Raw genomic sequence first — 56,555 nt, 5'->3', positions numbered from 1 at the left:
ATTGACCATGATGGACTTTATGAGCACGGAATCCTTTCGGCTGGGATAGGCTGGCAGGTGCCGCGCATGCCGGGCCTCGGCGATGTCGACTGGAAAATAATCTTCTCGGGCCTCTACCGGGCCGGCTATGACGGCCCCATCATCATCGAGCACGAGGACAGGCGATTTGAAGGCAGCGACGATCAGGTAAAGCGGGGCTTCCTGCTTGCCCGCGACGTGCTGCGACCGTTCGTCAAATGACCGCGGAAATGCATGTCGCCCAAAAGGCGGAGAATTTCTGGGGACAGCGACATGCGAGAACAAGAATTTAAGCCGCGCCGCCTGAATCTCTTTCTACGCGACGCGGTTTAACGACTTGGAATTGAACTGAAAAAACAATGTGGAGGAAGTCTGACATGAAAAAATATCTGACCATGGTCCCGCTGCTTGCCGGCGCGGCCTTCCTGGCCTCGGTGGGCGCCTCGTCCGCTGCGGGCAAATACACCATCGGCATCTCCAACACCGTGCAGGGCAATGGCTGGCGCGAGGAGATGGTCTGCGCCATGAAGGCGCAGGCGTTGGCTTCCGGCGAGGTCGCCAAGCTCAACATCGCCCACCGCAACACGGATGCTGCCGGCCAGCTGGAAGACATCCGCAACCTGATCAGCGCCAAGGTCGACGCCATCGTCGTCAACCCGGCCGATCCGGCCGGCATCAAGGCGGGCCTCGAGGAAGCCACCAAGGCCGGCATCGTCGTCGTCGCCGTCGACCAGGCGGTCACCGAACCGTCCGCCTACATCATCTCCAACAACCAGGAGCAATACGCCTATCTCGGCGCCAAGTGGCTGTTCCAGCAGATGGGCGGCAAGGGCGAGGTGTTCTACATGCGCGGTGCGGCCGGCGCGTCCGCCGACAGCGACCGCGACAAGGGCTTCAAGAAGGCGCTGGCCGAGTTCCCCGACGTGAAGGTCGCGCAGGAAGTCTTCACCGGCTGGCAGCAGGACCAGGCCAAGCAGCAGATGCTGTCCTTCCTCGCCACCGGCACGCCGATCAACGGCATCTGGACGTCCGGCATCGACAACGTCATCGTCGACGCGCTGGTCGAGTCGCAGGCGCCGCTGGTGCCGGTGGTCGGCGCCGACAATGCCGGCTTCGTCGGCCAGCTCAGCTCGGTCAAGGGCCTCGTCGGTGCGGCGGTGACCAACCCCGGCTCGATCGGCGGTGCCGGCGTCACACTCGCGCTGCAGATCCTCGACGGCAAGAAGCCGGCGCAGCAGACGGTGCTGGTCGAGCCGCAGCTGTGGGAGAACGCAACCGAGGAAGGCAAGGCCAAGCTGAAGGCCGCCGCCGACCCGTCGCTCAGCCCCGAATGGCCGGTCTCGATCTCGATCCCGGACTGGACCACCTACACCAAGGACCAGATCGTGGCGTGCAAGGGCCCGGGCGAGTAGGTCTGGGGTTTCGCTGCTGACTATCGGTCGGCGCTGCCCCTCACTGTCCTGCCGGACATCTCTCCCCGCGAACGGGGAGAGAGCAGCAGCTGGCCGCAACGCCAGTGACATCGCCCTCTCCCCGTCTCTATGGGGAGAGGATGCCGGCAGGCAGGTGAGGGGCGGCGTCAACTCGAAATGATTTGAGCCACATGATCGAGAACCAAACAATTTGACCACCAGTCCCCTCCTCGACGCCACCGGCGTCGCCAAGAATTACGGCGCGGTTGCCGCGCTGCGCAACGCATCGCTGTCCGTCCTGCCGGGCGAGGTGCATGCGCTGATGGGCGCCAATGGCGCCGGCAAGTCGACGCTGGTGAAGATCCTGACCGGTGCTATTTCTGCCAACGCGGGCCGCATCCTGATCCGGGGCGAGGCGCGTGACATACGCTCGCCCGCCGCCGCGCGCCGCGCCGGCCTGTTGCCCGTCTACCAGGAGCCGTCGCTGATCCCCGATCTCGACGTGCTGTCCAATCTGCGGCTGACCGGCACGCCGGTCGAGCCGTTCCGCGCCTGGGTGCGCGAACTCGGCATTCCCGACCTCGATATCCGTGACACCGCGCGCGACATTCCGCTGGCCGTGCTGCGCGTGCTCGACCTGGCGCGGGCGCTGGCCGTCGAACCCGACGTGCTGCTGCTCGACGAGATGACCGCGGCCCTGCCCGCCAACCTTGCCGAAAAGGTGCTGGAAGTGGTGCGCCGCCAGGGCGACAGCGGCCGCGCGGTGATCTTCATTTCCCACCGCTTCGTCGAGATCTCGGCGCTCTGCGACCGCGCCACCGTGCTGCGCGACGGCGAGACCGTCGGCGTCGTCGACATCGTGCCCGGCGTCGAGGAACAGATCGTCGAGCTGATGCTCGGCGCCCGCATCGTCAAGACCCATGTCGCGGCGCGCAGCGCTGCCCAGAAGGCTGCGCCCGCCGCTGCCCGCCCGCGCCTCTCGGTGCGCAATCTGCGCGTCGGCACCAAGCTCAACGACGTCTCCTTCGATCTCGCCGATGGCGAGGTCGCCGGCGTCGTGGCACTCGAAGGCCAGGGCCAGGACGAGCTGTTCGCCGCCCTTGCCGGCTCGATCCGGCCGTCTGGCGGCGCAATAGAAGTCGACGGCCAGCCGGTGAAGTTTTCCCACCCGATCGACGCTATCCGCGCCGGCCTCGCCTATGTGCCGGGTGACCGCGCCGAAGCGCTCGCCATGCAGCGCTCGGTGCGCGAGAACATTGCCCTGCCCTTCAGCGCCGCCCTGCACAACTGGGGGCCGATTGCCATGCGCCAGGAGCGCGCCAAGGTGGCCGGCGCCATCGACCGCCTGCAGATTGACACCCGCGCGCAAGGCGAGGTGCAGCGCCTGTCCGGCGGCAACCAGCAGAAAGTGACCATCGCCCGCTGGATCGCCGCCGACACGCGGACCCTTTTGTGCTTCGACCCGACGCGCGGCATCGATGTCGGCACCAAGCAGGAGATCTACAAATTGCTGCGCGAGCTCGCCGGCCACGGCAAGTCGGTGCTGTTCTACACCTCCGAACTGGAAGAGGTGCAGCGCGTCTGCGACCGCGTCGTCGTCATCTTCGGCGGCCGTGTCGTCGATATCTTCCCGGTCGAGGAGGCCGACGAGCCGGCGCTGATGCGCGCCGCCTACGGCCTGCCGCGCGGCGCCAAGGCCGATATCGGCATCCTTGCCGATCCCCACTCCTCCTCTCCGGAGACCTCGCGTTCCCCGGATTCGACCGCGCCAGGGACGACGCCATGAGCCATTTCCTGCGCCGCCAGGGCTGGGTCTTCGGCCTGTTCGTCCTCTTCGTCGTGCTGTTCATCGTCACCAGGCTGATCCAGCCGGCCTATGGCAGCAACGATTTCGGCTCGCTGGTGCGCGCCGTGCTGCCCTACGCCTTTGCCGTCGCCGCACAGACCGTGGTCGTCATTGCCGGTGGCATCGACCTGTCGGTCGCCGCCATGATGGCACTGACCAGCGTCACCGCCGCCTCGATGATGAATGGCGCCTCGGAGGAATACGCGCTGTTCGTGGTGCCCTTCGTGCTCGCCATGGGCCTCGTGCTCGGCGCCGTCAACGGCCTGCTCATCGTCGTCACCCGCGTGCCCGACATCGTCGTCACGCTGGCCACTTTGTTCGTGCTGCAAGGCGCGGCCCTGCTGGTGCTCGACGCACCGGGCGGTGCCGCCGCCGAATGGCTGAAGGGGCTAATCTCAGGCACCGTGCCGATACCGGGCCTGCCCGACGGCATCGATGCCTGGCTGCCGAAGGCGCTGCTGGTGCTCGTCATCTGCCTCTGCATCATCTGGATCCCGCTCCGGCGCTCGCGCCTCGGCCTCTCCATCTACGCCATCGGCTCGAGCGAACTGGCGGCGTTCCGGAGCGGTGTGCCCGTCGCACGCACCCGCATCATCGCCTACGCGCTGTCCGGTCTGTTCGCCGCTTTTGGCGGGCTGGCGCTGACCATGAGCACCGGCATCGGCGCGCCCATCCCCGGCCCCTATCTGCTCGCCAGCGTCGCGGCGGTGGTGCTGGGCGGCGTGGCGCTCGGCGGTGGCAAGGGCGGCCTGCTCGGCCCGATCGTCGCCGTCTTCGTCTTGCGGTTGGTGCGCACCGACCTGACGCTGCTCGCGATCGACCCCAACGTCACCGCCATCATCGAAGGCGCCATCATGGTCGCCGTGGTGATGTTCGGCGCCTTCATCACAATGCGGAGCCGGCAGTCATGAGCAATGCCGCAACCATCCCCCAACCCGTCCCCTTCGGTCGCCGCGTCAAACGCTTCATGGCCGACCGGCCGCTGATCCCGCTGATCATCCTGCTCGTCATCCTGGTGGTGATCCTGCAGATCCTGCGCCCGGGCATCGTCAACGAACGCTGGATCGCCAACACCATCAAATTTGCCATCCCGCTGGCGATCCTCGCCGGCTGCCAGACCATGACCATGCTGACCGGCGGCATCGACCTCTCGGTCGGCACGGTGGCGACGATGAGCGCCTTCATCATGGCGACGCAAGTCGTCAACCAGGACCCGGCGGTGGCTTTCCTGCTGGCGATGATGCCGGCGGTGCTGATCGGTCTCGTCAACGGCATCGGAGTCGGCGTCTTCCGCGTCCACCCGCTGATCATGACGCTCGGCACCAGCCTGATCGGCACCGGCTGCCTGCAGGTCTACCAGCGCACGGTGATTGCGTCGGGCGCCAAGATCCCCGACTTCCTCGCCTGGCTCGGCACCGGCCTGACATACGGCGTGCCCAACGCCCTGCTGCTGTTCGTGCCGCTGGCCGCTCTGATCGTCTTCACTCTGAGCCGCACCGGCTTCGGCCGCCTGCTCTACGCCGTCGGCGACAATGAGCGCGCAACGCGCCTCTCCGGCGTGCGCTACTGGCAGGTGATAACAGCGCTCTACGTCATCTCCAGCGTGCTCGCCGGCATCACCGGCCTGCTCTATATCGGCCTGATCAAGGCGCCTTCGCTGTCGCTCGCCGAACCGCTGGTGCTGCCTTCGGTGGCCGCAGCCGTGATCGGCGGCACCTCGATCTTCGGCGGCCGCGGCGGCTACACCGGCACCATCATCGGCGCGCTGATCCTGACCGTGCTGACGACGCTGCTGACTATCCTGCAGATGCCGGAGGGAGCAAGAAGGATATTGTTCGGGCTGATAGTGCTGTTCGTGACGGCGGCTTATCTGCGGATTGTGGAGGAGCGGTAGGGGGTGGCGATGAAGCGACCGTCAGTTCCTGACCGTAGTGGACAATCCGCATTCACACAGACCCCCAAGCGGTGGCTGATCAGATAGGCCGCTAAAGGACCTTTTTCGCTCGCTGATCGCCTTGGTCCGCCAAGTCCTTGCATCGGCCGACGAAGCGGCGCCAGCCACCGAAGGACGAGATGTCGGAGGCACCGCTGAGGCCAGCGGTCTCAACCAGAAAACCCTTGGCCGAACTGCCGTCCTCAAGCTCGATGGTGCCGATGCCGAGCGGTGGCGGGATGGCCGCGACGAAACGGCCGAAGGCATCGGCGGACAGCCGCCAGACCTCGACCTCGACCGCGGAGCCGCCTTCGGCGACACGGATCAGCCCGGGCTTTGGCACGGACTGACCGGCCAGCGCATAGAGTCTGTAGGCGGCGGAGGTTTTTGCCGCACGCGAGAACCGTGCGCCGAGCTGGCTTAGCTGGCCGTTGAGCGGCATGCCCGAAAGATGCGCGCCAACAACCACCAGATCGATCATCTCATCGGGCGCGCATTCGCCAAGGGGCGCGTGGCGGGGCTGCCAGCCGGTTGCGCCGAGGACAAGGCCGCTGGCGGCATGGATATCGCGGGCCAGGGCCGCTGTGAGGTCATCCCTGCCCGCCGCAGCGAGCAAGGTCACGCTCATCGGCAGCCCGTCATCGCGCTTGCCGGTCGGCACGGCGATGCCGCACATGTCGAGCAGATTGACGAAATTGGTGTAGGTGCCGAGCCGGCTGTTGGTGGTGATTGGATCGGCGAGCACCGCATCGAGCGCATAATGCGTTGGCGCGGTCGGCACGCAGAACAGGTCGACCGAGGCGATGACCGAAGCGAGCTTCGCCTTGTAATCCTGAAGCGCATAGAGGCCCTTGAAGGCATCGGCCGCCGAAAGGCTTCGCGCGCCGCCGATGATCTTGCGCGTCACCGGATGCATGGCCGCTTCGTTGACCTCCATGAAGTCGCGGACCGCCGCGTAACGTTCTGCCACCCAGGCGCCTTCGTAGAGAAGGTTGGCGGTGGCGTAGAAGTCGGCGAACGGGATTTCGACCAGCCGGCAGCCAAGCTTTTCCAGCAAGGCAAGAGCAGTCTCGTATCCGGCCTGCATGGAAGTGTCGCCAAAGAATTTCAGATCGACCTTCGCAGGCACACCGACGCTCAGCATCGGTGGGCGCGCGGTCAGGGCCGGCACCTTGATCGCGCGCGAATAGGCGTCGGCGGCATCCTTGGCAGCGGCGACGCCGAACACCGCATAAGCGTCATCGACGGTCAACGCGAACACCGAGATGCAGTCGAGCGTGCGGCAGGCCGGCACGACCCCGGCGGCTGAAAGCGCACCGACGGTTGGCTTCAGCCCGACGATGTTGTTGAGGCCGGCCGGAATGCGCCCGGACCCGGCCGTATCGGTGCCGAGCGCGAAGGAGACGATGCCACGCGCCGTCGCCACTGCCGACCCCGACGAGGAGCCGCCGGGGACCAGGCTGGCATCGACGGCGTTCCTCGGGATCGCATACGGCGTGCGCACGCCGACAAGGCCGGTGGCGAACTGGTCGAGATTGGTCTTGCCGACCACCAGCGCACCAGCGGCCTTCAGCCGGGCCACGACAGTGGCGTCCCTCTCCGGCATATAGGCATATTCGGCGCAGGCCGCCGTGGTCGGCATGCCGGCGACATCGATGTTGTCCTTCACCGCGAACGGCACGCCCCACAGTGGCTTAGTGACCGGATCGAACGGTCCGAGCTTTTGCGCCTGCGCCAGCAGGTCCGCCTTGCCGGCGAGATGGATGAAGATGCCTGGATCATCGGCTGCCTCGACGCGGGCATGAACGGCATCGATCATGGCGGCGACAGGGACACCGCTGGCATAGGCCGCGTGCAGGCTGCCGATGTCGAAGCGGATATCGCTCATTTCGCCTCCCCCAGAATGATCACCGGCAGGTCCCACTGGATCAGCACGACGCAGCCGTCCTTCGTCCACACCGAATGCTCGGTCCCGACAGGGTTCAGGATGACGCTGCCGGCCGGATAGTCGCCATTTTCGTCGCTCTGCGTGCCCTCGAGCACGACGATGGTTTCAAGCCCGGCATGGCGGTGACGCGGCACGCCGGCGCCGGCCCGGTAGTTGAGGATCGCCACCGAGGGTTCGACAGGTCCGCCCTTCAGCAACCAGTGCACCGTGATGCCCTCGCGAAAAGGCTCGAACGTCATATCGCGCCAGCCACCACCGATGAGGCCAGCAAAACTCAGATTAGCCATTGGCAATTCCCTGCAGCACCTGATCGGTCGTCGCTGTCCAACCGACGATGGCGCCTTGGGCGCGGATCATGGCAAGGGCCGCTGCCTTGAACTCCGGGAAATAGCTTTCCGTTGCGTCTTCGGCCAACAGGCACTCATAGCCGCGATCATTGGCCTCGCGCATTGTCGTCTGTACGCAGACCTCGGTGGTAACGCCGGCGAAAACAAGTTGCCGCGCGCCAAGCCGCCTCAGGTCGTCGCCAAAGCTGGTCGCGTAGAAAGCGCCCTTTCCCGGCTTCTCGATGACTATCTCGCCTGGCAGCGGCGCCAGTTCGTCTAGGATTGCCGTGCCCGGCTCACCGACGATCAGCACGCGGCCCATCGGCCCGACATCGCCGATGCGGATCGACGGATTGCCGCGGTTGCGCTTGGCCGGCGGCAGGTCGGAAAGGTCGGCCCTGTGGCATTCCATCGTGTGGATCACCGGCAGGCCGGCGCCGCGGAACCCCTCGATCAGCTTCTTCACCGTCGGCACGATGGCCGTGACGCGGCTGACATCGTTGCCAAGGCTGGCGCCGAAGCCGCCGGGCTCGGCGAAATCGCGCTGCATGTCGATGACCACCAGCGCCAGCGTGCCCAGCTTGAAGCCGAAGGCAAAAGGCTGCGCATCGATTTCAGCCATCAGTGATGCCCCGCCATATGCTCGCCAATGGTCTGCACGCTCGCCTGCGCTATTGGCGTCTCGTAGACCAGCGCGCCGTCCGACATGACGAAGATCCGGTCCGACAGTTCCAGCAGCTCGTCGAGGTCTTCCGACATCAAAAGCACGGCCGCACCCGCATTGCGTGCCTTCATGATGCGGGCGCGGATCTCGGCCACTGCCGAGAAATCGAGGCCGAAACAGGGATTGGAGACAATGAGCAAGTCGACCTCGCCGGTCAGTTCGCGCGCCAGCACGGCGCGCTGCACATTGCCGCCCGACAGCGAGGCGATGGGCGACGACAGCGATGCGGTCTTGACCTTAAACTGCTCGACCAGCCTGGTGCTGAACGCGCGGATGGCACTGGTGCTGATCCAACTCACCGGCCTGCCGTTGCCGTCCACGTCGAAGGTGCGGAACGAGATGTTCTCGGCGACCGTCATTCTCGGGGCGCAGGCATTCTTCAGCGGCTCCTCCGGAATGAGCCGCACGTTGAGCGCCCGCGCCTCGGCGCGCGTCGCGGCATAGGTCGAGCCGCGCACCAACACCTCCCCCGCCTCGCATGGACGCTGGCCGGCCAGCACTTCCAGAAACTCCTTCTGGCCGTTGCCGGAAATGCCGGCAATGCCGACAATCTCGCCCGAGAGCACGCCGAGATCGACGATGCTGATCGATTTCAGTCCGGTTCTATCGGGCGCCTTCAGGGACCTGATCTTCAGCACAGTCTCGGCATCGGGTTTCGGCGCGGCGCGACTGTCGAGCGCGGCGATCGGCTGGTCGCCGATCATCATCGCCGCCATCGCCTTGTGGTCGAGGTCGGCCACGCGGCCGGTTCCCGTAAGCTTGCCCTTGCGCAGCACGCTGACATCGTCGGCGAAGGCCGTAACCTCATGGAACTTGTGCGAGATCATCAGCACGGTAAGGTCGCCTGCTCTTGTCATGTCGCGGACAAGACCCAGCACCTCCTGCGCCTCGCCAGGCGTCAGCACCGAGGTCGGCTCGTCCAGCACCAGGAAACTGCGGCCGAGATAGAGCTGCTTGATGATTTCGAGCTTCTGCTTCTCGCCGGCCGCAAGCTCCGCCACCTTGACATCGAGTGGCAGCTTGAACGGCATCCGCTCCATGAACGCGGCAAGGTCGGCGCGTTCCTTGCGCCAGTCGATGATACCTGGAACTTTCTCGCGCGAGATGACGAGGTTCTCCGCTCCGGTCAGCGACGGCACCAGCGTGAAATGCTGGTAGACCATGCCGAGCCCGACCGCCGAGGCGTCCCTTGGACTGGCGATCTTGACTTCCCGGTCATCGACCAGGATGTCGCCGGAGGTCGGGTGATAAAAGCCCATCATGCATTTGACGAGGGTCGACTTGCCGGCACCATTCTCGCCGAGCAGCGCGTGGAAGGAGCCTGCCGGCACCTTCACGGAGACGCCGTCCAGCGCCGTGAAGCCGCCGAAGCGCATGGTCATGCCGATGGTTTCGACGCCGACCGCTTTTCTGACGCTGTCACTCATCGTGGCCCCTCATGGCATCCCCTCAGGGCAGCTGCGCGACGAGCGCCTTCGAATTCGACACCGTGCCGAAGACGCCGCCCTGCATCTTGATCATCTTGATGGCCGCCAGGTGGTTGCCGTGGTCGGTCGCCCCACAGCAATCCTCCAGCATCATGCACTCATAGCCGCGGTCATTGGCCTCGCGCATGGTGGTGTGCACGCAGACATCGGTGGTGATGCCGGTCAGCACGATATTCTGGATGCCGCGCTGGTTGAGGATCAGCTCCAGATCGGTGGCGCAGAACGAGCCCTTGCCGGGCTTGTCAATGATCGGCTCGCCCTCGATTGGATAAAGATCGGGGATGATGTCCCAGCCCGGCTCGCCGCGCACCAGGATGCGCCCGCAGGGACCAGCATCGCCGATGCCGGCATTGATGCGGCGCGAGCGCCAGCGCTTGTTGGCAGGCAGGTCGGCGAGATCGGGCCGGTGCCCCTCACGCGTATGGATGATGGTGTAGCCCTTGGCCCGCATCGCCGACAGCACGGCCTTGATCGGTTCGATCGGCGCGCGCACCAGCGACAGGTCATAGCCCATATGGTCGACATAGCCGCCCGGCCCGCAGAAGTCGGTCTGCATGTCGATGATGATCAGCGCCGTGTTGTCGGGCCGCAGATCGCCATTGTAGGGCCACGGATAGGGCTCGGCGTCGATCGTGTGCTGGATGAATTCGGCTCTGGCGTTCATAGGCAAAACTCCAGTCTCATTTGGTTATCGACAGTTCACCCGGCGCACCCGCGAGCGAGCGTGTCGGTGACGAGGTGGCGATCATGATGATGAGGGTGAGGATGTATGGAGCGGCGTAGAACATGTAATAGCCCTGCGTCACGCCGACCGATTGCAGCGCCGGGCCGAGAGCGCCCGCCCCGCCGAACAGAAGTGCGGCGGCAAAGCAGCCGAGCGGGTTCCAGCGTGCGAAGATGACCAGCGCCACTGCCATCAGGCCCTGGCCCGACGAGATGCGCTCGGTCCAGCTGCCGGGATAGTAGAGCGACAGGTAGGCGCCGCCGATGCCGGCCAGCGCGCCGCCGACGCCGGTGGCCAGTAGCCGCACCGTATCGGGGTTGAGACCCATGGCGCGGGCTGCGTCTGAACTGTCGCCGACGACGCGCACGATGAGGCCGGCGCGGGTGTTGCGGAAGGCCCACCACAGGATGACCGAAAGCACCGCCCCGATCAGGAACAGCACGTTGACGTCGAGCGCGGCCTGCACCTGCGGTATGTCGGACCAGCCGCCGAAGGGAATGGCCGGCAAATTGGGCGCCTTCGGCTTGATGAAAGGCTTGCCGAAGAAGAAAGCCAGGCCCGAGCCGAACAGCATCAGCGCGATGCCGATGGCGATGTCGTTTACCTTCGGAAATTTGCAGATCCAGCCATGGAACAGGCCGAAGCACAGGCCGGCGCCGGCTGCGGCGAGCAGGCCGAGCCAGGGCGAGTTGGTCATAACCGCCACCGCATAGGCGGTCATGGCGCCGAAGACGAGCGTGCCTTCGAGCCCCAGATTGATGCGGCCGGAACGCTCGGTGATCGCCTCGCCCAGCGAGACGAAGATGAAAGGCGTCGACACGCGGATGGCGCCGCCCAGAATGGCCAGCGGCACGCCCCAGAGGCCGATCTCGGTCGCGTCCATCAGGCGGCTCCCTTCCAGAGATCGGGATTGAAGGCCTTGAGGCGACCGTAAAAGGTTTCGCTGAACAGGATGACGATGAAGATCATGCCCTGGAGCACAAGCACGGTGGCGTCTGGCAGGTCCATACGGCGCTGGATCAGCCCGCCCGAAGCGTCGATGCCGCCAAGCAGGATGGCGACCGGGATGATGGCCAGCGGGTTGTGGCGAGCGAGGAAGGCGACGAGGATGCCGGTGTAGCCGTAGCCCGCGGCGAGCGAGGCATTGGCGCTGCCCTGGACGGCGGCGACTTCCAGCATGCCGGCGAGCCCGGCAAGGCCGCCCGCCAGCGCGGTGAAGCCGACGATGAGCGGCCCGACGGACAGCCCTTGCACCTGTGCCGCGCGCACATTGCCGCCGGCGATGCGCGCGGCGAAACCCCAGCGGGTCTTTTCGATGAGCACCCAGGACAGAATGCAGGCGAAGATACCGGCGACAAGCCCCCAATGCACGTCCATGCCCGGAATGTTGCCGATGCGATAGATGTCCGCCAGCGGCTGCGTCGACGGCTTGTTGAGCGAGGCCGGATCGCGCAGCGGCCCTTCCACCAGCTGGTTCATCAGCGCGATGGCTATGTAGGCCATCAGCAGGCTGGAGATGGTTTCGTTGACAGCCCGGTAGTGGCGTAGCGCGCCGACGGCACCGATCCAGATGCCGCCGGCGGCCATGCCAGCCACGCCCATGGCAAGAATGACGATGAAGGATGGCGCACCGCTCAGCGCCACGCCGATGGCCGCGGCACCGACGCCGCCGAGCACGATGGCGCCCTCGCCACCGATGACGACGAGGCCAAGCCGTGCTGGCAGCGCCACGCAGAGCGCCGCCAACAGCAGAGGTGCGGCCCGCGACAGCGAGTTCTGGATGGAGAACCAGGAGCCGAAGCCACCCCGCCACATGGTTTCATAGAGCAGGACCGGCGACTTGCCGACAGCCAGGATGAACAGGCTGAACAGGGCCATGCCGACGACCAGCGCCACCAACGGAATGACGAAAGCTTCCGCCCGCCGCGCGATCCATTCCAGCGCCGCCGGATATCCTCTGGCGCCGAACATTACCGGCACGCCGGCCCCTGTCGCCGTATCCGCCATCGCCCCGTTCCCCTCTGATCAGGCGGTCGAGCCGACGACCCCGTCGACCAGATAGTCCATGCTTTCGAGCTCGATCGCGGTCTCCGGGAAGGCCTGGCCTTCGGTGGCGACGACGACGCCCTTGTTGCTCTTCAGCGGACCCTTGATGACGGCGAAGCCGCCCTTCATCATCTCGGCCAGCGTGGCGTCGAACTGCTTGCGCGCCGGCTCGCCGACGGCGGGGCCGAGCGGGCTCATCTTGACGAAGCCGTCGGCCAGGCCGCCGCGGGTGAAGTTCGGCAGCGGCTTGCCGCCCATGAGGTCATCGACGAACATCTTGTAGACCTTGGCCCAATTCCATTCCGCGCCGGTGAGATACTTTTCCGGCGCCAGCGGGCTCTGGTTGGCGTGATAGCCGCAGACGAAGGCGCCGCGGCCGGCCGCGGTCTCGACCACGACCTTCGGGCTGTCGACATGGCAGGTGATGACGTCGGCGCCCTGGTCGACCAGCGCGTTGGTGGCTTCGGCTTCCTTGACCGCCAGCGACCATTCGCCGGTGAAGATGACCTGGCAGGTGATCGTCGGATCGACAGAACGTGCGCCGAGCAGGAAGGAATTGATGTTGAGCAGCACCTGCGGGATGGGCTTGGCCGCAACGAAGCCGAGCTTCTTGCTCTTCGAGGTGTGACCGGCGACGACGCCGTTGAGATACTGGCCCATGCCGATATAGCCGAAATAGGAGCCGGCATTCATCGGATGCTTGTCTTTGTTCCACATGCCGCCGCAATGGCGGAACTGCACGTCGGGGAATTTCGCGCACATGGCCAGCATATGCGGGTCGAAATAGCCGAAGGAGGTCGGAAAGATCAGCGAGGCGCCGTCGAGGTTGATCATCGATTCCATCGTCTTCTGGACATCGACCGTCTCCGGCACGTTCTCCTCCTCGACGACGGTGATGCCCTCGATGCCCTTCAGCGCCGCCGCACCCTCGGCATGCGCCTGGTTGTAGCCATAGTCGTCCTTCGGCCCGACATAGATGAAGCCGACGGTGGCGGCGGCGGCAAAGGCCCGGCTGACGGGAAAGGCCGCGGAGGCAAGTCCGAGTGCCGCTCCGGCGGCGGAGGTCTTGAGCAACTGGCGGCGGTTAAGCATGAATCTGTCGGTCATGTGAATGCTCCCCTGTAGGACCCTTCCGGGTCGGTTAACGCCTTCTCAATAAAGTGCATGCAATCACCATGCCAATTCAGAAATCAAAATTTAATCAATGAAATCAATTGATATGGAAATGATACGTGCACAAGTGAGAGGCAATTGCATGCACTTTTTGCCTTGAAAACAGCCAATTTGACAGGCAGATTAAAACATAGGCATAGAGGGTGCGGCCTGAGTCGGGATCGTGCCGTTTGGCCGCTGGATTTCATGGCTTGAGACGCCGAAGCATGGGAGGCGAAGCGGACGTGTCGGGAAAGCGCAGCTTGATCCGGTCGGGCACGACCGTCGATCAGATGGTGCGGGCGATTGGCGACCGCATCGTCACCGGCTTCCTGCGCCCAGGTGAAAAGCTCGACGAGACTTCGCTTGCCGCCCGCTTCGACGTATCACGCACGCCGGTGCGCGAGGCGCTCGGCCAGCTCAGCGCCATGGGCCTGGTCGAGAGACGACCCAATCGGGGCGCCATCGTCGCCGTCGTCACGCAGGAGCATCTCGCCTCGATGTTCGAAAGCATGGCCGAACTGGAGGCGATCTGCGCCCGCTTTTCCGCCGAGCGCATGACCAGCAGCGAACGCCGCACCTTCGAGATCGAGCATCAGGCCTCGGCCCGGCTGGTGCAGCTGGGCGCCGAGGAGGACTATGAATATTTCAACACCGAGTTCCACAGCCGGCTTTATCGCGGCGCTCACAGCACGCATATCTGCGAAATGACCGTGATGACACGCAGCCGGCTGGCGCCGTTCCGTCGCGCGCAATTCATGCTGCCCGGCCGCCTGGCCAAATCCTGGCAGGAGCACGACGCCATCGTCACCGCAATCATGCGCGGCGACGGCGCTGCCGCCGGCAAGGCTGCGCGAGACCACGTTTCGATCGTCAGCGAGGCAAGCGCCGTCTTTGCCATAGGCGACCAGCCGAAGGCCGCAAGCACGACGCCGGTCACGGCGGGCTGACAATCCAACTGGCGGCGGCACCTGGCGCCGAAGATGCGGCCAGCTTGAGCACCCGTCTTCCCCCACACCCCCCTGCCGCTGGCGGCCCTCATCGTTTTCACTCGGGGCCGCACCGCTTCGGCCGCCTGCTCTACGACACCGGCACCATCATCGGGGCGCTCACCCGCACCGTGCTGACGACGCTGCTGACCATCCTGCAAATGCCGGAGGGGCAAGGCGGATCTTGGTCGGGCTGATCGCGCCGTTCGTGACGGCGGCGTATTTGCGGATTGTGGAGGAGAGGTAGGGGCGCGGACCCGAATGTCCGCTTCGCGCCGCATAGCGGTCATTTCGGCCCCGTCGCGCCCCCCAAAAGCGGAGGTCGGCTACATTGAAACGGTGACAACTCTCGCTGCCACCGTTGCATTGCACAGTGTGTAGACGCGAAATTCAAAGGCACACATTTTCATCTCCTTTTTGTGGATCCTTAGGCCCAGAACTGCAGCACGGCTGCGTCCGCCAGGATCATGAAAGCAAAGCCGATCGCCGGGGCGAGGTGCATGAAGCCCTCGCGTGCCTTGATCAGCGTGCCCAGCGCGGCGAGGATCAAAAGCGTGAGACCGACCAGCGCGATGATTTGCGTGGATGGAAACAGCAAAGCCGCTGCCCCCGCGACCTCCAGACCCGCCGTCAACAAACGCCACCCTTTGGGGTAGCCCCAGTTTTGGAAGTCCGCTTCGGCGTTCCCGGCATTGATGAGGTTGGCCAGGCCTGCGCCGGCGAACGCCAGCGCAACGATGCCGTTCAAAACCAGGGCGATGCTCATCGCGGAGCTCCTTCCGTCGGGTAGGCACCCATCTGGTGTAGAACCTCCTGCAGATTGAGCTCGTCCCAGTGCTCGACGAACCGATCACCTTCGACGCGCCAGATATCGATCGAGCGCATGGTAATTTCGGCGCCCGATGCCGGAACACCAATGAACGGTCCGGTGTGGCGGGCCATGTAGGTGTAACGGCCGACGACGCGGTCGCCGACGGCAAAGGCGTCCTCGACGACGACGTGGGTGTCGGAGAGCGTTTCGAACCAGTGGCCCATGAACTCAACGACACCGGCAAGGCCTGGCCGGACGCCGGGGTTGTGGTTGACGTAGTCTTCAGAAACCAGTTCGGCGAAGCGTTCAGCGTTGTGGCTGTTCATGATGTCGGCGAACAGGTGAGCTAGATCGACGGGGTTGCGCATGTTGACCTCTATGAGTTATAAGGCGATACACAATCGTATCGTATAAAGTCATATAAGACGGAATCGTATCGTATGCAAGAAGGAAGTTCCAGAAAGTGGCGGGACGACGATCCGCGCAGGCTGCGGATGGCCGAGACGAGGGCTTCGATCCTGCGTGCGGCGCGTCCCATTCTGCTGAGGGATGGCCTCGGCGGAACGACGCTGGACCGGGTCGCGGCGGAAGGGGGCATCGCGAAAATGACCCTCTATCGTCACTTCCCAAGTAAGGAGGCGTTGTTTGAGGGATTGGTCACCGCGATGTGTGAGTACATGCGCGAGGGAATCGAGAACGCCGCGACACCCGACATCAACAAGCCCAGGGCGGACAGGCTTGCTGAAGAGTTGCACGCCTTCACGACGGCCCTTCTTGAGCCGGACGCGCTGGCACTCTATCGCTTGATCGTCGCTGACGGATGGCGCTTTCCCGCTCTGTCCAGGGTGTTTGACCTTTCCGGCACGCGCGTTATTCGGCAGCGCATAGCGGGGTTGCTTGAGCCTGGCGCAGTCCCTTCCAACGAGTCACTGACAATCGCTGGCGGGATCGTGGCGCTGGCACTAGGGGATGCCTATCAGCGCGCGATCATGGGCATCGTCGAAGAGGGAGACGCCGAGGTGTTTGAACACCAAATCGAAGCTGCCATTGCTTACGGGCTTAGCCGCCTTAGCCTTTCTTGAACGTCCGCTATCACCATTTGATTGTCAGAAGCTGACGGACCGCTAACGGCCCATTTTGAGACGTTGCGGCCTTGATGCTAAGCGTCCGTCCACGCTGGTTCTCGGCGGAAAAGTTGCCGAAGTGCGAGAGGCCGAAGCGCGAGGCCACGGCCGTAACCGTTTGCTCGCCGGGGTGGCGCGGCGCACGGTGCGGCGCTATGCAGTTGGTGAGTGTAGCTGCTGACCCCAGCGATTGAACGAGGGGACGGTGTCCGTGAGACCGCGTTCTGCGCCGTGCGGTCCCACGGGCAAATCGACAACGCATTCCCGCACACGTCTCGCAGTAAAGTTGGTATGTATATGCGAGGGAGAGGGTAACAGATGAAACACAATCTTGGCTTGCTGTCCGACGCGACGCCGACGCTCCTGTTTCCGAAGACGTGATGCAAAAGCAAGGTCTCATGTCTTCTCCAGATGTGACCGGCTCATCCCGCCCCGCGGGCTGGGGCTTGGCCCCAAAGCTGTTTACAACCCTCGTCCTTCTTGGCGCGATCGCGGTCCTGGTGACCGGGGTGCTCGGGTACTTCCGCGCCCGCGACGCTCTCGAAAAAGCAGTCTTCGACCAACTCACCGCCGCCCGTCAGACCAAGGCGCGCCAGGTTGAAACCTACTTCCGCACGATCCGGGCGGAGCTGCGCCTGCTTGCCACTTCCAAGATGGTGGTCGATGCGACACGCGAGTTCCGGATCGCGGTCGACGAGCTCGACCGGGCAGGCGCGCCGCCTGAACTGCGGCAGAAGGTCGGCGATTGGTACGCTGAGAACGTCATCCCCGGAATGACGCGCACCCTGGGCAGGGAAGCAGCCCTGTCGGACTATCTGCCGGTCGGTGGTGCCCCCTACTATCTGCAGTATCACTACATTGTGGAAAATCCCAACCCGGCGGAGCGGCGCAAGCTTCTCGACGACGCCGGCGACGGAAGCGAATACTCCAGGCTGCATGCCATATATCATCCGTTGATGCGCGCTGCGGCTACCACGGTCGGCTTTTTCGATTTCATGATTGCCGATCCCAAATCAGGTCGCCTGATCTATACGGTCGAGAAGGAGGTGGATTTCACCACGTCCCTTCAGTTGGGTCCGTACCGCCGCACCAATGTCGCGGCCGCCGTCGCCCGCTGCTCGCAGATCGCAGACCCTTCAGCCATCTGCCTCGAAGATTTCGCCTCCTATGCGCCATCAGGCGGCGCACCGATTGCCTTCATGGTAGCACCGGTGATTGCCCAGGGCGTCGTCATCGGCGCGCTGGTCGCGCAACTGTCGAATGATGAGATCGACAACGTTGTCACCGGCAACCGCCGCTGGCGGCAGGAAGGGTTTGGCGACACGGGTGAGGCCTATCTCGTCGGACCCGATTATCTGGCGCGCTCTGGCCCGCGGGCGTTCTACGAGAACCGGGATAACTTCTTCGCCGACCTCAAATCCGCCGGCGCTTCGGGCGAGGAGATCGCCGCCATTCAGCGCTACGGGACACCAGTGCTGCATCAGCGCATCGACACCAAGGCCACCCGTGCCGCGCTCGCCGGTGTCGAGGGCGCAGGCGAGATCATCGGATACCGTGGCGTCCCGACGCTCGCTTCGTGGGGCCCGCTCGCGATTCCCGGCGTCAACTGGGCACTCGTCGCCAAGGTCGACAGCGCCGAGGCCTTCGCACCGATCGCACAGCTCCGCAGGGACCTGCTCGTCGTCGGCGGACTTGCGCTGCTCGTGGTGGCCGCCACCGCCGCCTGGCTTTCGCGCGCGCTGCTCGGACCGCTCCGCGATCTCACTGCCGGGGTGAAACGCTTCTCTGCTGGCGACTATGCGGTCAGCGTGCCGGTCCGCACGCGCGACGAGATTGGCGAGCTCTGCGCAGCCTTCAACGGCATGGTTGAGGATCTGCACCAAAAGAATGTCGTGATCGAGAACAAGAACCGCGAGAACGAGCAGCTGCTGCTCAACGTCCTGCCGGCACCGATCGCCAACCGGCTGCGCGCTGGCGAGGAGAGGATCGCCGACGGCTTCGCCGAGGTCACGGTCGCCTTCGCAGACCTGGTCGGGTTCACGGCACTGACATCGGGGATGCCGCCGCACGATGTCGTGACGTTTCTCAACGGACTCTTCACGCGCTTCGACGTTGCCGCCAATGATCTCGGTATCGAGAAGATCAAGACGGTGGGCGACGCCTATATGGCGGTGTGCGGCCTACCCGTGCCGGTGGCCAACCACGCCGAGCGCATGGTCCGCATGGCCATCCGCATGGTCCACATTACCCGCGAGCACGCGATGGAACACAACGTCTCGATCAAGGTCAGGGTTGGCGTCAACAGCGGGCCGGTGGTCGCCGGCGTCATTGGGAAGAGTAAGTACATCTATGATTTATGGGGTGACACAGTGAACCTGGCGAGCCGCATGGAGTCTGGCGGAATTCCCGATTCTGTTCAGGTGACGCGCCCCGTCTACGAACAGCTCAAGGACCAATTCGTCTTCGAGCCGCGCGGCGCTATCGAAGTCAAGGGCAAAGGAAAAGTGGAAGCCTGGGTATTGAGATTTTAGCCGCGGGGGCACCTCCGATGCCAGCTTGCCCTCGACCTGTCCGCCGCCAATGGTTTTCGCCGCGGCGCGACTGGGCGCCCTGATCCTCACCGTGCTGACGACGCTGTTGACGATCCTGCAAATGCCGGAGGGGGCAAGGCGGATCTTGTTCGGGCTGATCGTGCTGTTCGCGACGGCGGCGCATTTACGGATCGTGGAGGAGCGGGGAGTTGGGGCGGGAGTGGCTGCTTTGGGCCGAGAGAGGACTGGCAGCTTCAAGACTCGAATCGTCAGAAGCGGACATTCAGCTTCTTGGGGGCATCGACGTGATCTCCCCGAAGCCGACATCGCCCCTGGCTCTTCCCGTATTGCTCTCGATCGCGCAATTGCACCTTGCGCGCCTATCCCGATTTTCGGATCGGAATTGAAGCCAGTTGCTAGTCGGGCAATCCTGCCAAGCGCATGCATTCGATGAGGTCGTCAGCCATCTTGGGGTCAACAAACATTGGATTCTTCCGCAGGGCACGCAGCGAGTAGCGCGGAATCAGGCGGAGCAGCTCGTCCACGTAATGCTTGGCTTCCTTGGGGCGACCTTGACGAGCATAGGAACACGCCAATGTCACTAGCGCGCCGAACAGAGCGGGATCTTGTTGAAGCCCCTTCTTCGAAACGTCGATCGCTTTTTCATAATCGCCGAGGAAGAAATAAGCGTGTCCCATCGCGTCATATAGCCAGGTTCCGCGAGAATCGCGTGGGTTGCCGCGTTCCGCTCTTTGGCAAGCAGCCAAGCCACCTTCCAAATCGCCACGAAACACCAGCGCATGCCCCAAGACCGCGTAGGCCTCGGCATAGTTCGAATTGAGCTCTATCGCCCGTTGGGCCACCCTGATGGCCTGCTCTGTCTCTCCGGTCACCGCCAGCATGAACGCCAGAGACTGATTGGCCTGCGGGTTTGTTGGCGCCAGGTGAACCGCCTTCTCCGCCCAGCGCCGGGCCTCTTCGAAGGCCAGGCGCGCCGGACGAATCCATCCGCGCAACCCGATGTGCACGTGGCATTGACCAAGCAGGGCGTGAGCATTGGCGAAATCGGGGTCGATCTCGATCGCTCTTCTGAGATCGGCAATCGCCGCTTCCACATCCTGCTTCGTCATCCTGTGATAGGCGGCGATCGCCCGCAAATAGTGGTCCCATGCACCGAGATCGTCCGGCCGTTTTCCTCGCGCCCGCTCGATCTCAGCCAACGTGATTTCGGGTCCGACTACCGACGCGATGCTGGCCACGATGTCGTCCTGCAACTCGAAGAGATCATCCATCTTGCGGTCGTATCGCTGTGCCCATACGTGGCGATCTGACTCCGCATCGATCAACTGGGCGTTGATTCGCACGCGGTCACCGGCCCGCCGCACACTGCCTTCGAGAATATACCGGACCCCGAGCTCCCGCCTAATCTTCTTCACGTCAACGGCCTTGCCCTTATAGGTAAAGGCGGAGTTGCGCGCGATAACAAACAACCATTCGAAACGCGAAAGTGCCGTCGTCAGATCTTCGGATATGCCATCCGAGAAATACTCTTGGGCATGATCATCGGACATGTTGTCGAACGGCAGGACGGCGATCGACGGTTTGGCCGGCAAGGGAATAGGGCCAGCCGGTTGGCTCGACACGCTCGCCGCAACCACTCGATACGTCCGTACGGGATCTGCGATATTTCTTACCTGGTGAGTTCCGAAGTCCTGGAACCCGGCGTCGAGTTTGCCTTTTACCTGGTCGAAGGCCATGCCGGAGATACAGATGCCGCCTGGGTCAGCCAGCTTTTCAAGTCGCGCCGCGACGTTGACGCCATCGCCATAGATGTCTTCGCCATCGATGATGATATCGCCTACGTTCACACCAATCCGAAAGGAGATCGACGCGCTATCGGGCATTGCGAGATTTCGTTCGGCAACGCGGCGCTGAATGCAGACCGCACAGTCCACCGCATCGACCGCACTGGCGAACTCAATTAATGCTCCATCGCCCATGAGCTTCACCAGACGCCCTCGATACTCGGTGAGGATCGGGCTTATCAAGTTGCGGCGCAGTTCCTTGAGCGCACTCAGTGTTCCTGTCTCGTCCGCTCCCATGAGGCGGCTGTAGCCCACGACGTCAGCCGACATTATAGCAGCAAGACGCCGCTGAACGCGTTGCTTCGTCATTCCCTTCCGCCTCTGGCTAACGCTGGTCGCAAGTGTATCGCCCACTGCCTTGGTGTGTCTACGAAGGTCTCGTTTCCTCAAATTCGACAGGCCACCGCGCGATGCGGCGACTGGCGCGGATCCGTCAATCGGGCATGGTCCGCCGTGGAAGAAGGAGCGCGAGATGATCGCTGAGGTCGCTCATCGCAACCGGCGCCGTGTCTGGAACTGCTTGCCCAAACAGGTACATGCCGGGTGCCTCGACTACGCCGCCGTCGTGACGTGTCCGGGCTTTGCCGAGAAAGGCGCAAAGCTGTCGTTCACGTCGCGGCAGAGGTAGGTCGGTCTTGGGTCAGAAGCGCGGCCGATCATCAAGTGCCGCCGCCACGCGCACGCCGCCCCGCCCCTCACCAAAACCCAACCAGCGACCTCAGCATCGCCTTCGCGCCAACCGCATCTCGACAAGTCTTGCGAAACCCCGACCGTCCTGTTGCATCAAGCACGTCATCGTCGATGTCCCTCAGGATGAGGCGCGCATTGCGCCATCCGAGCCTGGCGAGGGCGGATGCCAACTCCGCACGGGCGGAGTTGAACGGGGTCTGGTCCGCTGTCGGGGTCGCGGCCCGGTCGATGTCATTGCTGGCGCCGAGCGTGTGACGTGGCATGTCCACGCTGCCGCGGACGTCGAACGGCCGGGAACGGCCAAGAAAATGCGAGATTATATGCAGGGACAGAGCCGGTTCTGAAACGAGCTGCTCATAGCTTACGAAATGCACCGGTGCGCCGGCGCGGCGCAGGGAATCCATGGCGAAGTAGAACTGGTTCCAGTAGTCGGCCGGCGACTGGAACCTGTATTCCATTCGCTTTGGCTGCGTGAAATCCTGTCTTACCTCAAACGGCTTGCTGACAAACGAGCCGAGATTCCCGTTCGGCTTGAAGATGGTATCGTTCCTGGCCAGGCGATACCACGACAGGATCTGGCTGACCGGATCCTTGCTCATCACGATGATGGGCAAGTCGCCATAGTCTATGTCGCGCCCGTTCATGAGGGCTGGAAAAATCCCGTGTTTCCAGAACCCCTGATCGAAGACGACCGGCACGCCCAGATAGCGTTCGAGCAGATATTTCGCGAGATTTGTGCCCGATCTCGGCACCCCCATGACTCGCACGGCGGCATCGCCATGCAGAGTCCGCGCCCCGCCGGGGGTCGACGTCTTCACGATCGTTCCCATTCCCGAAAACATCGGCAGCTCACCCATTGATTTGCTCCAGCTGCGGCCTTGCTTGCGCGACCGTGGGGACCCAGGCTCGGCTCGAGCCGAGCGCTGTGACATGGTCGACTATGGTCGCGAAAAATTCGCGCTCGCGGATCGGTCGGTATCGCAACGCGATCGTTGCACGCAGCTCGCCGAGCCACGCCGGATCCGTGCAGGCTTTGGCGACCGCCGCGCACCATGCCTCGACATCGCGCGCCGGAATTGTCGGCATCAGGCCTTGCGTCGCCTCCGTCAGGGATGGCGCATCCGAGATGAGAACCGGCAGTCCGAAATCGAGGCACTCGGCCGCTCCCAGGCCCCAGCCCTCCACCGCGGACGGGTAGACGCTGAACTCGGCGTCGCGATAGAGCTCCGCAAGCTGCCGGTCGCTGAGATTGGAGCGGAACTGAACATGCTCGCCAAGCTCCGGATGCTGCGCCATGAAGGCGACCAGCTCCTCGTACATCCACCCCCATCGGCCGCACAGCACGAGCGTTGGCAACCGCTCACCCAGCAGCGGCAGGAGTCGATGCCAGACCTTGAGCAGCAGGATGTGGTTCTTCCTGATCTCGATCGTCGAGCAGTAGAGAACGAACTTGCGGCCCTGGTTCTGCCGCTCGAAGGACATCTCGCGATCGGCGACGCCTTCCCTGAGAAAGGCGCCCGGCGATGCAACCGCGACCAGCGGAATCCGACGAAAGCTGGAAGCGCTCGCATGGCATCTCACCCGCTCGGCGGTGTATTTCGACACGCAGATGAGCAGGCGCGAATTCTCCAGCTGCCATGCCGTGTTGCGCACGAAGCCGCGGGCGTGATGAGGACCGACGAATTGCGGGAAGTCGATCGGGATGAGGTCGTGCATCAGCGTGAAGATGCCGGACCTGGCTTTGTTCGGGCGCTTGATCGCGGCAAGTTCGTGCACGCTGGCGCTCGAGAGAAAGCACATGGCGTTCTCTTCCTTCAGCGGATCCTTTGTATCCAGCCTGCATGGACACAGGGCTGATTTCATGATCTTGAAAAGGCGGATGGCCGTCTTGGACAGCTGAAACTTCAGCCCCCTTCTCTTCTCGCTGCCCGAGAGGAAGATCGCCGCCACGCGATCGAACTCGCGCCCGGGAGCGAAGGGGGCTGCCCGCATGATCGACAGAACTTTCCAGAGGCGGGCCAGATACGAGCTCCCCTCCCCGCCGACAGGCTGCTCCAGCTCATCGTCAACCAACTGCCTTAGATAGCGAAGTTCCGCGTCATCCAGCATCTGGCCCCGCCCGTGCGCGTCGACGATGAAGAAGCCGATCGGCGAGGCCTTCCATCGCAGCGCCTGACGAATGAGTGCCGTTTCGACGCGCGGGATGCCCACCGGCGGATGAGGCCCCCAGCGGAACGGCAGGCTGGCATCGATATACAGCTTTTTCAATGACTTACCCTTGCTGTTGCGATCGGCTCTATCAGGCAATTCTTCTGCCGGGACAGACCTCACACCGATCAAGCCGCATGGTTGCGGCTGTGCTTGTTCAGATCTGCGCCTCGAGGTGCCGGCTTTCAAAAGGGCGCCCCAAGGGTTGGGTTTCAATACGTGGGAAAATTACCCACGTCAAGCGCACCGCACAAAAACCGTCCCCGTCAGGAAGGACGGTCGCCGCGGTTCGCCAAAGGTCAGATGGGAAAATGAAGCGGCGGGAGTTGATTTGTGGGTAATTTTCCCACAATCTGATCCAGTCAGCGACGCATGCAGATGAGGAGCACGTGACCGGACCTGCCACGCAGGTGTGCCGGCATCAAAGTTCGGCGGATCACTCGCCCCCCGTGTGATCCGCGGAAAGCAGCCGTACCCAAAAAGCTCGAACAAGCCCCCCTTAACGAGCTCGTCGTACGGCCGCGCCGGCCGGTCTGTCTCATCGCAAAGGACAGACCGGCCGGATCGCCGCTTCCTCTGGAGGAAGTTCGCTTCCTCTGGAGGAAGTTCGCTTCCTCCGGAATAACCCGATCGCTAGGGCGCGCCTGGCCCGCCGCCAGGACCACCTGGACCGCCGGGCTGGCCCCCGGGCGGCTCGCCCGGTCCGTTCGGCCCCCCTGGCGGCTGACCGGGCGCACCAGGTTGGTCTGGCGATCGTTGGCCGGCATTCTGCTCACGCGACGCCGATACGATGTTGCCCTCACGATCGAACCCGACAGCGAGAAACACCCGGACATTGGCTGTCGATTTCGAATCGCCGTTCTGGTCATCGACGGCGACGCCCAGCCCCGATTCCAGCCGCTGTCCCCGGCGCTGCAGGAAAGTCTCGTAGAGCACGCTTGCAACCGTGGCCTGCGGGACAGGAGCTTCCGCCTCCAGATGCACCACCTTGTATCCACCCTTGGCCTTGGTCAGGGTCAGCTGAACGCGCCGGTTGGCAAGCGCTGACGATTCCGGTCCGATCTTGAGCCGTCCGACCAGCAATGCGCCCGACTTCACGATTGCCAGGCCGCGAACCGAATAGTGCGACTCATGCGGCCTGGCCTCGACCAGGCTCGCGACGATTGTCCCATCGGGCCGACGGATGCCGTGGACCGCCACGATATCGCCCGTCGCGATCTTCAATCCGCCCGGAATCTGGCTGATGTCGACCTGCTGTCCCAGGACCCGCATCGACCCGGCGCTTGCGCGTTCGACAGGCCCAATCACCTCGCTGGTGACATGGATCGCAGCGGTGACGACGAGCCCTGCCTTTTGCACCACCGCGACCCGCACGACATGCCCCACTTTCAGGCTGCTCGAGTTGACGCGGACGCCATCCACCCAGACCGGCACATCAGGCTGATAGCCGACGCGCACGTCATTGACGAAAATACTGCCAAAGCGCTGTATCGTTCCCACGATACCGGTGCCGCCGATGCCTTGATCGCCGTCCGTCCCCGCCGTCCAGCCGGTGCCGCCAATCCCCTGGTCTTTCGACGGCTCCGTCGCCCTTGCGAACAGGCTGAAAAACACCGCCGGCACGGCAGCGCCGAGCGTGAGGAAATCGCGCCGCGTCGGCCTCCGGTTCCAGCTCATGCCGTCTCTCCGCCAGCGCCCTTGGGCTGGGGCAATTCCTCGGCAACCAGCGAAGTCCCATCGGATCTCAGAATATAGACACCGTAGTTCCACCGGCTGGTCCCGCCGGGATCGGTTTGAATGGCCTGGTTGGCGTATTTGTTCAAACGCAGCAGCGTTTCGACCGCGACCTCGCGGCTGTAGATTTCGAGTGACCTCGCAAGGTCCGCGGACAGGCCGTCATAGTGGACGGCCCGTTCGAGGAAGGGCGGATCGTCAGCCATGACGTTTTCGACCGCGGCGGCCGCATGGTCGCCGAGATTTCGGGCAAAGTAGTAGAGCCGAACCTCGCCGTCTCCGCGCGGCACCATAGCCCCTTCCATCAGGACAATGCGATCCTTCCCGTCGATTTCAACCAGCTGCCGGTCAAGCCAATCGTCCAGAACAGCTCTCGGCCGCAAATCGCGGGTTACCGATTCCACAAGGCCGGCAAATGACGGCCCTCCCGCCTCACTCGTTCGCGCCAGGGGCAACGGCATGCCCTTGGCGTCGACAAACAGCGGATCGGCAAGCCAGCGCGCGACAATCGCACTCGTCCTGGAAACGGACTCGGGCACCACCCGAACCGGCGCGCCGGCGCCTCTCAGCCGGCTGACTTCCTTGCGGTGGACGCCTGTCAGCAAGCTGACCCTGCTGTCCGTCTGTTGCTTGTCGGGCAGCGCAAATTCATGCTCCGCCACATTGACATAGAGCTGACGCAACAGATCGACGAAGGTTGGAAACGTCACCCCGCACTTGATGGCCAGCCGCACCAGGGGGCGAAGAACCCGGTTCAACGCGTTCTGGACCCAATCGGGATCCAATTGTCCCGCCGATCTGCTCATCGCCGTCCCTCACAATTCCGAAAATCGGCCATCCATCCCTCGAAAATTCCGCGCGAAAATAGCGCGTGGGAAATGCTTCCACAATAGGTTGACATGTGTGACATTTTCCCACAATTTGCATCGCCGATACGATCGCCGACGGAGATATCTTTTGAAGAAGCCTTATGCAAAACCAGCCATGATCAAGACGCAAGCAATGGTCGAAGACGTTCCAATTCAATTCGGTGACATCACCGATGCCTATTTCAGCAAGGAGAGGCGCGTCGATTCCATCGTTCCCATAGCCGCTGGTATTGTATCGTCTTACGTCACGAACAACGCCCTGCCCGCGGCTGAACTCCCCGAGTTCATAAACACGATATACGCTTCGCTTAAGGCCATTTCAGACGGGATTCCCGACGTCAGGCCCGATGCGGTCAAAGCTGCTGTGCCTGTGAGAAAATCCGTCACACCCGATTTCATCGTCTGCCTGGAGGACGGCAAGCGTTTCAAGTCGTTGAAGCGGCATATCGAGGCGCACTATGGTCTTACACCGGATCAGTATCGAAAGAAGTGGAGCTTGCCTTCCAACTACCCGATGGTGGCGCCAAATTATTCCGCAACCCGCTCGAAACTAGCCAAATCCATGGGCCTCGGCCGAAAGCCAAAGTAGTTTTTCGGCCGGGTAAGACGGAGGCCATTTGACAATGGTGGTCGGAAACTGGGGCCGCCCGCCTCACACCGCCAGACGCCCCTGCTCCGCCTCTTCGGCGTTGGGGTCGCCCGGTGCCGTTGCCCAGGCCAGCTCAACCAGCGTCACGGTGCGCCGGCCTGTCCCGTCGAGCTGGCAGACGATGAGTCCCTGCTCCTCGATATAGGTCAGCAGGCGCCGGGCGCGGCGCAGCGAGTGGGAGCCATAGGCGCGGGCGATCGCGGCATCGCTCGGGCACGGCCAGCCCTCCTTCGCGGCGCGGGCGATCATCATGAACACGCCTTGCATGTCGTCGGGCAGCAGCGAGGCGCGCACCGAGACGTCCTGCCAGGCGTCATCGCCTGCCGCCATGTCGGAGCCGAGGCCGGCGCGGGCGCGCGTCAGCATGCGGCGGAACTCCGGTAGATCCGGCACGACCGAAGCCAGGCCCTCGATGCGGCAACGCACGACGAACTCCTGATAGAGCACACCGATGACGCGGAAGCCCGCGTCAGGTTGGGCGAGAATGGCGCGCAGCACACGGTCGACGCGCTCGCGGCGCTCGGCCAGATCCTCGGCGCTGATTTGCGGCTCCACCGGATCGGGGCGGATTTCCAGCGCCGCCGACTTCGCCGCCATCAGTTGGTCGAGCAGGTCGGGCGACGCCGTCCGGCGCGGCGCGCGCGCCGTCTCGGGCGGCGGCGCTGCCAGAATGATGGCGCGCGCGTCCTCGAGCGCGGATTCCGGCAGCGGCATCAGCCGCGGCGTGCCATTGCGCGGACTTGTATCGGTCGGGCCGATGCGCAGGCCGAGCGGCCGGCGCGACAGCGCCGGGCCGAGCGCCATGAACTGCCCGCGCTCCAGGTCGCGAAACGCCTCCGCCTGCCGCCGTTCCATGCCCAAAAGGTCGGCGGCGCGCGCCATATCGATGTCGAGGAAGGTGCGGCCCATGAGGAAATTGGACGCCTCGGCGGCGACGTTCTTGGCGAGCTTGGCCAGCCGCTGGGTGGCGATGATGCCGGCAAGCCCGCGTTTGCGGCCACGGCACATCAAATTGGTCATGGCGCCAAGCGAGAGCTTGCGCGCCTCGTCGGAAACCTCGCCGGCCACCGCCGGCGCGAACAGCTGCGCCTCGTCCACCACCACCAGCATCGGGTACCAGTGGTCGCGGGCAACCTCGAACAGCCCGCCGAGGAAGGCGGCGGCGCGCCGCATTTGGTTCTCGGCGTCCAGCCCTTCGAGATTGAGCACGGTGGAGACGCGGTGGATGCGCGCCCGCTCGCCGGCGCTCTGCAGGCCGCGTTCGGTATGCTCCTCGGCATCGATCACCAGGTGGCCGAAACGGTCGCCCAGTGACACGAAGTCACCTTCGGGGTCGATGATGGTCTGCTGCACCCAGGGGGAACTCTGCTCCAGCAGACGCCGCAGCAGATGCGATTTTCCGGAGCCCGAATTGCCCTGCACCAGCAAGCGGGTCGCCAGCAGCTCCTCGAGGTCCAGGGTCGCCGGGGCGCCTGCGGTCGTGTGTCCCATCTCGATCGCAACGGTCATGGTCGACTCAGGCGCTCCTTCGCAGACGGACTTATCAACCGGATCACAGCCCGTCGAGCGCCGATGGCCGGCCGCTGCGCGTTGCGCACAGCTGTGGGACCGTCTCCGGACCGTCGCGGACAGGCGAACCCTGTGGATAGTAACCAGTCGTTCACCATGTGCCCGCGTTCCGTTTGAAGACGTCCTGCATACGCGTAGCCTGACCTTGCATCGCGTCCCCAACGTGGTGCGTCCCAACCGCCCCCTGGCGACCGACGTTTTCAAGTTCCCTCTCTAAGTATATGTCGGTCGCCAACTTCGGCTCACCCCCGCCGGGTTCTGACTTCGTCAGGACTCGCCCGCTGGCGCAAACTTTGGGTTGACCGCCCCTGACGGCGAGGCGACACTTCCCCGACGCTAGAGGTGCGAGGAGGAATTGCGATGGACGAGCCCGAACGGTGGCGCCACATGTCGACGGCGCCGAGGGATGGCAGCCGCATCCTTGTCACGGTTCGCCCGTCCGAACAGGGACCGGCGGAAGTCGACCTCGCCTATTGGTCACGCGCCGACCAGTTCGCCAGCGAAGGCTGGCGCGCGTCGGACTCCTCGCCCGGGCGCGTCGTCGAATATGCCGAACCGGAACTGAAATGCTGGATGCCGCTGCCGACAGCCAATCTCAGCCGCGCCTCCATGCCGGCGCCCTGGGAAGGCGAAGATGCCCAGCAGCTGGATGGCTCGGGGATTTGAGAATGGGTTTCCCTTCTCCCCTCAGAACAAAAACGCAGCCGTGGCGGGGTTCGGGCCGGTGCGGCCGTCGGGCGAATCCATGCCCCTGATCGTCAGCAGGTCCTGCGCGTCCAGCTCGAAATCGAAGACATCGAAATTGGCGGCGATGCGATCCCTGCGGATCGACTTTGGAATGACGATCAGCCCTTCCTGAAGGTGCCAGCGGATGATCGTCTGCGCCGCGGACTTGCCATGCTTCATGGCGATGCCCGCGATGGTCGCGTCGCTCAGCAGCCGGCCGCTGCCCAGCGGGCTCCAGCTTTCGATGCGGATGTCGTGCGTGGCATGAAAGTCCCTGATGCCGCGCTGCTGGAACTGGGGATGCAGCTCGATCTGGTTGACGACGGGGGTCACGCCGGTCTCCGCGATGATCCGCTCCAGATGATCCTGGTTGAAATTCGACACGCCGATCGACTTGATGCGGCCGGCCTGCCTGAGTTCGACCAGCGCCTTCCACGACTCGACATACTTGTCCTGGCCGGGCACCGGCCAGTGGATCAGAAACAGGTCGAGCTGTTCGATGCCGAGCTTCTCCATCGTCTCGTCGAAGGCCTTGAGGGCTGCGTCGCGCTGGTGTGCGCCGTTGCGCAGCTTGGAGGTGATGAACAGCTCGCCTCGCGGCACGCCGGCGGCGCGGATCGCCTCTCCGACGCCTTCCTCGTTCTGATAGCCCTCGGCGGTGTCGATCAGACGGTAGCCGGCCTCGATCCCCCAGCCCACCACATCAGCGGTGATGTCCTGATCGACCTGCCACACGCCAAGGCCAAGCTGGGGAATGGCGGCGCCGTCGTTCAATGGTAGATGTTCAGGCATATCTGATCCTTGCAAAGATGGTCCAGGCGGTCCGCCCGGTGCACGCCCTATCTAGGTTCGACAGGGGGCAACGACCAGTCCGAGCGGACGAATTGCGTAAGGATTTCGGACCCCTCGCCGTCAATGGTTCGGCACAGCGGCCTTACCGGGGACGCCGCACCGCGCGCACCACCCCGGCGGATACGCTGCCGCAGAAGAGGCGGTCGCCGCCATCGGATTCCAGCCCTGAGACGCCCACGCCGGCCGGCATGTCGAGCTTCTCCAGAACCTTGCCGGTTTGCGGATCGACGCGGCGCAGGTCGCTCTGCTCGCCTTCCCAGGTGGCGTGCCACAGCTCGCCGTCGACCCACGTCACGCCGGTGACGAAGCGGTTGGATTCGATGGTGCGCAGGATTGCCCCGGTCTCGGGGTCGATCTGGTGTATCCTGCGCTCGCGATACTGCCCCACCCAGAGCGTCCCTTCGGCCCAGGTCAGGCCTGAGTCGCCGCCGCCGCCGGGCGCCGGAATGGTCGCCAGCACCTGACCGGTATCCGGGTCGATCTTCTGGATGCGATCGTTGGCGAGCTGGAAGAAATGCTGGCCGTCATAGGCCGTGCCGGCATGCGCTGCGACATCGATCGAGCGCAGCGCCTGCCCGCTTTCCGGATCGAAGGCGTTCAGCTTCTCGCCCGAGGCAAACCAGACATTCTGCCCGTCAAAGCTCACCCCGTGCACGGTGTTCACACCCGCAAAGGGTCCATACTCGCGCAGGATTTCGGCCGCTGAATGCTTCATGTCTTATCCTCACCAAGATTGGGCATGCCCGTTTGTTTGAGCATCATCTTTTCCAAACCGGATTCCGCTTTTCGGGATCATGTTCTAGCCGTTCGGCAGCGGTGCCGGGAGTAACAAGGTGGTCGTGAATCCCGCCACCGGCGGTGTCATCCAGCGGCGCGCCCGACCGTGCCCGAACGACTGCACCTTGCCGGCCTCGCCAAGCTGCTCCAATGCCCGCTGCACGCTGCGCTGGCCGGTGCCAAGCGCCAGCGCCAGCGCCGAGCTCGCCCAGGATTCCCCATCGGCAAGGAAGGCCAACACCGCCGCGTGCCGCTCCTCGATCGGCCGCGCCAACACCACCACCTCGCGCGCCTGGCGCGGCACCAGCGCGAACCCTTGGCTCGTCGCGCCGATGTCGGCCAGCGTCCGTAGTTCGGCGCGCAGCCGGCCGATCTCGACCCGCAGCCTGGCGCGGTGCGATTCATCGGCGTGCCTGCCGCCAAAAGCCCGTGCGATAAGCGTCGCACGCGACACATCGCCAGGCCATGCTTCGGCGAGCGTACGCGCCAGCGCAAACAGCACCGGGCGCGTTGCCAGCGAGACCATGGTTTCCTGCTGGCGCACGAGATTGCGCAAGGCATCGACAACCAACGCCGGCGACGCCTGCAGCGCCTCGACGTCCTCGAGCAGCAAAGGGCGCTGCTGACCCTGCGCGATCAGCCGCGCCGCCGGCGTGTCCAGCGCCAGGAAGGCATTGTCGACCTCGGCCATCAGCCCCGGGATGCCGGCCCGGCGGGCGGCGTGGCGTGCCCACTCCAGCGCCGTGCGCGCGGCTCTCGTCTTGAGGCGCCGCATCGCGATGCCGGCGACGGCCAGTTCGTGCGCGGCCCTCGAGGCCGGCGGGAGCGGCGCCGGGTCGAGCCCGGCCAGCACGTCCTCGGCCTCGTCGAGGCGCCCGATCAGCAGCAGGCGCCGCACCTTGAGGTGGCCGGCATGCGCGGCGTTCAGCCGGTCGCCATGCTTTTCCAGCGTCGCCCGTGCCGCATCGAGCGCCTTGGCGGGCCAGGCGAGGTCACGCGACACCAGCGCGATCTCGGCCTCGGCGACAACGCATCTGGCGCGCGCCACCGCCTCTTTCGGGCCGAAGGCGCGCGCGGCGCGCCGCAGCAGCGCCTTGGCGCGGTCGAGGTCGCCGAGCTGCGCCATCGCAATGCCGCGCAGCGCCAGCGCCGGCGCGTCCTCGCGCAAGGCGACGCGATCCAGCGCGCCGAGCGGATCGCCCGCCGCCAGCGCCAGCCCTGCCGCGGTGATCAGCGAGTCCATTCAAATCCCGTCACACTTGTAACTCCCACCCCCTGCGCTGCACGCCCTAACTTAAGTCACCAACGCCGACCCGCAAGCCGTATCGCCCAGCAAGGAGAAACCGCAACGAGCGGAACGCCAAGGGAGACCAGCGATGACCAGGACCTAGCCATCTTGCTGGCTGAAGGCGACGTGGCCGCCGTTGACGCGTATATCGGCATTCGCTAGCCTGAGCATCTCAGGTGTCTATATTAAGCATCTTATAAGGGATAACTGACAATGCCTGACTTCGAAGACCTGCCTCTCTGCGCGACGAACGATACGGTCGTGCGCGCAGGGCGCCACCCCTGCTGCGGAGAGCCTGCCCAATTAAATCCCGTCACACTTGTAACTCCCGCCGCAGCACGTCACCGCCCTATTCTACCGCACGATCCGCAGCCACCCACACGCCGCCACGGCGCGGCGACAGACTGACAAAGGAGACGAGCAATGACCAAACACACCGCAATGAAGACCCCGCCAGTCGTTTCGCAACAGGCGTGGGAAGCCGCGCGCGAAGAGCTGCTGGTGAAGGAGAAGGCAACGCTGCGCGCCAAGGACGCGCTGGCGGCCGAGCGCCGGCGGATGCCATGGATGGAAGTGGACAAGGCCTATGTGTTCGAAGGGCCGAATGGCAAGGCGAGCCTGCTCGATCTGTTCGAAGGCCGCCGCCAGCTGATCGTTTACCGCGCCTTCTTCGAACCGGGGGTTCATGGCTGGCCCGATCACGCCTGCCGCGGCTGTTCGCTCGGCGCCGACCAGGTCGGCCACCTCGCCCATCTCAACGCCCGCAACACCACGCTTGCCTACGCCTCGCGCGCACCGCAGGCCGATATCGCACGGCTGAAGAAGCGGATGGGCTGGGAGATGCCCTGGTACACCATCACAGACAGCTTCGACAAAGACTTCGGCGTCGACGAATGGCACGGCCACAACGTGTTCATCCACGACGGCGATCGTATCTTCCGCACCTATTTCATCAACAGCCGCGGCGACGAGGCGATGGGCACCGTCTGGAGCTACCTCGACGCGACGCCGCTCGGCCGCCAGGAGATCTGGGAGGACTCGCCCGAAGGCTATCCGCAGACGCCGCTCTACAGCTGGTGGAACTGGCACGACAATTACGAGGCCGCACCCGACCAGAAATGGGCCGAAGTATCGGCTGCCGGCGAGGCGGCGTTCCGGGACAAGGGCCAGTAAGGACCAGGCTGAAGCTCCTGGCCGCCTATCCAGCTTGGGTTCCTCGCCCCGCCAAACGCGGGGGCGAGGTGGCCACGAAGCGGGCGGAGAAGGGGCTTTCGTAGGGCGCAGCCCCTCTCCGTCTTGCCTTCGCCGAGCCACCTCTCCCCCACATTGTGGGGGCGAGGAACTCAAGTCCCGCCGGGTCGCGTCGCGCACAGAGATATATCCATCAAGGAAAAGACCATGAGCGATATCCATTCTGGCACCGGCAGTGAGGCTCCTGAAAACATGGTCTCACTTGGCATCGCCGACTGGCTGTGTCTCGCCGCGGCGCCGGCCTTTGCATTGATGGCACTGTTCACCTGCATTCAGGGCGAGTCCTCCGCGCTGTGCATGGGCGCCAGCGCCTCGCCCCTCACCGGCATGCCGGCGATGTATCTGATGATGAGCGCCGTCCATCTGGCGCCCTGGCTGAGGGTGATGTCCGGCCGGCAGGCTCGCCAACAATGAGGCTGGTCAGGCTGAGAGCGCCAGGTGGCTTGGACAAACTCGAACTGGTCGAGGAAGACCATCCCCAGCCAGAGCCGGGTGAAGTGCTGGTCAGGATCCGCGCCTGTTCGTTGAACATGCGTGACGATTTCGCGGTGCAGGGCAAGGTCCCGTTCGCAGATGGCCGCGTTCCACTCTCCGATGGCGCAGGCGAGGTGATTGCGCTCGGCGACGATGTCGATGCGTTCAAGGCTGGAGACAGCGTCATCAGCACTTTCTATCCCTGGTGGCTGGGCGGTGAGATGATGCCGGCCACCCGGCGCGACATACCGGGAGAAAGTTTTGACGGCTTCGCCAGCGAATATGTCTGCATGCCGGCGCACGCCTTCACCAAGGCCCCGGTGGGCTATACGCATGTGGAGGCGGCAACGCTCACCTGTACGGGTGTCACCGCCTGGCGCGGCCTGGTTGTGTGCGGCAAGGTCAAGCCCGGCGACACGGTGCTGCTGCTCGGCACGGGCAGCGTATCGCTGTTTGCGCTGCAGTTCGCCAAAGCCGCCGGCGCCCGGGTCATTGCCACCTCTTCCGACGAGGAGAAGCTGGAAAGGCTCGCGCTCCTCGGGGCTGACGCCGTCATCAACTACAAGGCCGTGCCGGACTGGGGCCGCAAGGCCAGGGATCTGACCGACGGACGCGGCGTCGATCACGTGATCGAGGTTGGCGGGCCCGCCACGCTGGCGCAGTCGATAGCCGCATGCCGGACGGGCGGCCACATCGCCCTGATCGGCGTCCTCACCGGCTTCGCGGCGGAAGTGTCGATTCCGGCCCTGTTTTCGAACCAGATCCGCATCAGCGGCATTTCCATTGGCAGCAGGGCAGACCAGGAGGACATGATCCGAGCGATAGAGGCCAACCGCCTGAAGCCGCTCATCGACCGCCGTTTTTCGCTTGAGGGCATCGCCGCCGCCTTCACGCACTACGAAGCGCAAAAGCATTTCGGCAAGGTCTGCCTCGAACTTTGAGCGCCCCGGACGCGCCCTGCCCGCCGCCAACGCGTCGACCATCCATCAGCAACCGCTAATTGACAGTCCGAAGGAAACGGCGCTGACTGACTGCACAGGTGGATCACGGCAACAGGCGGGCGATATCGACCGCCGCCGTCACCTGGGGAGGATGCCATGCCAACAATCATTGGCCATCACAACATCACGAAAGACAGCAAGCACTGGCTCAGTTCACCCAAGCGCAAGGAGCTTTTCGGCTCCCTCGGGATCACCAACATCCGCACGTTCGTCGATCCGCAGAACCCGAAACAAGTGGCTCTGATGATGGACGTTCCGGACATGGATGCCCTGGCGGCAATGATGCAGAGCCAGGCAGCCGCCGACGCGATGGCCTTCGATGGCGTGGTGCCGGAGTCGCTTGTGATCCTGGTCGAAGCGAAGGGCTAACACCCTGCTTTTCATTCGACCTAATGCAGGTGCCTGAGCTTATCGGGATTGCGCATGACATAGATGGCCGCGATCTTTCCGTCCTCGATGTCGAGTGCGGTCGTCTGCAGTTCGCCATCGGCTTCCAGTGTGACGAAGCCGGGCAATCCGTTGACGAAACCGACACGGACAAGCGTCGAGCCGTTCTTCTGAAGCCAGGCCGCCACACGCTCATATTGCTGCATGACGGCATCGAAGCCCAGCACCACTTCCGTGGCTGCCGGACGCTTTCCGCCGCCGTCGGCATGGGCGCTGACATCGGCCGTCAGCATCGCACCAAGCGCCTTCATGTCGCCGCTGCGCGAGGCCGCGAAAAACGCCTCGGCCAGTTCGAGGCCGCGTTGCTTTTCCACCTTGAAACGCGGTCTCGCCTGGCGGACATGGGTGCGCGCGCGGGCGGCGAGCTGGCGGCAGGCGGCAGGTTCGCGCTGGATGGCGGCGGCGACCTCCTCGAACCCCAGCCCGAACACATCGTGCAGCAGAAACGCCGCCCGCTCGAGCGGAGAAAGGCGTTCCAGCACCAGCATCATCGGCAGGGTGACGTCTTCCACTTCGTCCTCTTCCACGACGGGATCGGGAAGCCAGGGGCCGACATAGGTCTCACGCCGGCGGCGCGCGGATTTGAGCTGGTCGAGACAAAGCCGCGTGACGGTGCGGCGCAGGAATGCCGCGGGCTCACGCACCTCGCTGCGGTCGGCCCGCATCCAGCGGATGAAGGCCTCCTGCACGACATCCTCGGCGTCCGCCACGGAGCCAAGCATGCGGTAGGCGACACGCATCAGCGTCGGACGCAGCGGGTCGAAACCCGCCGCCGCATGCTCGGACCCCGCGTTCGTCATCAGGCGGCCGCCGCCTTGGCCGCGGACCTGATCGCCGCCGGATCAGCCCAGCCGCCGAACCCGACCGCGAGGCGGTTGTAGCCATTGATGACATTGATCATCAGGGTCAGCTTGACTTGCTCCTCCGGCGTGAACTCCGCCGCCAGGGCGTCATAGGCGCTTTCATGCGTATGGCCCTCGCAAATCCGCGTCAGCGCCTCGGTCCAGCCGAGCGCGGCGCGTTCGCGATCGGTATAGCAAGGCGCCTCGCGCCACGCCGACAACAGGTAAATGCGCTGCTCGGTTTCGCCGTCCTCGCGCGCAAACACCGTATGCATGTTGAGGCAATTGGCGCAGCCGTTAATCTGGGATGCACGGATCTTCACAAGCTCGGCCAGGCTGGGTTCGAGGCTCGAGGAAATGGCAAAGGCCGCGCGTTGCCATTCCTTCATCAGCGAAGGGGCGGCGGCGAAGAGATCGAGTTTTGCAGTCATGATTGGCTTCCTTCTGTTGGTGCCGACATCAGGACGAGGCAGGATCCGCCAGTGTGACATGCAGGTTAATTTTCTGGCACGGCCAGATTTTGGTGCGCGTCGTCAGAACGAGCGAGAGGCAACACCACGGTATGCTACGGCTTTCGCGCAAACGGCGCCGCGCAGATTGCTTCATCTCCCGGCCGCCTCGGCCGTAAGCGCCAGCATGACTTCGGCCTCGAAAGCGCCGGGCGCATGGTTAGCCTCGACCAGTTGCCGTTTATCCCATTCACGGGCGATGCGACCTTCCGCCAGAAGCACGGCGCGGTTGCATAGACCGGGAACGGCTTCCACGACATGGGTAGAGATGATGACGGCGTGGCGACCGCTGGCGGCCACGGCGCGGATGATGCGCTTGACCTCCCAGGCGGCGAGCGGATCGAGGCCATTCAGGGATTCGTCGAAGATCAGCAGCGGCGGCGCGCCGAGCAATGCCGCTGCGATGGCAATCTTGGCCCGCGTGCCAAGCGAATACTCCGCAATCGGCCGTTCGATCCAGCGCCTCAGCCCCAGACGCTCGGCGACGTCGACGCAAGGCCAGTCGTCTTCTGCGCAACCGCGGATCGATGCGACGAGCTGGAGATACTGGCGTCCGGTGAGCGCCGTCGGCAGTTCAGGCGGATCGATGGCCAGACCGAAGCCGGCTTTGGCGCGCTTGGGCGCGCTGGCGAGATCGACGCCATCGATCGCCACACTTCCTCCGTCCAGGCGGATCTGACCGGTGATCGCCTTGAGCAAGGTGGACTTGCCGGAACCGTTGGCGCCGAGCAGGCCGAGAATATCGCACCGGTTGAGTGCCACGCCGATGCCGCTGATGACAGAACGGCCGCCATAACCTGCGCTCAGGCCGAGAACGGCGAGAACTTCGGCAAGATCGTCGCTGCTATCCATGGCGATACCTTTGTTGTGCCCTGTGCCACAGCCACAACACCAGTGCGGCAAAGCCGATCAGCACAGTGCGGCCGTATTCGAGCGACTCGTAGCTGGTGTAGGCGATGGCGCTGAGGAAGCTCAGCGCGGCGACGAATGGGGCGGTCATGAAATAGGCGGCAAAGACCGCATAGGCGCCGTTCAGCACGAGAAGCCAGAAACCGCTGGCGAGCGGCATTGCCCAGGCCGAAGGCTCCGCCGCCACCGCAGCGCCAGCCGGCAACAGGAAGAAGGCGACCGACAACTGGAAGGGAAGCCGCGCCAGGCGCAGCCAAGCCTTGGTGAAACCCAGCGGGGCGGTGCGCAGCACGGGCGATCCAAGCGGGTGGAAACGCGCGCTCAGCATGAACACCATGAGGCCGCCGGTCAAACCGGCCATGGCGGCCGGGCCGGCGCTGCGATGGATAAGGCTGGTGGCGGCGGCAAGACCGGCTGCCAGACCGAGCAGGACGACCGCTGCAATCAGACGCCACGACGGCCTCACATGGCCAGCGGGCAACCCCCAGGCCCAGCTGGCGAGCCATGCTGGAGTCGAACGATCGAAGGCGCCGAGCGAGGGGCGGCCTGCGCCCCTTTCGACGGCCAAAGCCGCCGTGCCGACACGGATCCGCCCAGGGTCCCTCCACAGGCGCCAGCCGGCTGCCGTGCCGAAGCCGGCCGCAAACAAGATCGCCGCGCCGAGGGTCCAGACCGGCGCCAGTGGTTTTGCAATTACGGCACAGCCAAGTCCGACCGCTGCCGCGACCGTGACGGCAAGCGGAACACCCAACGCAAAAGCCGCGACGGCGGCCATGCGCCGGAGTTCTCCTGATGACAAAGGCAATGCCTTCAGGAAAGGAGCGAAGGCTCGTGACAGGCAAAGGCCGGCGAGAGCGCTGCCGCTGAGGCCTCCAAGGCCGACAAGTGCTGTCGGCAAGCCAAGCAGCCACAGCGCCTGTGCCCGCCGCAGCGCGGCTGCCGCCGCTTGTAACGCGACAACGATGTCGGCAATGGCATAGGCAAGCAAAGCACTGCCGCCGAGCGCGATCCAGGCAAGGTCGTGGCGGCGCATCGAACGCAAGCCAGCCAGCAACTCGCGCCGGAGCAGGGTCAGGACAAGCCTGTCGTGCCGCATTGTTCCATCCTCGCGATCGCCAGCCAGCTTGGATATCGACATAAGTCGGCGGCGATTGTGCCGCCAGTAGGGCCGCGGCGGTTCAATTTCCGCCACCCCGGAAGGCACCGGCTATGCGGTCTGGCCGGCATCTATGCGGCCGGCACGGCAATCATCGAAATACCCCTGCTGGCGACTCCGCCGCGCCTAGGTGGCGATATCATTGACCGGCAGCAATGGCTTGGGGAGGTCAACCTCCCCAAGCCCGGTGCGCAGCTCGATCTCGATGTCGCGGCAGATTTGTGAGATCGGAACATCGTTGGCGTTGCCCTCGAAAGGGTTGGCGCTGCTCTCGCCGACCTGGTCGAGAGACATGTATGCCCAACCCAGAAGCGTGCTGAACGGGATCGTCAGCCAGATCGCGATCGGGCCGAGCGCGCCGCCCAGTTTGCCCATGTCGGCAAAGACCGGAACCACGCCGAACGGCAACAGCGTGCAGAAGATCATGACGAACATGGAGCTGACGATGGCGTATTGCCGCGGATATGGGTTGTTCTTGATGCGATCGCAGCGCACCTGCTGATCATGGAAGTCGCGGATCAGCTTCGTGAGCTCGACATAGATCTGCGGAGGGATTTTGGCCTCCTTGAACAACCCATTGACCTGGACCGATTGCATTTCAAGCAGGGTTATCGCCGGATGCGGCGACTTCAGGACGTCGTCCGACTGTTCGCCCAGCAGCGCAGGCAGTTCATCGGCAAGCGAGCCTGAATCCTCCTGGATATGGTAGCGCCGCCGGAATTCGACATTGGCGGCCCGCCCCATGGATTCCCATGGCATCGGCCGCCGCAGCGCGAAGCGTAGTGCCGTCAACCAGGCGAGATGGTGGTAGATGAGTTGCCTGGCTGTCGGCACATCGTTGAAGTCCCTGCAGAAATTGGACCACATCCGGCTGCTGGCTGTAATTTGCGCAAAGGCCTGCAGGGCTTCACTGCTGCGGGTGAATACCTGCGAATTCTTGAACCCGGCAACGAGGGACACGGTGGTGCCGAGCACGAGCACCACCGACCATGGCACCGAGAACCCGGCGATGCCCGGAAGACGGTAGGCCGCCACAGCCAGTCCGCTCACCACCATCATGTAGATGACACTGCGCCGCGACCAGAGTGCGAAATCTGTCACCTTGTAGGAACGGCCTACATACATCGGATGCCCCCGAAAGCGTGGACGAAAAGCAAATCAAGTCATCACGCCTAGCATACCGTTTGCTCATCATGAATGGCCGTTCCTGGCATGGACAGAGTCCAACAGGTCACTGAACAAGCCTGCTGTTGCAGGGTCGATATCAAGTCGCCCTCACCGCGCCTTCCCCGCCCCGAACCGCAACCCGTCCATCAGCAGCGACACCAGCCGGCGCGAGCGGTCGCGCCATTCCGGGGTATCGGGGGCCGAGTAGATGCCGGACAGCGCGTGCAGCACATCGGAAGCGTCGACGTCGCCGCGGATGGTGCCGTCGGCCACCGCCGCCTCGACGAGTTGCCGCAGGGCCTGCGACACCCGTCCCGACGTGTCGGAAAACAGCGTCGAATTGGTGGTGAGCAGGATGCGCAGGCTGGTCGCCAGGCCGCGCTTGGTGGCGATATAGTCGACGAAGCGCTGCATCCACTGCTCCAGCGCGACATCGGAGGGATGCTTTCCGGCGAGTTCGCCGGCAGCCGCGCACAACCCTTCCGCCTCGCGCCGGTAGACCACCTCGACCAGATGCTCGCGCGTCGGAAAATGCCGGTAGAGCGTTCCGATGCCGACGCCGGCGCGGCGCGCGATCTCTTCCAGCGATGCGTCGATGCCACGCTCGGCAAAGACGGCGGCCGCCACCTCGACCAGCCGGTCGCGGTTGCGCTGCGCGTCGGCGCGCAGCGGCTTGGTCTCTGCGACCTCTTCAGCGATGGTGGACGGCTCGGCAGCCACTTTTTTTCTCCACGTTGTGTCAGGGGCTTGAACCCGGCCGGGTCAACCCCCACGTAATAAACGGAGGCGCCTCCGCTTTAGTGGAGTGCCTTCATCATATAAGAAGGGGAACCGGTATGTCACGTCTTTCGAACCGCCCCGCCATCTTCTGACGCCCTTGCCCTCGCCTGCCCCGGCACCAAATCATCCCCATCCGCGTCAAGCAACTGGAGCCAGACGCCCATGACCAAAACATCAATTCCCGTCCATCTCGACATCAACGGCCATCGCCACTCCCTGCAACTCGAGCCGCGCGTCACGCTGCTCGATGCCCTGCGCGACCGGCTCGGACTGACCGGCACCAAGAAAGGCTGCGACCACGGCCAGTGCGGTGCCTGCACCGTGCATGTCGACGGTGAGCGCGTGCTCGCCTGCCTGACGCTGGCCGCGCAGGCCGAGGGCCGCACCGTCACCACCATAGAGGGGCTTGCACGGGAGGGTGAACTGCATCCCGTGCAGGCTGCCTTCCTCGAGCAGGACGCCTTCCAGTGCGGCTATTGCACGCCCGGCCAGATCATGTCGGCGGTCGCCTGCATCCGCGAGGGCCATGCCGGCTCCGACGACGAAATCCGCGAATACATGGCCGGCAATCTCTGCCGCTGCGGCGCCTATCCGCACATCGTCGCCGCTGTCCGCCAGGCAGCCCTGGAGGTCGCATCATGAGGGATTTTTCGTACCTGCGCGCCACGTCGGTCGAGGCGGCACGCCAGGCAGCCGCCCTGCCCGGCGCCATGCTGCTTGCCGGCGGCACCACACTCGTCGATCTCGCCAAATGCGGCGTCGCCGAGCCCGACAGCCTGGTCGACATCACCCATCTCAAGGGGCTGGCCACGATCGACGTGAGCGAGCGCGGCGCCACCATCGGCGCACTGGCCAAGATGGGTCATGTCGCCGACCACGCCGACATCAAGCGCCGCTTCCCCGCCGTCTCCGAAGCGCTGTGGCAGGCGGCTTCGGCGCAGATCCGCAACATGGCGACCATCGGCGGCAACCTGATGCAGCGCACGCGCTGTCCCTATTTCCGCGATCCCTCGAATTTCCCTGCCTGCAACAAGCGGGAACCCGGCAGCGGCTGTTCGGCGCTCGGCGGCGTCACAAGAGGACACGCGGTGCTCGGTACCAGCGACGCCTGCATCGCCATGTATCCGGGTGACCTGGCCGTGGCCTTGGTCGCTTTCGACGCGATCGCCCATCTCGGCGAGCGCCGGGTTTCGGTCGACGACTTCTTTCTCTTGCCCGGCACCACGCCCGACAGGGAACACGCGATCGAACCGGGCGAAATGATCACCGCGATCGAGATCCCCGGCTCCGCCGCCGCGCGGCGTTCGACCTATCTGAAGATCCGCGACCGGCAATCCTACGAGTTTGCCGCGGCAAGTGCTGCTGTCGGCATCGAATTCGAGGCCGACGGACGCACCATCCGGGACTTGCGCGTGGCGCTCGGCGGCGTCGCGACCAAACCGTGGCGGGCGCGGGCCGTGGAAGAGGCGCTGAAAGGCAAGGTGCTGGAGCCGGACGCCGTCCGCGCCGCCAGCCTGCTCGCCGTCGAAGGCGCCGTCGACCATGGCGTCAACCACTACAAGATCGAACTGGCGCCGCGCGTCGTCGCCCGCGCCATCCTAAAAATGGGAGAAACGGCATGACCGTTCACAACATGAGACATGGTGATGCGTCCGATGGCGGCGCCGACGCCATTGGCGGCCGGTTGTCGCGCGTCGACGGCCCGGCGAAGATCACGGGCTCGGCGAAATATGCCGTCGAGCAGCAACTCGAAGGGCTCGCTTACGCCGTGCTGGTCGAAAGCACGATTGCATCAGGCAAGGTGCGCTCGATCGATACCGCAGCGGCCGAAGCAGCGCCCGGCATGCTCAAGGTGTTGACGCCGGACACCATCATCAGCCTGAGGACCGCCTCGGACTGGTTCGGCACGCCGCCGCCCGATGCGCCCTATTGCCCGCTGGCGCGCGACATCACCTTCTCGGGCCAGCATGTCGCTGCCGTGGTCGCGGAAACCTTCGAACAGGCGGTCGCCGCCGCGGCACTGGTCAAGGTCAGCTATGACGAGACCCCTTCCATCGTCGACCTCAGCGATGCCAAGGCCGGTGACGGCATTCCGATCGACGCCATGACCAAGGAATGGGGCGACGCCCATGCGGCCTTCGCCTCGGCCTCGGTCAGGATCTGCGCCGCCTACAACACGCCGCGCGAATACCAGGCACCGATGGAGCCGCATGGCCTCATCGCGCACTGGCAAGGCGACAAGCTCACCGTGTGGGAGCCGAGCCAGTGGCTGGACGGCATGGCCCGCACCTATGCCGAATGGTTCGGCGTGCCGTTCGAGAATGTGCGGCTGGTCTCGCCCTATATCGGTGGTGGCTTCGGCTCCAAGGCACTGGCGCTCAGCCATGGCGCGGTGGCAGCGTGTGCAGCGAAAATGCTCGGCCGGCCGGTGAGGCTGGTGATGACCCGGCCACAAACCTTCACCGGCTATGGCGGACGCGCCGCGACACGCCAGACGGTGACGATCGGCGCCGACGCGGACGGAAAAATCCAGTCGATCGTGCATCGCGGCATCAATGAAACGTCGATCGAAGGCATGTGGGTCGAGCCGCTGGGATCGGTCACCTCGATCATGTACGCGACGCCGAATTTCTCGTCGAAGCAGAATGTCGTGCGGGTGAATTCGGTGGTGCCGGGCGCCATGCGCGCGCCGGGCGAAAACCCCTCGGCCTTCGGCATCGAAAGTGCCATCGACGAACTCGCCTACGAGGTCGGCATCGATCCGCTCGAGATCCGCCTGAGAAACTATGCCGAGCAGGATCCGCACGCCAAAAAAGCCTGGTCGACCAGGCAGTTGCGCGAGGCCTTTGCTGCAGGTGCAGAACGCTTCGGCTGGGCCAAGCGCAGGCCCGAACCACGCTCGATGCGTGACGGCAACCAGCTGATCGGCTGGGGTGTCGCCGCCGGCACCTATCCGGTGCGGCGCGCCTATGGCGAGGCGATCGTGCGCATCCTCGCCGATGGCTCGGTCGAGGTCGAAAGCTCCTCGATCGACATGGGCCAGGGCACCTACACGATCCTGGCACAGACCGCCGCCGAGACAGTCGGGGTGCCGGCCGAGAATGTCGTGGTGAAGCTGGGCGACTCCCGCTTCCCCCGCGCCGGCGTCGCCGGCGGGTCGCGGCTCGCCGGCGTCATGACCGGCGCCGTCTACAAGGCGGCAACCGCGGCGCTCGACCAGTTGGTCGGGCTGGCGATCAGCGATCCGCGCTCGCCTTTCCACGCACTGCAGGCCAACACGCTGGTCGTCGCCAACGGCCGTATTTCATCGCCGCGCGGCGACGGTCCCGATCTCTCGATCGCCGAACTGCTGGCGAGCGTCGGCCGCGACCACATCGAGGCCACCGGCGACACCATGCCGGCCAACTCGACGGCGCAGGATCGCTACAAGAACTACACCACCATCGCCATGGCGCTGCCGCACACCGAGGGCGACTATTCCCGCCACAGCTGGTGCGCGCATTTCATCGAGGTGCGCGTCGACGAGGATTTCGGCACGGTGCGCGTGTCCCGCGTGGTATCGGCGCTGGATTCCGGTCGGCTCTACAATCCCAAACTCGCCGAAAGCCAGTGGAAGGGCGGCATCATCATGGGCATCGGCCAGGCGCTGCTCGAAGAAGGCATCATGGACCGCCGCCACGGCCGCATCGTCAACAACAACCTCGCCGACTATCTGGTGCCGACCAATGCCGACATTCCCGATATCGAGGTGATCTCGGTCGGCATCCCCGACCTGCACTCCTCGGTGCTTGGCGGCAAGGGCGTCGGTGAGCTCGCCATTGTCGGCGTCGCACCGGCAATCGCCAACGCGGTCTTCCACGCCACGGGAAAGCGGGTGCGCGACCTGCCGATCACACTGGAGAAACTGATCTAGAAGTGAACCTGCCATCTCCCCTTTGAGGGGGGATGGCCATCACCCCCGCCTCGTCAATCTCCAGCGTCTGCCCCTTCCCTACCACGCCAAGCCGAACACCAGCTTGCCGAAGTGCAGGCCGCCGGCGGCCATGTGGGTGTAGGCTTCGGCCGCTTCGTTCGGTGAAAACACCTTGTCGACAACCGGCTCGATCCCAGCCGCACCGATGGCGCGGGCGGCGTCCTGAAGGTCGGACACCGATCCGGTGTTGTTGCCGACCACCTTCAGCGCCTTGATGATGATCGGCAGCAGATTGACCGTGGCCTCGGCGCCGGTGACGAAGCCGATGGTGAACAGCGTGCCGCCGGGCGCGGTGGCGTTGATGGCGCGGGCGAAGGTGGCGGAGCCGCCGGTCTCGACGACGAGGTCGGCGCCGAGGCCGCCGGTCAGCTCCAGCACCTTGCCGTCCCAGTCGGGCGTCGCGCGGTAGTTGATGAGATGATCGGCACCGAGTGCCTTCGCCCGCTCCAGCTTCTCGTCCGACGACGAGGTGATGATGACGGTGGCGCCGGCGGCTTTCGCAAGCTGCAGGGTGAAGATCGAGACGCCGCCGGTGCCGAGCAGCACGACGACGGAGCCCGGCCCGACATCGGCGGCGCGGATGGCGTTCCAGGCGGTGGTGCCGGCGATTGGCAGTGTCGACGCCGCCTCGAAGGAGAGAGGCGCTGGGACCGGCACGACCGAATTGGCCGGCAGCGCGACATATTCGGCCAGTGACCCCGGCAGCGAGATGCCGCGCATCTGCGTCATCTCGTAAGGCCGCGGCCGGCCACCGATCCAGCGCGGCTTGGCATGGGCGACGACGCGATCACCGACTGCGAATCTCGTAACGCCCTCACCCAGCGCGACGATCTCGCCGGCGCCGTCGGCGACGGGGATGAGCGGAAAGCTCGGTCCGGGATAATTGCCGCTCGCCACCGCGACATCGACGAAATTGAGGCTCGCCGCGCGCTGGCGGATCAGCACCTCGCCACGCTGCGGTTCGGGGGTGGCAATGGTGGCGGCGCGGAAGGCGTCCAGCCTGGGTTGGCTCAGTTCGATGGCTTTCATGGTTTCACTCCGGTGGGACGATTGATGGGTTGAGTGAACCTAGCTGCTGCGCTATCTCTGGATAATCCTTGCCTTTTGCATTTGAGTACTGCGAATCATGCAGCAATCACACGAACTAGCGGCCCTTGCCGAAATGGCGGCCTTCGCGGCCATCGCCGAGGCGCGTTCCTTCACCAGGGCGGCAGCGCGTGTCGGGCGCGACGCGACCATCCTGTCGCGGCGCCTGCAATCGCTGGAGGAGCGGCTGGGCGTCAGGCTGCTCCATCGCACGACGCGCAGCGTGTCGTTGACGGCAGCCGGTGCCGAATTCCTGGTGCGGGTGCGCACCATCCTCGCCTCCGTCGACGAGGCCGAGGCCGCCGCGTCGGCACATGCCGGCGGCGGCCCGCGCGGCCTGCTCAGGCTGGCGCTGCCCGGCACGTTCGGGCGCATGTGGATCGGGCCGCTGCTGCCTCAATTCCTTGCCGAATTTCCCGATGTCCGCATCGAGGCCGAATTCTCCAATCGCTTCGCCGATCTGGTCGCCGAGAATTTCGACGTCGCCGTGCGGCTCGGCGCGCTGGAGGATTCGCGCCTGGTGGCGCGCAAGGTAGCGACGCGGCGCCGCCTGCTCTGCGCCGCCCCCTCCTACCTCGCCCGAAGGGGCAGGCCTCAGACACCGCAGGCGCTGCTCGAACATTCCTGCCTGGGCTTCAGCGGCTTCCAGACCTTTCCGGCCTTGGAGATGATCGACCGCGAGGGCCGGCGCGTGCGCGTCGAGGTTTCCGGACCGTTGGTCTCCGACGATGCCGAGGTGCTGGTCGAGGCCGCCGTGCAAGGCGTCGGCCTGATGATGAGCACCGACTGGCTGGTTGGCCGCGAGCTTGCCGACGGCCGGCTGGTGCCGATCCTGGAGGACTGGACGCTGGCCGACGAAGGCGCGGTCTATGTCGTCACGCCCTCCGCCAAGGGACAAGCCGCCAAGACCCGCGCCTTCGCCGACTGGATCGCCAAGCGCTTCGCGCCGGAGCCGCCCTGGCGGCGGTGAAGCGCCGGTCTCCTCACAAAGGGGGGATTACGCGCTCCTCCGCTACTTCCCCTGCTGCTTCATGAACTGGCTGAGCAGATCCACCGGCAGCGGGAACACCACCGTGGACGAGCGCTCGCCGGCGATGTCGTGCAGGGCCTCGAAATAGCGCAGTTGCATGGCTTGCGGCTCGGCGGCCAGCATCTTGCCCGCCTCGACCAGTTTCGCCGCCGCCTGCTGCTCGCCATCGGCGTTGATCACCTTGGCGCGGCGCAGCCGCTCGGCCTCGGCCTGCTTGGCGATGGCGCGGATCATGCTCTCGTTCAGGTCGACATGCTTGATCTCGACATTGGAGACCTTGATGCCCCAGGCATCGGTGCGCTGGTCGAGGATCTCCTGGATATCGCTGTTGAGCTTGTCGCGCTCGGACAGCATTTCGTCGAGTTCGTGCTTGCCGAGCACCGAACGCAGCGTGGTCTGCGCCAGTTGGTTGGTGGCGGCCATGAAGTCCTCGACCTGGATGATCGCCCGTTCGGCGTCGACGATGCGGAAATAGAGCACCGCGTTGACCTTCACAGAGACGTTGTCGCGCGAAATCACGTCCTGCGGCGGCACATCCTGCACCACCACCCGCAGATCGACCTTGACCATCTGCTGGATGAAGGGGACGAGGATGATGAGACCGGGACCCTTGACCCCGGTGAAGCGGCCGAGCGTGAAGACCACACCGCGCTGATATTCCCTGAGAATGCGAATGGCCGCGGACAGGAACATGACCACCACCAGCGCAAGCAACAGATAGGCCACGTAACCGATGCTCATTTTTTTGCTCCATTCCTTCCGGCGTCGCGCCGCCGCACCGTCAGCACGAGATCGCTGATGTCGGTCACCTCGACGCTGTCGCCGGGTGCGATGGGTTCGTCGGCCTTCGCCCGCCAGCGCTCGCCCTGGGCAAGCACATGGCCCTCGCCGCCCTGCCAGTCGAGAATCTGGGCCGACAGTCCGCGCATGGCCTCACCGCCGACACGCGGCAGGCTCTTGCGCGCCGCCCAGACATAGGTCCCCGTCAGCAGCGCCAGCCCAAGCGTCAGCGCGGCGGCGGGACCGATGACGGCCCATGACACGGCGAAGCCCGGACCTTGGGTCTTGAGCAGCACGGTGGCGCCAAGCAGAAAGGCGGCCACGCCGCCGAGTCCAAGCACCACGGTGGGATTGAACGCCTCGACGACGAGGAAGGCGACGCCGAGCAGCATCAGGGCGAGGCCGGCATAATTGATCGGCAGGAGATTGAGCGCATAGAGCCCAAGCACGAGGCAGATGGTCCCGATGACGCCGGGCGCCACCGCGCCGGGGCTGGTGAACTCGAAGATGATGGCGTAGACGCCGACCAGCATCAGGATGATGGCGACGTTCGGATCGGTGATGACGGAGAGAAGCCGGATGAACCAGCCGGGTTCCAGCGTCTCGACCGGCAGCCCTTTGGTCGCCAGGACCACTTTCCTGCCTGCTACATCGACGGTCCGCCCATCGGCCAGTTGCAACAACTCCGTGGTGTCGTGGGCGACGAAGTCGATCACATGTTCCTGCAGCGCCGCATTGGCCGAAAGGCTCGCCGCTTCGCGCACGGCTTTCTCGCCCCAGTCGCCATTGCGCCCACGCAATTCCGCGAGCGAGCGGATCAAGGCAACCGCGTCATTGGTCACCTTGGCCATCATCGCGTCGCCCGCCGGCCGCCCGGTGGCGTCCTTCTGGTCGCCCTTGTCCTTCTCGCCGCCTGGAAGCGACGGCAGGCCGCCCATCTCGACTGGCGTCGCGGCGCCCAGATTGGTGCCGGGCGCCATTGCCGCGACATGGGTGGCGTAGAGGATATAGGTTCCGGCGCTGGCGGCATGGCCACCGGCCGGCGCGACATAGCCGATGACGGGCACCGGTGAAGCGAGGATATCGGCGATCATCTCGCGCATGGAGGTGACCAGCCCGCCGGGGGTATCGAGCTGAAGGATGAGAACTTCGGCGCCCCGCTTGGCGGCTGCTTCAAGCGCTTCCTCGAGCTGCCTGGTGCTTGCCGGCCCGATGGCGCCGTCAATGGCGACGCTCAGCGCAACCCTCTCGCTCCCGGCCGAAGAGAAGCGAGAAAAGACAGCTGCGGCGACGAAAGCCGCGGCAAGAAGGGCCACCCGCGCGAAGGTCACGCTCAAAGCTCCATGGATTCAATATGGGTTGTATTTTGGCGAAGTCCATGAGGGGAGCTCACGTCGAGGAACGAGGCTGAGCGCGCAATCGCCCTGTCGGGGAGATGGCCGGCAGGCCAGAAGGGCGCAAGAGCAAATACGCGCAGACATGCGCCCGACCTCGCCAGGCCGGCCGGGCTCGTCCGGCAACTGTGGTCTCTGGAAAATCTACTCCGGCGACGGCACCGGCGGCCGCGATGTCAGCGCCGCACCGAAGGCGGCGGCAATCACGGCGGCGATGCCGGCCAGTTGCGGCGCTGTCAGGCTCTCATGCAGGAACAGAAAACCCATCAGCGCGCCCAGCCCCGGCTCCAGGCAGGTCAGCGTGCCGTAGATGCGGGCCGGCATCCTGGTCAGCGCCACCATCTCCAGCCAGAACGGCAGCGCGCTGGAGAACAGCCCGACCAGCAGCGCGCTGGTCAGGATCGATGGCGCGACCAGCGCGGTTCCTGCCTGCGCCACGCCGAAGGGCAGCACCAGGACGGCGGCGATGGCCATGCCGTAGGCGGTGGTGCGCGAGCCGAGTTCGGCGCCCGCCTTCTGGGCGAGCACGATGTAGAGCGCCCAGAAGCCGCCGGCCGCCAGCGCCAGCATCACCCCGGTCGGATCAAGTGGCTGCAGCGAATGAACGAAGGGCGACAACAGCACGATGCCCGCAATGGCGAGCGCGATCCAGGCAAAGTCGCCGGCGCGCCGCGAGGTCAAGGTCGCCACGAGAAGCGGACCGGAAAACTCCAGCGCCACCGCGATGCCGAGCGGAATGGTCGCGAGCGCGGCATAGAACAGAAGGTTGAGCGCGCACAGCGTCACGCCATAGGCGATCAGCCACGGCATGGTGGCGCGCGACGGCCGCATCTGCCACGGCCGCAGCACCGCGATCAGCATCAGCGCGCCGACGACGAGCCTCAGCGTCGTCGTTCCCTGCGCGCCGATCAGCGGGAACAGGCCCTTGGCGAAGGTGGCGCCGATCTGGATCGACACCATGGCGCCCATGAGTGCCGCGATCGGCAAAGGCGCCGCTTCGCGACGGGCAACCGGCGTCGATGTCACTTTGGTCCGTCCTCCCTGCCGCGCGCATTAGGCCGCATTGATGCCGAATACGGGCACCCGGCCCGCCTGTCGTGAGGCAGGGCGGACTGTCGGCTGGGGCAAGGGCCGGCATCAGCGGTTCGAAAGTCAGCCAGGCATCGCTAAGCGGCGGACGCGACCGAACGCTTGAAGACGATGGTGACCCTCGTGCCCTCGCTGGCGCTCGAATTCACCTCGAATTCCGCCTTGGCATTCTCGGTCAGCGAGCGGGCGATCAGCGCGCCGAGCTTGCCGCGCTTGGGCCATGTCTCGCCTTCCGGCAGGCCGATGCCGTCATCGGCGACGACGATGCGGCAGCCATCGCCATCGACGATGCTGTGCAGCGTGATCGTGCCGCCGTCGCGCCCCTGGAAGGCATGCTTGAGCGCATTGGTCAAAAGCTCGTTCACCACCAGCCCGGTCGGCATGGCGACGTTGATCGATACCGGATAGGTGTCGACCTTCATGTCGAGGCGGATGCCCTCGACCGCGTGCGAGTTCATCACCGCCGACGCGATCTGGCTGAGATAGACGCCGAGATCGACTTCATCCTTGTCATCGTCGCCCGACAGCGTCTGGTAGAGGATCGCCAGCGCGTCGACGCGCCCCGCCAGCCTCTCGAAACGCTTCTGGTCCGGCTCGGCCGCGTTGCGGGTTTCGAGGCGGATCAGCGCGGTGATCATCTGCAGATTGTTCTTCACCCGGTGCTGCAGTTCGCGCAACAGCGTGTCCTTCTCGCGGATGCGCTCGTCGATCGAGCGCGCATCCTCCGTCTCGCCATGGGCCGAGACGTCGACCAGCGCCACCAACCGGAAGCAGACCTTGCCATTGTCGTCCTCGATGACGTTGGAATAGACGTCGACGATCGCCGGTTGGTCTTCTGTCCGCTCCAGCCGGAACGTGCCGACGAAATCAGTCTCCTCTACGACCGCCTCGAAGAGCGCCCGATCCTTCTGCTGGTGCAGGCCGGTGCCGGAAAGCGCCGCCCAGTGTTCCCGGGCGAGCTTCGCCGCCTTGAGACCGGACAGTTTCTCGAATTCCGGATTGGCATAGACGACGCGCTCCTTCGAACCCAGGTCCGAAACGGCAATGGCGATCGGTACCTGGTCGAGGAATTTCTTGAACTGTTCGCTTTCCAGCGCGCTGGCAAGGTCCGGCGTTTCGAGCAACTGCTCGACCGCTTCGGCCTTCTGTGTATCGGATGTCATCTGCGGCGCCTGTGCTGTACGTAGGCGCCATCAATATCAGCGATGCGGCCAGCCCGCCATCGCCAAAGCTGGAGGCGGCCTTTCACGCGCCGCGTAGCCGTCTCGAAGTCGAGGCCTCGCGAACCGATCAGGGCACCGCCAGCTTCGACGCCAGCCGCGGGCCGGTCTTGACGTCGATGATCTCCGGCTTCGCACTGTCGACCGTGCCGTCCCAGCCGCCGCCGAGTGCCTTGTTGAGGGCGATGTAATTGGTCGCCAGCAGGACACGGCTTTGCAGCAGCGCGTCCTCCGCCGAATAAAGCGACCGTTGGGCGTCGAGCACATCGAGGAGGCCTGTCTCGCCGGCCTTGTAGAGCGTGCCTTCGAGGCTTGCCGCCTCGCCATAGGATTTCGCCGAAGCGGCAAGCTTGCCGATCCTGATGCGCTCCTGCGCCAACAGCACGAGCGCATTCTCCACATCCTCGAGCGCCGTCAGCACCGACGACCGGTAGGCGATGAAATATTGATCGCGCTGCGCCTTGGCGACCTCGACGGCCGCCTGCAGCTGGCCGGCATTGAACAGCGGCACGCTGAGCGTCGGCCCGAACGACCAGCCGATCGACGAATTCTTGCCGAGATCGCCGAGTTTCAGGGCCGCCGTGCTGATGTCTCCCGTCAGGCTGACCGAGGGATAGCGCGCCGCCTCGGCCTGGCCGATCCTGGCGGTGTATTGCGCGTATTGCCGTTCCGCCATGCGCACGTCGGGGCGCGACAGCAGGATGTCGGCCGGTATCCCGATCGGCATCGGCAGGCGCGGCGTCGGAATCGGCGCGCCGCGCTTCAGCCGCTCGCTGAGCGCGGCCGGCGGGCGGCCCGTCAGCACCGAGATACGATGCACGGCCTCGGCATAGCTTGCTTCCAGCGTCGGAACCGCGGCTTCGGTGCTGCTCGCCTGCCCCATCGCCTTGGCGACATCGGCGGCGGTGGCCGTGCCAGCCAGCGCCATGGTGCGGGTGAGTTCGGCGGTCTGCCTCTGCGATGTGGCCGAGCGCCTGGCGAGCGCGATGCGGGCCTGATAGCCGCGCGCCTGGGCATAATAGGATGCGACATCGCCGACCAGGGTCAGCAGCGTCGAGCGCAGCTCCTCCTCGGAAGCGTCCAGTCCATAGCGTGCGGCCTCGACGCCCCTGTGGTTGGCGCCGAACAGGTCGAGTTCCCAGCTGGCATCGAAGCCGGCCTGGTATTCGCTGTAGATGGCGCTCGAGCCTGACGTCGCCACGGCCGACTTGTTGCGGGTGACCGAGCCGGAGCCGTCCACCGAGGGCAGCAATGTGCCGACGCTCTGGCGATAGCTGGCGCGCGCCTCGCGGATCTTGGCCTTGGCGGTGGCGACGTCGAGATTGCCGGCAACCGCTTCGTCGACAAGCGTGTTCAGCACGGGATCACGCAACCGCTGCCACCATCTCGACAATTGTGCCGGCTGCGCGGGCTTGGCCGGCTTCTGGCCGCTCCAATTTGCCGGCATCGGCAGGATCGGCGTCTGATAATCCGGACCGACGACGCATCCGGCGAGCAAGGCGGCGGAGAGCATAGGCGCAAGGAGGTGCCTCGCGGCCACCGAGCCACGTTCGAAACCTGTCATGTGAAAACCCTTATTGCTGGTTGGCTGTTGCTGGCGTCTCGCCCGTATCCTGCCCAGTATCCAGTTTCGCCGCCTTGCCCTTGAAGATGCGGCGCACCGTGACGAACAGCAGCGGCACCAGGAACACGCCGATCACGGTTGCCGCGATCATGCCGCCCATCACGCCGATGCCGACGGAGTTCTGCGCGCCCGAACCCGCGCCGCTGGCGATCGCCAGCGGCGTCACGCCGAGGATGAAGGCCAGTGATGTCATCAGGATCGGCCGAAGCCTTTGTCGCGCCGCCTCCAGCGTCGCCTCGACAAGACCCATGCCTGCCGCCTGCCGCTCGATGGCGAACTCGACGATGAGGATGGCGTTCTTGGCCGCGAGACCGATCGTGGTCAGCAGCCCGACCTTGAAATAGACGTCGTTGGTCTGGCCGAACAGGCTTGCCGCCAGCAGCGCGCCGAAGATGCCGATCGGCACCGCGAGCATGACCGCGAACGGGATCGACCAGCTTTCATAGAGTGCTGCCAGGCACAGGAACACGACCAGCGCCGAGATCGCGTAGAGCGACAGCGCCTGGTTGCCGGAAAGGCGCTCCTGGTGCGACAGCCCGGTCCATTCGTGGGAATAGCCGACGGGCAGCTGCGCCACCAGCCTGTCGATCTCGTCCATCGCGGCACCCGAGCTGATGCCGGTGGCCGCCGCGCCCTGGATCTCGACCGCCGCCGAACCATTGTAGCGCTCAAGCCTGGGTGAGCCGAATGTCCAGTGGCTGGAGGCGAAGGCCGAGAACGGCACCATGGCGCCGCTGGCATTGCGGACCTGCCATTTGTCCAGGTCTTCCGGCTGCATGCGGAAGTTCGCGTCCGCCTGCAGATACACCGGCTTCACCCGGCCGCGATCGATGAAGTCGTTGACATAATCGCTGCCCCAGGCGGTCGAGAGCGTGTTGTTGATGTCGGCGAGGCTGACGCCCAGCGCGCTGGCCTTTTCCTGGTCGATGTCGATCGAGAATTGCGGCTGGTCTTCCTGGCCGTTGGGCCTTGTGTTGGCGAGCACCTTGCTCTGCGCCGCGAGGCCCAAAAGCTGGTTGCGCGTCTGGATCAGCGCATCATGGCCGGCGCCATTGATGTCCTGCAGGTAGAAATCGAAGCCGTTGGTGTTGCCGAAGCCCTGGATCGCGGGAGGCGCAAGCGCGAAGACCTGCGCATCCCTGATCTTGGAGAACGCCCCCATGGCGCGGCCGGCAACCGCTTGCGCCGCCAGGGCCGGCGATTTGCGTTTGGCGAAATCCTTCAACGGCACGAACGCAATACCGACATTCTGCCCGGCGCCGCCGAAGCCGAAGCCGGAGGCGGTGAAGACCCCTTCGACGGCGTCCTTTTCGTCCTTGAGATAGTGGTCGGTCACTTGCGCCAGCACCCGCTCGGTGCGGTCCTGCGTCGCGCCGACCGGTAGCGACACGCTGGTGATCAGGATGCCCTGATCCTCTTCCGGCAGGAAGGAACTCGGCAGCCGGGCAAACATCCAGCCCATGGCAATGACGATGGCCAGGAAGACGGCGAGGAAGCGCCACGACCGGTTGATGATGCCGTGCGAACCGTCGCGGTAGGCGGTGGTGCCGCGGTCGAAGACACGGTTGAACCAGCCGAACGGACCCGTCTGCGTCGCATGGTCCTTGGCTGGCCGCAGGATGGTGGCGCAAAGTGCGGGCGTCAGCACCAGCGCGACGAGCACCGACAGCACCATCGCCGAGACGATGGTCACCGAGAATTGCCGGTAGATGATGCCGGTCGAACCGCCGAAGAAAGCCATCGGCACGAACACCGCCGAAAGCACGGTGGCGATGCCGACCAGCGCACCGGTGATTTCGGTCATCGATTTGCGCGTCGCCTCTTTCGGCGACAGCTTTTCCTCCTGCATCACGCGCTCGACATTCTCGACGACGACGATGGCGTCGTCGACGAGCAGGCCGATGGCCAGCACCATGGCGAACATGGTCAGTGTGTTCACGGAATAGCCGAACAGCGACAGCACACCGAACGTGCCGAGCAGCACCACCGGCACGGCAATCGTCGGGATCATCGTGGCGCGCAGGTTCTGCAGGAAGATGAACATCACCAGGAACACCAGCACGATCGCTTCGGCCAGCGTCTTGACCACCTCCTCGATCGACAGCCGCACGAAGGGCGAGGTGTCGTAGGGGTAGACGACCTCGACCCCTTGCGGGAAGGTCGAGCTCAGGCGGTTGATCGTCGTGCGCACCGCCTCGGCGGTGCTGATGGCGTTGGCGCCGGTCGCCAGGTTGACGGCGACGCCGGCAGCCGGCTGGCCGTTGTATCTGGCGGCCGTCGTATAGCTTTCGGCGCCGAGCTCTACGGTGGCGACGTCGTTGAGGCGCACCAGCGAGCCGTCCGTCGTGCTCTTCAGGATGATGTTGCGGAACTGTTCGGCGGTCTGCAGCCGGCTCTTGGCCGTCACCGTTGCATTGAGCTGCTGGCCCTTGCGTTGCGGCATGCCGCCGAGCTGGCCGGCCGAAACCTGCGTGTTCTGCGCCTCAATCGCGGCAGCCACGTCGCTCGGCATCAGGGCATATTTGGCGAGCTTGTCCGGATCGAGCCAGACACGCATGGCATAGCTGGAGCCGAACAGCTGCGTCGAGCCGACACCTTCGACGCGCTTCAGCGTGTCGTTGATGGTGCTGTCGACATAGTCGGCAAGATCGCTCGAGTTCATCTTGCCGTCGCTGGAGACGAAGCCGATGACCATCAGGAAGCCGGTCGAGGATTTGGAGACGGTGATGCCGTTGCTCTGCACCACCTGCGGCAGTTGCGACTGCACCAGCTGCAGCTTGTTCTGCGTCTGCACCTGGGCGGTGTCGGGATCGGCTGCGGTGGTAAAGGTCAGCGTGATCGAAGCCGAACCGGTCGAGGTCGAGGTCGCCGTCATATAGTCGAGATTGTCGATGCCGGTCATGCCTTGTTCGATGACCTTGGTGACCGAGTTCTCGACTGTCTGTGCATCGGCGCCGGGATAGGTCGCGCTGATGTTGACCGTGGTCGGCGCAATCTGCGGATACTGCGAAATCGGCAGCGTGTTGAGAGCCAAAAGGCCGCCCAGCATGATCACGATGGCGATCACCCAGGCGAAGATTGGCCGGTTGATGAAGAATGCGGACATCGCCTCAGTTCCCGGTCGAGGCGCCTTGCGCCGGTTTTTGGCCGCTGTCGGCCACCGTGGACGATGGCGCCGGCACTGAGGAGGTCTGAGCGCGGTCCTTGACCTCGCCGGTCGTCTCGTCGATCGTCACTTCGACACCCGTGGCATCGCCACCAGCGCGCACGAGCTGCATGCCCTCGACGATGACGCGGTCGCCGTCGCCAACACCGGAATCGACCAGCCAGTTGTTGCCGACGCTGTTGCGGACCGCGAGCACGCGCGTCTCGACCTTGCCCTGCGCGTTGATGACCATCGCGGTGGCCTCACCCTTGGTGTTGCGGCTGACGGCGCGCTGCGGCACCAGGAAGCTGTTCTGGGCGACACCCTCCTCGACCAGCGCCCGCACATACATGCCGGGCAGAAGCAGGCGGTCGGGATTG

At 64.8% G+C, this 56,555-nt stretch carries 51 protein-coding genes and 2 pseudogenes (2 of these 53 only partly in view); 20 read left to right on the top strand and 33 right to left on the bottom strand.

Annotation, left to right across the window (positions count from 1 at the left end):
• From AC1RZR_RS15805 to AC1RZR_RS15785, 5 genes are all read left to right on the top strand, one after another.
• Positions 1–240, top strand: partial view of a sugar phosphate isomerase/epimerase family protein gene (locus tag AC1RZR_RS15805; protein WP_481828891.1) — the 3' portion only. Its footprint begins 675 nt before the window's first position; the window shows 240 of its 915 coding nt (coding positions 676–915); the start codon falls outside the window, past its left edge; the stop codon is at positions 238–240.
• Positions 241–395: 155 nt separating this feature from the next.
• Positions 396–1,430, top strand: coding sequence for an ABC transporter substrate-binding protein (locus AC1RZR_RS15800; RefSeq protein ID WP_379099248.1), 1,035 nt, complete (start codon positions 396–398; stop codon positions 1,428–1,430).
• Between the two features lie 211 nt (positions 1,431–1,641).
• A complete protein-coding gene (locus AC1RZR_RS15795; RefSeq protein ID WP_481828890.1) occupies positions 1,642–3,216 on the top strand; it encodes a sugar ABC transporter ATP-binding protein in 1,575 nt (524 codons plus the stop codon).
• Positions 3,213–4,187 carry an ABC transporter permease gene (locus tag AC1RZR_RS15790; protein WP_477278545.1) on the top strand — a complete coding sequence of 325 codons (975 nt, stop codon included), beginning with the start codon at positions 3,213–3,215 and terminating at the stop codon, positions 4,185–4,187. Before AC1RZR_RS15795 ends, AC1RZR_RS15790 begins: the two co-directional genes overlap by 4 nt.
• On the top strand, positions 4,184–5,170 hold the full coding sequence (locus AC1RZR_RS15785) for an ABC transporter permease (RefSeq protein ID WP_477278544.1): 987 nt from the start codon (positions 4,184–4,186) through the stop codon (positions 5,168–5,170). The genes AC1RZR_RS15790 and AC1RZR_RS15785 overlap by 4 nt, the downstream gene beginning before the upstream one ends.
• 91 nt (positions 5,171–5,261) lie before the next feature.
• Here AC1RZR_RS15785 and atzF read toward each other — a convergent pair whose 3' ends face one another.
• From atzF to AC1RZR_RS15745, 8 genes are read right to left on the bottom strand one after another with little or no spacing between them, the layout of a single operon-like run.
• Complete coding sequence (gene atzF, locus AC1RZR_RS15780; protein WP_481828889.1) at positions 5,262–7,097, bottom strand: allophanate hydrolase; 1,836 nt, start codon at positions 7,095–7,097, stop codon at positions 5,262–5,264.
• Entirely contained in the window at positions 7,094–7,444 is a 351-nt protein-coding gene (locus tag AC1RZR_RS15775) for a cupin domain-containing protein (protein ID WP_379099262.1), read from the bottom strand. The genes atzF and AC1RZR_RS15775 overlap by 4 nt, the downstream gene beginning before the upstream one ends.
• Positions 7,437–8,105: a cysteine hydrolase family protein gene (locus tag AC1RZR_RS15770; protein ID WP_477278541.1), complete on the bottom strand. Its 669-nt coding sequence runs from the start codon at positions 8,103–8,105 to the stop codon at positions 7,437–7,439. Before AC1RZR_RS15770 ends, AC1RZR_RS15775 begins: the two co-directional genes overlap by 8 nt.
• Positions 8,105–9,634, bottom strand: coding sequence for an ABC transporter ATP-binding protein (locus AC1RZR_RS15765; RefSeq protein WP_481828888.1), 1,530 nt, complete (start codon positions 9,632–9,634; stop codon positions 8,105–8,107). The genes AC1RZR_RS15770 and AC1RZR_RS15765 overlap by 1 nt, the downstream gene beginning before the upstream one ends.
• Before the next feature lie 22 nt (positions 9,635–9,656).
• A complete protein-coding gene (biuH, locus tag AC1RZR_RS15760; RefSeq protein ID WP_379099270.1) occupies positions 9,657–10,358 on the bottom strand; it encodes a biuret amidohydrolase in 702 nt (233 codons plus the stop codon).
• Between the two features lie 16 nt (positions 10,359–10,374).
• The gene (locus tag AC1RZR_RS15755) at positions 10,375–11,301 is read right to left on the bottom strand and encodes an ABC transporter permease (RefSeq protein ID WP_481828887.1); all 927 of its coding nucleotides are present in this window, start codon (positions 11,299–11,301) and stop codon (positions 10,375–10,377) included.
• The gene (locus AC1RZR_RS15750) at positions 11,301–12,389 is read right to left on the bottom strand and encodes an ABC transporter permease (protein ID WP_481829067.1); all 1,089 of its coding nucleotides are present in this window, start codon (positions 12,387–12,389) and stop codon (positions 11,301–11,303) included. The genes AC1RZR_RS15755 and AC1RZR_RS15750 overlap by 1 nt, the downstream gene beginning before the upstream one ends.
• A 54-nt stretch (positions 12,390–12,443) precedes the next feature.
• Complete coding sequence (locus AC1RZR_RS15745; protein WP_481828886.1) at positions 12,444–13,571, bottom strand: BMP family ABC transporter substrate-binding protein; 1,128 nt, start codon at positions 13,569–13,571, stop codon at positions 12,444–12,446.
• 272 nt (positions 13,572–13,843) lie between these two features.
• On the opposite strand from AC1RZR_RS15745, the gene AC1RZR_RS15740 reads away from it, so the two are divergent.
• Together AC1RZR_RS15740 and AC1RZR_RS15735 are read left to right on the top strand one after the other, a co-directional pair.
• Positions 13,844–14,566, top strand: coding sequence for a GntR family transcriptional regulator (locus AC1RZR_RS15740; protein WP_481828885.1), 723 nt, complete (start codon positions 13,844–13,846; stop codon positions 14,564–14,566).
• Positions 14,567–14,703: 137 nt separating this feature from the next.
• Positions 14,704–14,852: pseudogene (locus tag AC1RZR_RS15735) on the top strand (ABC transporter permease); the annotation flags it as partial.
• 180 nt (positions 14,853–15,032) lie between these two features.
• Here AC1RZR_RS15735 and AC1RZR_RS15730 read toward each other — a convergent pair.
• Both AC1RZR_RS15730 and AC1RZR_RS15725 read right to left on the bottom strand, forming a co-directional pair.
• Complete coding sequence (locus tag AC1RZR_RS15730) at positions 15,033–15,371, bottom strand: DoxX family protein (RefSeq protein WP_481828884.1); 339 nt, start codon at positions 15,369–15,371, stop codon at positions 15,033–15,035.
• A complete protein-coding gene (locus AC1RZR_RS15725; RefSeq protein ID WP_481828883.1) occupies positions 15,368–15,784 on the bottom strand; it encodes an ester cyclase in 417 nt (138 codons plus the stop codon). The genes AC1RZR_RS15730 and AC1RZR_RS15725 overlap by 4 nt, the downstream gene beginning before the upstream one ends.
• A 72-nt stretch (positions 15,785–15,856) precedes the next feature.
• Between AC1RZR_RS15725 and AC1RZR_RS15720 the strand changes: the two genes are divergently transcribed.
• From AC1RZR_RS15720 to AC1RZR_RS15710, 3 genes and pseudogenes are all read left to right on the top strand, one after another.
• Positions 15,857–16,498 (top strand): TetR/AcrR family transcriptional regulator, encoded by a 642-nt coding sequence (locus tag AC1RZR_RS15720; protein WP_481828882.1) that lies wholly within the window; start codon positions 15,857–15,859, stop codon positions 16,496–16,498.
• 440 nt (positions 16,499–16,938) lie between these two features.
• Complete coding sequence (locus AC1RZR_RS15715) at positions 16,939–19,071, top strand: adenylate/guanylate cyclase domain-containing protein (protein ID WP_481828881.1); 2,133 nt, start codon at positions 16,939–16,941, stop codon at positions 19,069–19,071.
• 70 nt (positions 19,072–19,141) lie between these two features.
• Positions 19,142–19,276 (top strand): annotated as a pseudogene (locus tag AC1RZR_RS15710) (ABC transporter permease); the annotation flags it as partial.
• Between the two features lie 211 nt (positions 19,277–19,487).
• Here AC1RZR_RS15710 and AC1RZR_RS15705 read toward each other — a convergent pair.
• From AC1RZR_RS15705 to AC1RZR_RS15685, 5 genes are all read right to left on the bottom strand, one after another.
• A complete protein-coding gene (locus AC1RZR_RS15705) occupies positions 19,488–21,245 on the bottom strand; it encodes an adenylate/guanylate cyclase domain-containing protein (protein ID WP_477278532.1) in 1,758 nt (585 codons plus the stop codon).
• Positions 21,246–21,631: 386 nt separating this feature from the next.
• On the bottom strand, positions 21,632–22,483 hold the full coding sequence (locus AC1RZR_RS15700; RefSeq protein ID WP_481828880.1) for a hypothetical protein: 852 nt from the start codon (positions 22,481–22,483) through the stop codon (positions 21,632–21,634).
• Complete coding sequence (locus AC1RZR_RS15695) at positions 22,476–23,894, bottom strand: glycosyltransferase (RefSeq protein WP_481828879.1); 1,419 nt, start codon at positions 23,892–23,894, stop codon at positions 22,476–22,478. Before AC1RZR_RS15695 ends, AC1RZR_RS15700 begins: the two co-directional genes overlap by 8 nt.
• 573 nt (positions 23,895–24,467) lie before the next feature.
• The gene (locus AC1RZR_RS15690; RefSeq protein WP_481828878.1) at positions 24,468–25,511 is read right to left on the bottom strand and encodes a DUF5666 domain-containing protein; all 1,044 of its coding nucleotides are present in this window, start codon (positions 25,509–25,511) and stop codon (positions 24,468–24,470) included.
• Positions 25,508–26,374, bottom strand: coding sequence for a DUF6502 family protein (locus AC1RZR_RS15685; RefSeq protein ID WP_481828877.1), 867 nt, complete (start codon positions 26,372–26,374; stop codon positions 25,508–25,510). The genes AC1RZR_RS15690 and AC1RZR_RS15685 overlap by 4 nt, the downstream gene beginning before the upstream one ends.
• A 151-nt stretch (positions 26,375–26,525) precedes the next feature.
• On the opposite strand from AC1RZR_RS15685, the gene AC1RZR_RS15680 reads away from it, so the two are divergent.
• On the top strand, positions 26,526–27,026 hold the full coding sequence (locus tag AC1RZR_RS15680) for a Ros/MucR family transcriptional regulator (RefSeq protein WP_477278527.1): 501 nt from the start codon (positions 26,526–26,528) through the stop codon (positions 27,024–27,026).
• 63 nt (positions 27,027–27,089) lie between these two features.
• Here AC1RZR_RS15680 and AC1RZR_RS15675 read toward each other — a convergent pair whose 3' ends face one another.
• Positions 27,090–28,595 (bottom strand): helicase HerA domain-containing protein, encoded by a 1,506-nt coding sequence (locus AC1RZR_RS15675; RefSeq protein ID WP_477278526.1) that lies wholly within the window; start codon positions 28,593–28,595, stop codon positions 27,090–27,092.
• 420 nt (positions 28,596–29,015) lie between these two features.
• Here AC1RZR_RS15675 and AC1RZR_RS15670 point away from each other — a divergent pair, with 420 nt between their 5' ends.
• On the top strand, positions 29,016–29,321 hold the full coding sequence (locus AC1RZR_RS15670; protein WP_056591812.1) for a hypothetical protein: 306 nt from the start codon (positions 29,016–29,018) through the stop codon (positions 29,319–29,321).
• Positions 29,322–29,342: 21 nt separating this feature from the next.
• Here AC1RZR_RS15670 and AC1RZR_RS15665 read toward each other — a convergent pair whose 3' ends face one another.
• From AC1RZR_RS15665 to AC1RZR_RS15655, 3 genes are all read right to left on the bottom strand, one after another.
• Entirely contained in the window at positions 29,343–30,173 is an 831-nt protein-coding gene (locus AC1RZR_RS15665; protein ID WP_481828876.1) for an aldo/keto reductase, read from the bottom strand.
• 142 nt (positions 30,174–30,315) lie between these two features.
• On the bottom strand, positions 30,316–30,948 hold the full coding sequence (locus tag AC1RZR_RS15660; RefSeq protein ID WP_477278524.1) for a Vgb family protein: 633 nt from the start codon (positions 30,946–30,948) through the stop codon (positions 30,316–30,318).
• A gap of 84 nt (positions 30,949–31,032) precedes the next feature.
• Positions 31,033–32,253, bottom strand: a complete 1,221-nt coding sequence (locus tag AC1RZR_RS15655; RefSeq protein WP_481828875.1) for a helix-turn-helix domain-containing protein — start codon at positions 32,251–32,253, stop codon at positions 31,033–31,035.
• 468 nt (positions 32,254–32,721) lie between these two features.
• Here AC1RZR_RS15655 and AC1RZR_RS15650 point away from each other — a divergent pair, with 468 nt between their 5' ends.
• The 4 genes from AC1RZR_RS15650 (at position 32,722) to AC1RZR_RS15635 (ending at position 35,393) form a co-directional block, all read left to right on the top strand.
• Entirely contained in the window at positions 32,722–33,471 is a 750-nt protein-coding gene (locus tag AC1RZR_RS15650; RefSeq protein WP_481828874.1) for a DUF899 domain-containing protein, read from the top strand.
• 225 nt (positions 33,472–33,696) lie between these two features.
• Complete coding sequence (locus tag AC1RZR_RS15645; protein ID WP_481828873.1) at positions 33,697–33,963, top strand: hypothetical protein; 267 nt, start codon at positions 33,697–33,699, stop codon at positions 33,961–33,963.
• Positions 33,960–34,964 (top strand): zinc-dependent alcohol dehydrogenase family protein, encoded by a 1,005-nt coding sequence (locus AC1RZR_RS15640; RefSeq protein WP_481828872.1) that lies wholly within the window; start codon positions 33,960–33,962, stop codon positions 34,962–34,964. The genes AC1RZR_RS15645 and AC1RZR_RS15640 overlap by 4 nt, the downstream gene beginning before the upstream one ends.
• 156 nt (positions 34,965–35,120) lie before the next feature.
• Positions 35,121–35,393, top strand: a complete 273-nt coding sequence (locus AC1RZR_RS15635; protein ID WP_379099301.1) for a hypothetical protein — start codon at positions 35,121–35,123, stop codon at positions 35,391–35,393.
• 20 nt (positions 35,394–35,413) lie between these two features.
• On the opposite strand, the gene AC1RZR_RS15630 is transcribed toward AC1RZR_RS15635, so the two are convergent.
• The 6 genes from AC1RZR_RS15630 to AC1RZR_RS15605 all read right to left on the bottom strand — a co-directional run bounded on the left by AC1RZR_RS15630 (position 35,414) and on the right by AC1RZR_RS15605 (position 40,774).
• Entirely contained in the window at positions 35,414–36,271 is an 858-nt protein-coding gene (locus tag AC1RZR_RS15630) for a sigma-70 family RNA polymerase sigma factor (protein WP_481828871.1), read from the bottom strand.
• Entirely contained in the window at positions 36,271–36,744 is a 474-nt protein-coding gene (locus AC1RZR_RS15625; protein ID WP_481828870.1) for a carboxymuconolactone decarboxylase family protein, read from the bottom strand. The genes AC1RZR_RS15630 and AC1RZR_RS15625 overlap by 1 nt, the downstream gene beginning before the upstream one ends.
• 171 nt (positions 36,745–36,915) lie before the next feature.
• The gene (locus AC1RZR_RS15620; RefSeq protein ID WP_481828869.1) at positions 36,916–37,674 is read right to left on the bottom strand and encodes an ATP-binding cassette domain-containing protein; all 759 of its coding nucleotides are present in this window, start codon (positions 37,672–37,674) and stop codon (positions 36,916–36,918) included.
• Positions 37,667–38,827, bottom strand: coding sequence for a hypothetical protein (locus AC1RZR_RS15615; protein ID WP_481828868.1), 1,161 nt, complete (start codon positions 38,825–38,827; stop codon positions 37,667–37,669). Before AC1RZR_RS15615 ends, AC1RZR_RS15620 begins: the two co-directional genes overlap by 8 nt.
• 186 nt (positions 38,828–39,013) lie before the next feature.
• Positions 39,014–40,012 carry a bestrophin family protein gene (locus tag AC1RZR_RS15610; protein ID WP_481828867.1) on the bottom strand — a complete coding sequence of 333 codons (999 nt, stop codon included), beginning with the start codon at positions 40,010–40,012 and terminating at the stop codon, positions 39,014–39,016.
• Between the two features lie 150 nt (positions 40,013–40,162).
• Positions 40,163–40,774: a TetR/AcrR family transcriptional regulator gene (locus tag AC1RZR_RS15605; RefSeq protein ID WP_477278514.1), complete on the bottom strand. Its 612-nt coding sequence runs from the start codon at positions 40,772–40,774 to the stop codon at positions 40,163–40,165.
• A gap of 222 nt (positions 40,775–40,996) precedes the next feature.
• On the opposite strand from AC1RZR_RS15605, the gene AC1RZR_RS15600 reads away from it, so the two are divergent.
• Genes AC1RZR_RS15600 through AC1RZR_RS15590 form a run of 3 tightly spaced genes read left to right on the top strand, consistent with a single transcriptional unit; the run spans position 40,997 to position 44,747 of the window.
• Positions 40,997–41,476, top strand: a complete 480-nt coding sequence (locus AC1RZR_RS15600; RefSeq protein WP_481828866.1) for a (2Fe-2S)-binding protein — start codon at positions 40,997–40,999, stop codon at positions 41,474–41,476.
• Positions 41,473–42,456, top strand: coding sequence for an FAD binding domain-containing protein (locus tag AC1RZR_RS15595; RefSeq protein ID WP_481828865.1), 984 nt, complete (start codon positions 41,473–41,475; stop codon positions 42,454–42,456). The genes AC1RZR_RS15600 and AC1RZR_RS15595 overlap by 4 nt, the downstream gene beginning before the upstream one ends.
• Positions 42,453–44,747, top strand: coding sequence for a xanthine dehydrogenase family protein molybdopterin-binding subunit (locus AC1RZR_RS15590; RefSeq protein ID WP_481828864.1), 2,295 nt, complete (start codon positions 42,453–42,455; stop codon positions 44,745–44,747). The genes AC1RZR_RS15595 and AC1RZR_RS15590 overlap by 4 nt, the downstream gene beginning before the upstream one ends.
• A gap of 78 nt (positions 44,748–44,825) precedes the next feature.
• Here AC1RZR_RS15590 and AC1RZR_RS15585 read toward each other — a convergent pair whose 3' ends face one another.
• The gene (locus tag AC1RZR_RS15585) at positions 44,826–45,836 is read right to left on the bottom strand and encodes a zinc-dependent alcohol dehydrogenase family protein (RefSeq protein WP_481828863.1); all 1,011 of its coding nucleotides are present in this window, start codon (positions 45,834–45,836) and stop codon (positions 44,826–44,828) included.
• 97 nt (positions 45,837–45,933) lie between these two features.
• On the opposite strand from AC1RZR_RS15585, the gene AC1RZR_RS15580 reads away from it, so the two are divergent.
• Positions 45,934–46,863 (top strand): LysR family transcriptional regulator, encoded by a 930-nt coding sequence (locus tag AC1RZR_RS15580; RefSeq protein WP_481828862.1) that lies wholly within the window; start codon positions 45,934–45,936, stop codon positions 46,861–46,863.
• Positions 46,864–46,905: 42 nt separating this feature from the next.
• Here the strand turns inward: AC1RZR_RS15580 and AC1RZR_RS15575 are convergent, their stop codons facing one another.
• From AC1RZR_RS15575 to AC1RZR_RS15545, 7 genes are all read right to left on the bottom strand, one after another.
• Positions 46,906–47,664: a slipin family protein gene (locus tag AC1RZR_RS15575; protein ID WP_481828861.1), complete on the bottom strand. Its 759-nt coding sequence runs from the start codon at positions 47,662–47,664 to the stop codon at positions 46,906–46,908.
• Positions 47,661–49,034, bottom strand: coding sequence for an NfeD family protein (locus tag AC1RZR_RS15570; RefSeq protein WP_481828860.1), 1,374 nt, complete (start codon positions 49,032–49,034; stop codon positions 47,661–47,663). The genes AC1RZR_RS15575 and AC1RZR_RS15570 overlap by 4 nt, the downstream gene beginning before the upstream one ends.
• Before the next feature lie 207 nt (positions 49,035–49,241).
• On the bottom strand, positions 49,242–50,123 hold the full coding sequence (locus AC1RZR_RS15565; RefSeq protein ID WP_481828859.1) for an EamA family transporter: 882 nt from the start codon (positions 50,121–50,123) through the stop codon (positions 49,242–49,244).
• Between the two features lie 140 nt (positions 50,124–50,263).
• The gene (locus tag AC1RZR_RS15560; protein ID WP_477278505.1) at positions 50,264–51,349 is read right to left on the bottom strand and encodes a sensor histidine kinase; all 1,086 of its coding nucleotides are present in this window, start codon (positions 51,347–51,349) and stop codon (positions 50,264–50,266) included.
• Positions 51,350–51,476: 127 nt separating this feature from the next.
• Positions 51,477–52,970, bottom strand: coding sequence for an efflux transporter outer membrane subunit (locus AC1RZR_RS15555; protein ID WP_481828858.1), 1,494 nt, complete (start codon positions 52,968–52,970; stop codon positions 51,477–51,479).
• A gap of 10 nt (positions 52,971–52,980) precedes the next feature.
• Positions 52,981–56,136: an efflux RND transporter permease subunit gene (locus AC1RZR_RS15550; RefSeq protein ID WP_481828857.1), complete on the bottom strand. Its 3,156-nt coding sequence runs from the start codon at positions 56,134–56,136 to the stop codon at positions 52,981–52,983.
• A gap of 4 nt (positions 56,137–56,140) precedes the next feature.
• On the bottom strand, positions 56,141–56,555 hold the 3' portion of the coding sequence (locus AC1RZR_RS15545; RefSeq protein WP_481828856.1) for an efflux RND transporter periplasmic adaptor subunit. It continues 878 nt past the right edge of the window; 415 of the gene's 1,293 nt are visible here — the last part of the coding sequence; its start codon lies off the right edge, out of view — the gene reads right to left on this strand; its stop codon occupies positions 56,141–56,143.

Source organism: Mesorhizobium bavaricum (assembly GCF_056781655.1).
The sequence above is the reverse complement of the archived record's forward strand: the minus strand, read 5'-3'. Positions and strand labels throughout refer to the sequence as shown.

Excerpts from the sequence above, each read along its gene's own strand:
- AC1RZR_RS15790 (WP_477278545.1), top strand. The coding sequence starts at position 3,213 with ATGAGCCATTTCCTGCGCCGCCAGGGCTGGGTCTTCGGCCTGTTCGTC.
- AC1RZR_RS15745 (WP_481828886.1), bottom strand. The coding sequence starts at position 13,571 with ATGACCGACAGATTCATGCTTAACCGCCGCCAGTTGCTCAAGACCTCC.
- AC1RZR_RS15785 (WP_477278544.1), top strand. The coding sequence starts at position 4,184 with ATGAGCAATGCCGCAACCATCCCCCAACCCGTCCCCTTCGGTCGCCGC.
- AC1RZR_RS15690 (WP_481828878.1), bottom strand. The coding sequence starts at position 25,511 with ATGAGCTGGAACCGGAGGCCGACGCGGCGCGATTTCCTCACGCTCGGC.
- AC1RZR_RS15575 (WP_481828861.1), bottom strand. The coding sequence starts at position 47,664 with ATGAGCATCGGTTACGTGGCCTATCTGTTGCTTGCGCTGGTGGTGGTC.
- AC1RZR_RS15775 (WP_379099262.1), bottom strand. The coding sequence starts at position 7,444 with ATGGCTAATCTGAGTTTTGCTGGCCTCATCGGTGGTGGCTGGCGCGAT.
- AC1RZR_RS15675 (WP_477278526.1), bottom strand. The coding sequence starts at position 28,595 with ATGACCGTTGCGATCGAGATGGGACACACGACCGCAGGCGCCCCGGCG.
- biuH (WP_379099270.1), bottom strand. The coding sequence starts at position 10,358 with ATGAACGCCAGAGCCGAATTCATCCAGCACACGATCGACGCCGAGCCC.
- AC1RZR_RS15595 (WP_481828865.1), top strand. The coding sequence starts at position 41,473 with ATGAGGGATTTTTCGTACCTGCGCGCCACGTCGGTCGAGGCGGCACGC.
- AC1RZR_RS15740 (WP_481828885.1), top strand. The coding sequence starts at position 13,844 with ATGGGAGGCGAAGCGGACGTGTCGGGAAAGCGCAGCTTGATCCGGTCG.
- AC1RZR_RS15770 (WP_477278541.1), bottom strand. The coding sequence starts at position 8,105 with ATGGCTGAAATCGATGCGCAGCCTTTTGCCTTCGGCTTCAAGCTGGGC.
- AC1RZR_RS15800 (WP_379099248.1), top strand. The coding sequence starts at position 396 with ATGAAAAAATATCTGACCATGGTCCCGCTGCTTGCCGGCGCGGCCTTC.
- AC1RZR_RS15765 (WP_481828888.1), bottom strand. The coding sequence starts at position 9,634 with ATGAGTGACAGCGTCAGAAAAGCGGTCGGCGTCGAAACCATCGGCATG.
- AC1RZR_RS15560 (WP_477278505.1), bottom strand. The coding sequence starts at position 51,349 with ATGACATCCGATACACAGAAGGCCGAAGCGGTCGAGCAGTTGCTCGAA.
- AC1RZR_RS15685 (WP_481828877.1), bottom strand. The coding sequence starts at position 26,374 with ATGAGCAGATCGGCGGGACAATTGGATCCCGATTGGGTCCAGAACGCG.
- AC1RZR_RS15635 (WP_379099301.1), top strand. The coding sequence starts at position 35,121 with ATGCCAACAATCATTGGCCATCACAACATCACGAAAGACAGCAAGCAC.
- AC1RZR_RS15625 (WP_481828870.1), bottom strand. The coding sequence starts at position 36,744 with ATGACTGCAAAACTCGATCTCTTCGCCGCCGCCCCTTCGCTGATGAAG.
- AC1RZR_RS15730 (WP_481828884.1), bottom strand. The coding sequence starts at position 15,371 with ATGAGCATCGCCCTGGTTTTGAACGGCATCGTTGCGCTGGCGTTCGCC.
- AC1RZR_RS15750 (WP_481829067.1), bottom strand. The coding sequence starts at position 12,389 with ATGTTCGGCGCCAGAGGATATCCGGCGGCGCTGGAATGGATCGCGCGG.
- AC1RZR_RS15655 (WP_481828875.1), bottom strand. The coding sequence starts at position 32,253 with ATGGACTCGCTGATCACCGCGGCAGGGCTGGCGCTGGCGGCGGGCGAT.
- AC1RZR_RS15630 (WP_481828871.1), bottom strand. The coding sequence starts at position 36,271 with ATGACGAACGCGGGGTCCGAGCATGCGGCGGCGGGTTTCGACCCGCTG.
- AC1RZR_RS15755 (WP_481828887.1), bottom strand. The coding sequence starts at position 11,301 with ATGGACGCGACCGAGATCGGCCTCTGGGGCGTGCCGCTGGCCATTCTG.
- AC1RZR_RS15715 (WP_481828881.1), top strand. The coding sequence starts at position 16,939 with ATGTCTTCTCCAGATGTGACCGGCTCATCCCGCCCCGCGGGCTGGGGC.
- AC1RZR_RS15585 (WP_481828863.1), bottom strand. The coding sequence starts at position 45,836 with ATGAAAGCCATCGAACTGAGCCAACCCAGGCTGGACGCCTTCCGCGCC.
- AC1RZR_RS15665 (WP_481828876.1), bottom strand. The coding sequence starts at position 30,173 with ATGCCTGAACATCTACCATTGAACGACGGCGCCGCCATTCCCCAGCTT.
- AC1RZR_RS15640 (WP_481828872.1), top strand. The coding sequence starts at position 33,960 with ATGAGGCTGGTCAGGCTGAGAGCGCCAGGTGGCTTGGACAAACTCGAA.
- atzF (WP_481828889.1), bottom strand. The coding sequence starts at position 7,097 with ATGAGCGATATCCGCTTCGACATCGGCAGCCTGCACGCGGCCTATGCC.
- AC1RZR_RS15590 (WP_481828864.1), top strand. The coding sequence starts at position 42,453 with ATGACCGTTCACAACATGAGACATGGTGATGCGTCCGATGGCGGCGCC.
- AC1RZR_RS15705 (WP_477278532.1), bottom strand. The coding sequence starts at position 21,245 with ATGACGAAGCAACGCGTTCAGCGGCGTCTTGCTGCTATAATGTCGGCT.
- AC1RZR_RS15615 (WP_481828868.1), bottom strand. The coding sequence starts at position 38,827 with ATGCGGCACGACAGGCTTGTCCTGACCCTGCTCCGGCGCGAGTTGCTG.
- AC1RZR_RS15720 (WP_481828882.1), top strand. The coding sequence starts at position 15,857 with ATGCAAGAAGGAAGTTCCAGAAAGTGGCGGGACGACGATCCGCGCAGG.
- AC1RZR_RS15610 (WP_481828867.1), bottom strand. The coding sequence starts at position 40,012 with ATGTATGTAGGCCGTTCCTACAAGGTGACAGATTTCGCACTCTGGTCG.
- AC1RZR_RS15650 (WP_481828874.1), top strand. The coding sequence starts at position 32,722 with ATGACCAAACACACCGCAATGAAGACCCCGCCAGTCGTTTCGCAACAG.
- AC1RZR_RS15580 (WP_481828862.1), top strand. The coding sequence starts at position 45,934 with ATGCAGCAATCACACGAACTAGCGGCCCTTGCCGAAATGGCGGCCTTC.
- AC1RZR_RS15700 (WP_481828880.1), bottom strand. The coding sequence starts at position 22,483 with ATGGGTGAGCTGCCGATGTTTTCGGGAATGGGAACGATCGTGAAGACG.
- AC1RZR_RS15550 (WP_481828857.1), bottom strand. The coding sequence starts at position 56,136 with ATGTCCGCATTCTTCATCAACCGGCCAATCTTCGCCTGGGTGATCGCC.
- AC1RZR_RS15725 (WP_481828883.1), bottom strand. The coding sequence starts at position 15,784 with ATGCGCAACCCCGTCGATCTAGCTCACCTGTTCGCCGACATCATGAAC.
- AC1RZR_RS15620 (WP_481828869.1), bottom strand. The coding sequence starts at position 37,674 with ATGGATAGCAGCGACGATCTTGCCGAAGTTCTCGCCGTTCTCGGCCTG.
- AC1RZR_RS15555 (WP_481828858.1), bottom strand. The coding sequence starts at position 52,970 with ATGACAGGTTTCGAACGTGGCTCGGTGGCCGCGAGGCACCTCCTTGCG.
- AC1RZR_RS15660 (WP_477278524.1), bottom strand. The coding sequence starts at position 30,948 with ATGAAGCATTCAGCGGCCGAAATCCTGCGCGAGTATGGACCCTTTGCG.
- AC1RZR_RS15600 (WP_481828866.1), top strand. The coding sequence starts at position 40,997 with ATGACCAAAACATCAATTCCCGTCCATCTCGACATCAACGGCCATCGC.
- AC1RZR_RS15670 (WP_056591812.1), top strand. The coding sequence starts at position 29,016 with ATGGACGAGCCCGAACGGTGGCGCCACATGTCGACGGCGCCGAGGGAT.
- AC1RZR_RS15645 (WP_481828873.1), top strand. The coding sequence starts at position 33,697 with ATGAGCGATATCCATTCTGGCACCGGCAGTGAGGCTCCTGAAAACATG.